This is a genomic window from Bacillus sp. CDB3, from assembly GCF_002081505.1.
GTDB lineage: Bacteria > Bacillota > Bacilli > Bacillales > Bacillaceae_G > Bacillus_A > Bacillus_A cereus_AT.
In genome coordinates, this window is record NZ_ALBR01000020.1 from 1 (window position 1) to 57671 (window position 57671).

Consider the following 57671-nt stretch of genomic DNA (forward strand, 5'->3'; position numbering starts at 1 on the left):
AGTAATAAGTAATTAAGTAGTACGTAGTAGTAGTAGTAAGTAAGTAAGTAAAGTAAGTAAAGTAAAGTAAAGTAAAGAACGAACGCGCGACAGCCTCTTTTTTTTATTTTTCATAATTAAATTGGGGGAAATCATCACCGTCGTTAAATGTAACAGATAAATTATGTCCATCGAAGAACCACTCATCATCGCCTTCAATAAAGAAGTTAATACCTTCTTCTTGAGTTTGAACAGCAGGGTGCGCAGGGTCATCTTTACGAATACCTAAAGAAAGTCCTTTTTGCACAGTACTGCAACCGCCGTATTGTACGAAAAGGCGTAGTGTTTCACCCGATTGTAAGTGTAATTCGTTTTTATACCATTGTGCTGCTTCTTTTGTTACGGAAAGATTCATGTATAGTTCCTCCAAATTATGTTGCTTTTTCTTTAGTATAAAAAATAACGCAAAAAGACGCTATTAATATGCTTCACGTTTTCTTTTTGCGTTAGGTGGGTTACGATCTTATTTTTGCTTTTTTGAAAAGTTTGCTTTCGGTTCAGTTTTATTTATAATTCGTCCGATATTTGCACGGTGTTTATAAATAACCATACCTGCTAATAAACACATCGCAATAATGAAGATTTTATCCCCGCTAACAATTGATGCAATAACAGCAACGACAGCTGTTACCATAGAAGAAAGTGATACGTATCTTGTTGTAAATAAAAGGCTGAAAAAGACAACAGCTAATATTGCAAAAACAACAGGTGAATAGCATAATAGCACCCCAGCAGAAGTTGCAACTGCTTTCCCCCCGCGGAATTTCGCGAAGATTGGATATACATGTCCAAGAACAGCTGCTAATCCAAACCATAGTGGGTGAACATCTAACCCGAAAATAATCGGTAGACTTGTTGCTAATGTACCTTTTAAAATGTCAGCAATTGTAACGATAAAACCTGCTTTTTTCCCTAGTGTACGGAATGTATTTGTTCCGCCTAAATTACCGCTTCCATGCTCACGAATGTCAATTCCATAGCCAATTTTTCCAACGACTAATGCAAACGGAATCGAGCCAAGTAAGTAGGCAACGATAAATAAAAGATATGTAATAATCATGAGTTCAGTCTCCTTTATACAAATGTGTTGATAAAGGGTAAAAAGAGTTTTTCCCGTATATTGTACCATACATTTGTAAAGAGCACATTTCTTTTTTACAAATGAAAAAGTCATTAATTTTTAAAAAAACTTTCACAGGAATGTTACATTTTTCATAAATACACTAGAACTATATGTTGTATGATTTTAATCAAAAGACAACAACATGTTGGTGGAGGGTTATGAATGTTGAAACAAAATGTACGTGGAGAAGAATTAATGAAAGTATTTGAGACAATTATCCACGGTAATGAACAAGATTTAATGCAGGAAAATGCAAATGTAGATGGCCGATCTCCAATGGGAGTGATGGGAACGTTCGCATCTGAGAGCGCAAAGTATTATGCTGTAGCAAATTTACTATCAGATCAAGTGAAAAAAGCGATAGATCAAAATATATTATATCCACATGATTTGGATTTTTATGCGACAGGAACGACGACTTGTTCGCAAATTCCGTTAGCACAAATGCTTGCTAACGGTTTTCATACCGGACATGGACATATGAGACAACCGCAAGACATTAAAAGTGCATTGGCTCTTTCGTCTATTATTTTTCAAGCGAATCAAAATATGCAGCACGGTGGTCAATCGTTTGCACTCTTTGATATTGATTTAGCTCCATATGTGAGAAAAACAGTAGCGAGACATAAGAAACGATTACAGTCATATCCGCTTACAAAAGAACAGATAGAAGAATTTGCATGGAAAGAAACAGAAAATGATACGTATCAGGCGTGTGAAGCGTTTATTCACAATTCAAATAGTATGCACAGTAGGGGCGGGGGACAAGTACCGTTTATTTCTATTAACTATGGAACAGACACATCAAAAGAGGGACGGTTATTGGTTAGACAGCTTTTAAAAGCGACACAAGCGGGTCTTGGTAAAGGGGAAACACCAATTTTTCCTATTCAAATTTTTAAAATGAAAAAAGGTGTGAACTTTGAAGAATGTGATTCGAACTATGATTTATTTGAATTAGCGTTAGAGACAACGGCTGAACGATTATTCCCTAACTTTTCATTTTTAGATGCGCCATTTAATGCAGTGCATTATGATGGACGACCGGAAAGTGAAGTATGTTACATGGGATGTCGTACTCGTGTTATGTCTAATATACATGGAGAAGAAACAGCGATTGGAAGAGGGAATTTATCATTTACGTCTATAAACTTAGTGAAATTAGCGTTAATTAGTGGTTCAAAAGAAGCGTTCTTTGAAGCGTTAAATTATTATTTAGATTTAGGAATTAAGCAATTATTAGAGAGATTTGAGTATCAATGTACGAAGCGAGCGAGAGATTTTCGATTTTTATATTCACAAGGTGTATGGCGCGGTGGAGAAAAGTTACAGCCTGAAGATTCTGTAGCATCCATTTTAAAACAAGGGACGTTAAGTCTTGGTTTTATCGGTCTTGCGGAATGTTTAGTAGCTTTAACAGGAAAGCATCATGGAGAAGATGAAGAATCATGGAAACTCGGGTATGAAATCATTTCCTTTATGAGAGATAGAATGGATAAAGCGACAGAAGAACATGAACTGAACTTCTCAGTAATTGCAACTCCTGCCGAAGGGCTATCAGGGAAGTTTGTGAAAAAAGATAGGGAGGAATTTGGTGTGATTAGCGGTATAACGAACCATAATTATTATACGAATTCATTCCATATCCCAGTTTATTATAACATTCAAGCGATAAATAAAATTCGTTTAGAGGGACCTTTCCATGCCCTATGTAACGGGGGACATATTACGTATATTGAACTAGACGGAGTAGCTATGCATAACAAAAAGGCATTAAAGCAAATTGTGCAAGCGATGGCAGAGAAAGGCGTTGGCTACGGTTCAATTAATCATCCAGTTGATCGTTGTAAGTGCTGTAGTTATCATGGAGTTATTGGGAATGAATGTCCAAGCTGTGGAAATGAAGATGAGGCTAATATAGAAAGAATTCGCCGTATAACGGGCTATCTTGTAGGAGATATGTCGAAGTGGAATAGTGCGAAACGTAGTGAAGAGATGGATCGGGTGAAGCATAAATGAAAGTTATGAACATCATTCATGATAGTGTAGTAGATGGAGAAGGATTGCGGACAGTCGTGTTTTTTGCGGGCTGTCCGCATCGTTGTTTCGGGTGCCATAATCCGGCATCTTGGAATGTTTGCAACGGGACTGAAATGACAGTAGAAGAAATTGTGAAAGAGATTGCAAGTAATCCATTAACTGATGTAACATTTTCAGGTGGAGATCCATTCTTCCAAGCTGCTGAAGTGAAAAAAGTAGCAAAAGCTGTGAAAGATTTGAAAAAAAATCTATGGGTGTATACAGGTTATACGTTAGAAGAGATACAGAGTTCTCAAAATAATGATATGATAGAGTTGTTACATTATGGGGATGTTTTAGTCGATGGAAGATTTGAAATCGAGAAAAAAGATTTAACACTTCCATTTCGCGGAAGCTCCAATCAACGTATTATTCGATTGAAAGAGTAAAAAGGCGGGATAGATTATATGAATAAAACAGTATTACTTGTTGAAGATGAAAGAAGATTACGTGAAATCGTTAGTGATTATTTTCGTAATGAAGGCTTTGAAGTAATCGAAGCAGAAGACGGAAAAAAAGCGTTAGAATTATTTGCAGAGCATGAAATTGATTTAATTATGTTAGATATTATGTTACCAGAAATAGATGGATGGTCTGTTTGTAGACGAATTAGAAAAGAATCAGCAGTACCAATCATTATGTTGACAGCACGTTCAGATGAGGATGATACATTACTAGGGTTCGAATTAGGTGCAGATGAGTATGTAACAAAACCTTTTAGTCCGAAAGTGTTAGTAGCTCGAGCAAAGACATTATTGAAACGTGCGGATGGTGCGGTAGGAGTAACTGAAGAAAATGCTATGTCTTTAGCTGGAATAGAAGTGAATCGACTATCTAGAACAGTTTTAGTAGAGGGAGAAGAAATTATATTGACACATAAGGAGTTTGAGCTTCTTGTTTATTTAATGGAGAACAAAGGAATTGTGTTGTCGCGTCAACATTTATTAGATCAGTTATGGGGATATGACTACTACGGCGATGATCGAACGGTTGATACACATATTAAAAAACTGCGAAATAAGCTAGGAGATAGAGCGAAGCATATCGGTACTGTCATTCGAGTGGGTTATAAATTTGAAGAATAACCTTTAAGTTACTATGCACTTTAGCTTCGGGATATAGCAAATTTATACTCTCCTTTGTAGGTGGAATGTACAAAAAATACTTTTCTTGTCTACAATGATAGATAGGAGTATTTTTTAAATTGGATTTCACGATGAGTTCACAAGAAGGACACAAAAAGTGACTATACTGAAAGTACGAGTTCACCAGAGAGGGGAAATAAAACATGGGATATTACGACGGACCGAATTTAAATGAAGAGCATAGTGAAACGAGAGAAATGAAAAAATCAGGTAGTAAAAAAGGATACTTTTTTACAGGTTTAGTTGGAGCTGTAGTCGGGGCTGTTACAATTAGTTTTGCAGCACCGTACATGCCATGGGTGCAAAATAATGGTGCAGCTGTTTCGTCATTCAATTCTAATAAACAAGTAGAAGGAACTGTAGTTCCAGTTGTAAATAAAGCGAAAAATGAAACTGATTTACCGGGAATGATCGAGGGCGCGAAGGATGTTGTTGTTGGTGTGATTAATATGCAACAAAGTGTTGATCCATTTGCGATGCAACAGGCAGGCCAAGAACAAACAGCTGGTACAGGCTCAGGTGTTATTTATAAAAAGGCAGGAAATAAAGCATATATCGTAACAAATAACCACGTAGTAGATGGTGCAAATAAACTTGCCGTTAAACTAAGCGATGGAAAGCAAGTCGATGCAAAATTAGTTGGTAAGGACCCTTGGTTGGACTTAGCTGTTGTAGAGATTGATGGAGCTAATGTGAATAAAGTTGCAAGTTTAGGTGATTCCAGTAAAATCCGTGCGGGTGAGAAAGCAATTGCAATCGGTAATCCATTAGGATTTGATGGAAGTGTAACGGAAGGTATCATCAGTAGTAAAGAGCGTGAAATTCCAGTTGATATTGATGGTGATAAACGTCCTGATTGGCAAGCACAAGTTATTCAAACAGATGCAGCGATTAACCCTGGTAATAGTGGTGGTGCACTATTTAACCAAAACGGTGAGGTAATCGGTATTAACTCAAGTAAAATAGCTCAGCAATCAGTAGAGGGTATTGGTTTTGCAATTCCAATTAACATCGCAAAACCAGTTATTGAATCACTTGAAAAAGATGGAGTGGTGAAACGTCCAGCACTAGGAGTCGGTGTCGTTTCATTAGAAGATGTGCAAGCTTATGCAGTAAATCAATTAAAAGTGCCAAAAGAAGTAACAAATGGAGTTGTATTAGGTAAAATTTATCCAATATCTCCGGCAGAAAAAGCTGGTTTAGAGCAATATGATATAGTAGTAGCGTTAGATGATCAAAAAGTAGAAAATTCACTTCAATTCCGTAAATATTTATATGAAAAGAAAAAAGTAGGCGAGAAAGTAGAAGTTACATTCTATCGCAACGGTCAAAAAATGACGAAAACAGCTACATTAGCAGATAATTCAGCTACAAAGAATCAATAATCGGAATAAAAGAAAGTCTCTTTCATGTTGAAAGAGACTTTCTTTATCGGCTATACTAAAGGTATAGGAGGGATTAATTATGACAATTGAAAACCCAACTCGTACGGAAATTGGTGAAGTATTGAAGAAAAGCAAAACAATCGCAGTTGTTGGATTATCAGATAAACCAGAACGTACATCGTATATGGTTTCAAAAGCAATGCAAGACGCGGGGTACCGCATTATACCGGTAAATCCAACAGTTGATGAAGTACTTGGAGAAAAGGCAGTTCCTTCACTAAAGGATATTAAAGAACATGTTGATATCGTAAACGTATTCCGCCGTTCAGAATTTTTAATGGATGTTGCGAAAGAGTTTGTAGAGATTGATGCAGATGTTTTTTGGGCACAATTAGGAGTACAAGATGAAGATACATATAAACTTTTACAAGAAAAAGGCTATACTGTAATAATGGATCGTTGTATTAAAGTAGAGCATGCGATGACAAAGTAGTATAGACTTTAAAGATAAAAAGATTGATTCAGCCCTCACAATATACATAAGTAGGGCCGATGGACGAGGTGTTCATCATGAGATTTTTTAAAGGCTGTTTTTGGGGATTGTTACTTGTTATCCCGTTTTGGATATTGATCATTTGGATCATGATAAAGGTATGGAATGTATAATCTTGGAATACATATCCATTTCTCGTTGACAAACGATTATTTTTCTGAAATAGTAGCCTAGAGGAATCCTTGTGAAAAAACAAGGATTTTTCTATTGAAAATGGTATATAAAAGAGATAAGATAACTTGCCAAAACGATAGGTTAGGCGTTATTCTATAATAGAAACATATGTTCTGATTTGATTAGGAAAGGGGCAAGGAGTTTGGCGAAGCATCAGTTCCAATACAATGAAGATGCAATTCAAGTGTTAGAAGGACTTGAAGCTGTTCGAAAACGCCCGGGTATGTATATCGGGAGTACGGACAGCCGTGGATTGCATCATTTAGTATATGAAATAGTAGATAACTCCGTTGACGAAGCGTTAGCGGGATTTGGCGACGAAATTTCTGTCGTAATACATAAAGATAATAGTATTAGTGTTATTGATAAAGGGCGAGGAATGCCTACGGGAATGCATAAACTTGGGAAACCGACACCTGAAGTCATTTTAACTGTACTTCATGCTGGTGGTAAGTTTGGTCAAGGTGGCTATAAAACAAGTGGTGGTTTGCACGGTGTTGGGGCATCAGTTGTAAATGCCTTGTCAGAATGGTTAGTAGTAACGATTAAACGTGACGGAAATATTTATGAACAACGCTTTGAAAATGGTGGTATTCCTGCAACGACGTTAGAGAAAATCGGGAAGACAAAAGAGTCTGGTACAACAATACATTTTAAACCAGATACAACTATTTTCAGTACAACAAATTACAATTATGAAACATTATGTGAAAGATTACGTGAATCTGCATTCTTATTAAAAGGAATGAAAATCTCGATAAAAGATGAACGTAATGATTTAGAGGATGTATTTCATTATGAAACAGGAATTGAAGCTTTCGTTTCATACTTAAACGAAGAGAAAGATTCGATTCATCCAGTTGTATACTTCACTGGTGAACAAAACGGAATTGAAGCAGAGTTAGCATTCCAGTTTAACGATGGCTATTCAGAAAACATTCTTTCGTTTGTAAATAACGTACGTACAAAAGACGGAGGAACACACGAAGCTGGATTTAAAACAGCAATGACGCGTGTGTTCAATGAGTATGCTCGTAAAGTATCGTTATTAAAAGAAAAAGATAAAAACTTAGAAGGTACAGATATTCGTGAAGGTGTAGCGGCTATCGTTTCTGTACGTGTACCAGAAGAAGTACTTCAGTTTGAAGGGCAAACGAAAGGGAAACTAGGTACAAGTGAAGCTCGTTCTTCAATTGATGCAATTGTATCTGAGCATTTAGCTTACTTTTTAGAAGAAAACCCGGATGTTGCTACACTTCTTGTGAGAAAGGCAGTTAAAGCAGCGCAAGCACGTGAGGCTGCTCGTAAAGCGAGAGAAGAAGCACGTACTGGTAAGAAGAAGAAAAAATCAGAAGGTACTTTAAGCGGGAAGTTAACACCTGCACAATCACGTAATCCTCAGAAAAACGAATTGTATTTAGTAGAGGGTGACTCTGCCGGTGGTTCTGCGAAACAAGGTCGAGACCGACGTTTCCAAGCGGTGCTACCATTACGTGGTAAAGTAATTAACACGGAAAAAGCAAAGCTTGCTGACATTTTTAAGAATGAAGAGATTAATACAATTATTTATGCAATTGGCGGCGGCGTAGGGAATGAATTCGCTGTTGAAGATATTAACTATGATAAAGTTGTTATTATGACCGATGCAGATACGGATGGAGCACATATTCAAGTGTTACTACTGACGTTCTTCTACCGCTATATGAAGCCACTTATTGAAGCTGGTAAAGTATTTATCGCACTTCCACCTTTATATAAAGTAAGTAAGGGAAAAGGGAAAAGTGAAGTAATTGAATATGCATGGTCTGATGAAGAATTAGATGGTGTAACAAAAAAGGTCGGTAAAGGTTATATGTTGCAGCGCTATAAAGGACTTGGTGAAATGAATGCCGATCAATTATGGGAGACAACGATGAATCCTGAAACACGTACGTTAATTCGTGTGAAAATTGACGATGCATCAAGAGCTGAGCGTCGAGTTACGACATTGATGGGTGATAAAGTAGAACCTCGCCGTAAATGGATTGAACGAAATGTACAATTTGGTATGCAAGAAGAGGGAAATATTTTAGAAAATGAAATGATTATGGAGACGGAGGTGGAATAACATGCAAGCAGAGAAGTTTCATGACCTCCCGCTTGAAGACGTGTTAGGTGATCGCTTTGCACGTTATAGTAAATATATTATTCAAGACCGCGCGCTTCCAGATGCGCGTGACGGTTTAAAACCGGTACAAAGACGTATTTTATATTCTATGTATGTAGAAGGAAATATACATGATAAAGCGTTTCGTAAATCAGCTAAAACAGTAGGTAATGTTATTGGTAACTACCATCCACACGGTGATTCCTCTGTATATGAGGCGATGGTACGTTTAAGTCAAACTTGGAAAGTACGTAATGTTTTAGTTGAAATGCATGGTAATAATGGTAGTGTTGATGGCGATCCAGCAGCGGCAATGCGTTATACAGAAGCACGGTTATCACCAATTGCATCTGAGTTATTACGTGACCTTGATAAAGAAACAGTAGAATTTGTGTCAAACTTCGATGATACGAGTGAAGAACCAGTTGTATTACCAGCAATGTTCCCAAACTTATTAGTGAACGGATCGACAGGGATTTCAGCTGGTTATGCAACAGAAATTCCCCCGCATCACCTTGGAGAAGTAATTGATGCGACGATGATGCGTATTGATAAGCCGAATAGTACTGTTGATGATTTATTAACAGTTATTAAAGGACCAGATTTCCCAACGGGTGGTATTATTCAAGGGATTGATGGTATTAAAAAAGCGTACGAAACAGGGAGAGGTAAAATTATTATTCGCGGAAAAGCAGAAGTTGAAACGATTCGTGGTGGGAAGCAACAAATCGTTATTACAGAAATTCCGTACGAAGTAAATAAAGCAAACCTTGTTAAGAAAATGGATGAATTACGTCTAGATAAAAAGCTAGATGGAATTGCTGAAGTGCGTGATGAGACAGATCGTACAGGTCTTCGCATCGTTGTAGAATTAAAAAAAGAAGTAAATGCTGAAGGTATTTTAAATTATTTATATAAGAATACAGATTTACAAATTCCATACAACTTTAATATGGTAGCGATAAATAATCGTCGTCCGACACTTATGACATTACCTAAGATTTTGGATGCATATATTGGGCATCAGAAAGAAGTTGTTACAAGACGCTCACAATATGAATTACGAAAAGCAGAAAATCGTCAACATATTGTAGAAGGTTTAAAGAAAGCATTATCGATTTTAGATGAAGTGATTGAAACGATCCGTGCTTCTAAAGATAAGCGTAATGCGAAAGATAATTTAAGTGCGAAATTTGGATTTACAGAAGCACAGTCAGAAGCAATTGTGTCGCTGCAATTATATCGTTTAACGAATACAGATATTACGGCGCTAGAACAAGAAGCAGATGAGCTTAATAAGAAAATTATAGAGTTACAGTCGATTTTACAAAGTGAAAAAAGACTACTTCAAGTTATTAAAACAGATTTGAAGAGAGTAAAGAAAACATATAGTGATGATCGCCGTGCTATTATTGAAGAACAAATTGAGGAAATTAAAATCGATGTGGAAGTTATGATTCCGCAAGAAGATGTCATCGTTACTGTAACGAAAGAAGGATATGTGAAACGAACAGGTTGGCGTTCACATAATGCATCGAACGGGAAAGACTTCGGTATGAAAGAGGGTGACATCTTACTTGAGCGTTTCGATACAAACACGACAGAAACCGTTCTTTTATTTACGAACAAAGGAAATTATATTTATCTTCCTGTATATGAAATGCCAGAAATCCGTTGGAAAGATTTAGGTCAACACGTTGCGAATCTCGTTTCACTCGAGCGGGATGAAATGATTATCTGGGCGACCGTCGTACCGAATTTTGAAGAAGAAAAACGATTTATCGTATTTGTTACACGAAACGGTATGATTAAGAAAACCGAATTAAACCAGTATAAAGTGCAACGTTATTCAAGAGCGTTCGTCGCTGTAAACTTGAAAAAAGAAGATGAAGTTGTTGATATATTTGCGACAGATGGAACGAGTGATATTGTTCTTGCAACTCATGGTGCATATGCACTTATTTTCCATGAAGATGAAGTAAGTCCAGTTGGTGTAAGAGCCGCTGGTGTGAAAGCAATTAATTTAAAAGAAGATGACTATGTCGCTTCTGGTAAACCATTAAATGGTGACAAAGATCAACTTATTCTCGTAACGCAGCGTGGTGCTGTAAAACGTCTAAAAGCATCAGAAATTGAGAAATCAACGAGGGCGAAGCGAGGTCTTGTTATTTTCAAAGAGTTAAAACGTAATCCGTACCGAATTGTCGGTATTGAAATTGTTCGAGACGATGAACTAGTTTACATGAAGACAGAGAAACACATTGTAGAAGAGATTGATCCGAAAGCGTATCGAAATAAAGACCGGTATAGTAACGGTAGTTTAGTATTAGATGTTAATGATACTGGTGAAGTTGTAGAAACGTGGACGAAGAAAAGAACGGAGTAAAGGAAGCATCTTGCTATCATTCATAGCAAGATGCTTTTTTATAAGCAAATCATTATGTATATAAAAATAATATTGTTATAATAGTGGAATGAAATCGTTCTCATGAAGTGAAACTTTAATCAGTGGGGGTTTTCTTCATCCCCCACTGATTATTAGTTGAACCAATTGGGCTTTTACTGCCCGTTAGTGCGGGATAAATGGAGGGGCAACATGAAAAAAATAGGTGTAGGGATTGTAGGATTTGGATTTTCTAGTACAACATTTCACATCCCGTTATTACAAACGATAGAAGAATATGATATTCGTGCTATTTTATCATCAAAAGAAGAAGTAGTGAAACAAGCATTACCAAATGCTGAAGTTGTTGGCACAATTGAGGAATTAGTAAGTCGTGCTGATATTGACTTAGTAGTTATTACTTCACCGAATACAACTCATTTTCCATATGTAAAAGAAGCGATTGTACATGGTAAGCATGTTGTTGTGGAAAAACCATTCGTTGTTTCAATTGAAGAAGGAGAAGAACTTATTTCATTAGCGAAGCAACATAATGTCGTTTTAAGTGTGTATCACAATCGCCGTTTTGATAATGATTTCTTAACGATAAAGAAATTGTTAGAAGAAAAAAGAATAGGGAATGTATACGCATATGAAGCGCATTTCGATCGTTTCCGCCCACATGTACGTGATCGCTGGAGAGAAAAGAATTTACCAGGATCGGGAATTTTATATGATTTAGGCTCACATTTAATTGATCAAGCATTATCATTATTTGGGAAACCAGATGCGATAAATGCTGATGTAATAAAGCAACGACCAGGTGCTGAAATTGATGACTACTTCCATGTTATACTTCATTACGGAGTAAAGCGTGTCATTTTACATAGTAGCAGTTACGTAAAGCAAGCAGGTCCACATTTTACACTGCATGGAGATAAAGGTTCTATTGTGAAGTATGGTATGGATTCACAGGAAGAACAATTAAAAGAAGGAATGAAGCCAGGAGATAATGGTTATGGTGCAGACTCTGAAGAGAATTTTGCTACTATAGAAACAGAAGAAGAATTAGTACGTATGCCGACAGAAGTCGGCTGTTATGAAATGTATTATAAAGGTGTAAGGGATAGTATTGTAAATGGTGAGAAACCACCTGTAAGGGCAGAAGAAGGTTTAGATGTTATTAAAGTGATTCAATTAGCTATTGAAAGTAGTGAAACGGGTAGAGTTATTCCTGTAAAATAAAAAAGACACGAATTTCGTGTCTTTTTTATTTTTGTGGAACAGAAAGGCCGTAAAAAAACATAGTGACTATATCTTGTATATGTTTTTCTCGATCTCCTTCAAGAAGTTGTGCCCCGAAATCATCACCTAACTGAGTGAACATTTGAATGTAAAGTAACATCATTTCTTTTGAAAGGTGTGGATTAATTTCATTCTTTTGCTGTGCTTGTTCTAATATTTCTAAATACCAAGGCAGGATTTTTTCGTTTTGATAACTATAAATAAATTCTCTGAGCGCTTCGTCTCTTTGCATCATTTGTAGTAACATATCAGGCTGAAATAACCCGCCAGTATTCATTTTTCTTACAATCATTTTTTGCATCATATCATGAAAAGGTAAGTTTTCTTCTGCAAGATCTTTATAATATTGAAATTCAGATATTATAAATTCTTGTATAAGCTCCCTAAATAACGCATCTTTACTTCCAAAATGATTATAAATTGTAACTTGAGAAACGTTTGCTTTTTTTGCAATATGTTCTATTTTCACTTCATTAAATCCACGTTCTGAAAATAGTTTAAAGGCCGCATCTTTAATGGCACGTTTTTTCTTTTCTTTCACTTTTTCAAAGCCGTTCAAAGCAATCACCTCATTTAAAATATACAAGAAAAAATAATTGAAAACAATAATTTTGAAATATGGACATATAAATATTTCAAAAAGTTGTTGCGAATATGAAAGATGAGGAGTACAATAATTTTGAAATATCATACATTAAATATTTCAAAAAATGAGGTGGGCTTATGATTTCAGTTCAAAATGTCACAAAACAGTTTTCAAATGGGAAAGGCTTGTTTGATATTACATTTGAAGTGAAAGAAGGGGAAGTTTTTGGCTACTTAGGACCAAATGGTGCTGGAAAATCAACAACGATTCGTAATTTAATGGGATTTATAAAACCGATGGCTGGTAAAGCGACAATTTTCGGATTAGATTGTTGGGAAGATGCTGCGAAAATTCAAAGAGAAGTTGGCTATTTACCAGGAGAAATTTCTTTTATTGAAGGAATGAATGGATTAGAGTTTTTAAATTTGATGCAAGGAATGCGTGGGCTAAAGGAAACGAAGAGACGTGATGACCTGATAGAGCGTCTGCAATTCGATGTGAAAACACCAATTCGAAAAATGTCTAAAGGAATGAAACAAAAAGTAGGGATTGTTGCTGCATTTATGCATGATCCAGAAGTACTAATTTTAGATGAACCAACATCAGGACTCGATCCACTTATGCAACAAGTGTTTATAGATTTAATATTAGAGGAAAAACAAAGAGGAAAAACGATTCTTATGTCGTCGCATATTTTCACTGAAATTGAGCGTACATGTGATCGAGTAGCTATTATTAAAGATGGTCGTCTTGTAACGGTAGAAGATATTCATGATTTACAAGGAATGCGAAGACAAGTAATAGATGTAACAGTATCATCTCAAGAAGAAATTGAGTCTCTTAAACAATGTGATTTGCAATTTGAAGGAGTGAAAGGTAGAGAGGCGTCAATTATTGTGCAAGGAAATTATCAAACTGTTTTACAAATACTTTCAAACTATAATGTAACCGCACTACAAACGAGAGCGACGGATTTAGAACATTTATTTATGCATTATTACGATAAGAAAGAAGGGATAAAGCATGAATAAGCAACTATTTTTAGCTAGTTTGAAAGAAACGCAAAAAAGTATTTTGAGTTATGCAACTGGTGCAGCTCTTTATTTATGGTTATTAATTTGGATATTCCCATCAATGGTATCAGCAAAAGGATTAAATGAATTAATAAGCGCTATGCCTGATAGTGTAAAAAAAATCGTTGGAATGGAGAGTCCAATTCAAAATGTAATGGATTTTTTAGCAGGTGAATATTATAGCTTATTGTTTATTATCATTTTAACAATTTTTTGTGTCACGGTTGCAACACATTTAATTGCTCGTCATGTAGATAAAGGAGCGATGGCATATTTATTAGCAACACCTGTATCCAGGGTGAAAATTGCAATTACGCAAGCTACAGTTCTCATATTGGGGCTACTAATAATTGTATTTGTTACTTATGTAGCTGGTATATTGGGTGCAGAATGGTTTTTAAAAGATAATAATTTAAATAAAGAATTATTTTTTAAGATAAATGTAGTCGGAGGACTAATATTTTTAGTAGTTAGTGCGTATTCATTTTTCTTTTCTTGTATATGTAATGATGAAAGAAAGGCACTAAGTTATTCAGCAAGTTTAACTATCTTATTTTTCGTATTAGATATGGTAGGGAAATTAAGTGATAAGTTAGAATGGATGAGAAATATATCCTTGTTTACATTATTTCGTCCGAAAGAAATTGCTGAAGGAACATATAATATATGGCCGGTAAGCGTAGGCTTAACTGTTGGGGCACTATGTATTTTTATATTAGCAATTGTAGTGTTTAGGAAGAGAGATTTGCCGTTGTAAAGTAGAAAGTCCACTTAATTAGTGGGCTTTTTTGATTAACAGTATAACTTTTATATTTAATTGTTATATACTATTTAAAAATTTCACATAACAGTGTAACATAATAACAGGGGTTCAAGTTAAATAACAAGGGGGCTATCACATAAAATAAATGATTGTCATCGATAGAAATAGTATGGGAGAAATGAAAGAAACAGGGGAGTATTGAAAATGAAAATTGTAAAGAATTTAACATTCCAAGTTATTGTGGCAATTATTTGTGGTATTGCAGTAGGAGCGATTTGGCCTAGTGTTGGACAACAAATGAAGCCAATTGGTGAGACGTTCATTAATATGATAAAAATGGTCATTGCACCAATTATCTTTTTAACAATTGTGCTTGGTATTGCAAGTATGGGAAGTATGAAAAAGGTAGGACGCGTTTGTGGGAAAGCGTTATTATATTTTGAGATTGTTACAACTTTTGCTCTTGTCATTGGTATTATCGTAGCGAATGTCGTACGTCCTGGAGATGGATTAGATCCTTCAAAGTTAAAGGGCGGAGATGTTTCACAATATGTACAAAGCGGGCAAGAAATGCAATGGATGGACTTCTTTTTACATATCGTGCCTTCTAATATGTTTGAGGCATTTGCAAAAGGTGATATATTACAAGTATTATTCTTCTCCATTTTATTTGGCGCAGGTTTAACGATGCTTGGGAAAAATGGACAACCTCTTATCGACTTTTTTGATAGGTTGTCGAAAGTGTTCTTTAACATATTATCAATTGTTATGAAATTGGCACCAATTGGGGCGTTTGGTGGAATGGCGTTTACAATTGGGAAATACGGTTTAAGCACATTAATACCGCTTGGTAAATTAATGATTTGCGTATATGCGACAATGGCATTATTTGTTTTTATCGTTTTAAATTTTATTTGTAAACTGTATAAATTTAGTTTGTGGAAATATTTAGTGCATATTAAAGAGGAATTACTCATTGTTTTAGGGACATCATCATCGGAATCTGTACTACCGCGAATGATGACAAAGATGGAAGACTTCGGGTGTTCAAAGCCAGTAGTAGGCTTAGTTATTCCGACGGGCTACTCTTTTAATTTAGATGGAACGACAATATATTTATCAATGGCAACCATATTCTTAGCGCAAGTTTTTCACATTGATCTTTCACTAGGTCAACAATTAACTATAATAGCTATTTTATTAGTTACATCGAAAGGAGCAGCAGCAGTAACAGGTGGAGGATTTATTGTACTAGCATCTACTTTATCTGCGATGAATGTTATCCCGTTAGAAGGGTTAGCACTTTTACTGGGTGTCGATCGTTTCATGTCAGAAGCAAGAGCGATTGTAAATTTAATTGGTAACGGTGTAGCGACTGTAGTTGTTGCAAAAAGCGAAAATGAATTCAATGATGAGAAGTATACGAGAGTATTAGATGAAATGAAAAAAGAGAAAATGGCCGGATGAAAAAGTCAGCTTTGCTGACTTTTTTTATTTTTGTAGGAAAAGAGTTTCTAAAAATATACATTATTTATTAACAATAATTCACAGAGATTTAATGTGTAAATATAATAAAGACTATTAAAATGGTACATTTATATGAATGAGAAATAGAATTTGAACATTATATGGAATTTTTATGAATATTACTGTAAGAAAATAATTTTTTAAAAATTTTTAATAATAATACTTTACAAATTTTAAAAAATTAGTAGAATAAGAAGTAGTAAGAATCGTCTGATAAATATATAAAGAAAAACAGAATTATCAGAAAATTCTTTATTAGATATCGTTTAGAATTAGGGAGGGTACAAAAAATGAAAAAGAAAAAAATGAAAAAACTAACGGCAGTTGTAGTACCGGTTTTAGCAATGAGCATGGCACTAACAGCATGTTCTACATCAGGCGGAGATAAAAAGACAAGCACAAACTCAAGTGGAGATAGCAAGTCAGGGGAAAAACTAGCGGCAAAACAAGTTTTAAATCGAACAGTAACACAAGAAATTCCAACGATGGATTCTTCAAAATCAACTGATACAGTATCTTCACAAATACTAGGGAACACAATGGAAGGATTATATCGTCTTGATAAAGATAATAAGCCTATTCCAGCTGCGGCAGAATCTAGTACGAAAAGTGAAGATGGTAAAAAATATACATTTAAACTACGTAAAGATGCAAAATGGTCAAACGGTGATCCAGTAACGGCGAAAGATTTCGTATATGCTTGGCAACGTCTATTAGATCCAAAAACAGCTGCTGAGTATGCATTTATCGCTTTCCCAATTAAAAATGCAGAAGTAGTTAATAAAGGAGAAAAACCTGTAACTGAACTAGGAGTGAAGGCGATAGATGACCTTACACTTGAAGTTGAGTTAGAGCAAGCAGTACCGTACTTCTTAAACTTAGTAGCATTCCCATCGTACTACCCATTAAATGAAAAATACGTAAAAGAAAAAGGGGAGAAGTTCGGTTTAGAGTCTGATACAACAGTTTATAATGGACCGTTCGTTCTTAAAGATTGGAAGCATGAACAAGGATGGCAATTAAAGAAAAATGATCAATATTGGGATAAAAAGACTGTAAAACTTGAAGAAGTTAACTTCAGTGTTGTTAAAGAGCCAGCAACTCTTATCAATTTATATGATAGCGGACAAGTTGATTTCGCTTTATTAAACGGAGAGTTCGTTGACAAATATAGAAGTAAGAAAGATGAATTTGGCACATATTCACAAGTAAGTACGTACTTCATTCGTATGAACCAAAAACGTGCTGGACAAGACACACCATTAAAGAGCAAAAAATTGCGTGAAGCAATTGCACTATCAATTGATAAAAAGAATTTAGCAAACGTAATTTTAAATGATGGATCAAAAGAAGCTGACTTCTTAGTACCAAAAGGATTAGCAACTGGACCAGACGGTAAAGACTTCCAAGACACATTTAAAAACGGCTTGAAACCAGATGCTAAAAAAGCTGCAGCAGCTTGGGAAGAAGCGAAAAAGAGCTTGGCAAAGATCAAGTTACAATTGAATTCTTAAACTATGACACTGGTAATGCGAAAAAAGTTGGAGAATATGTAAAAGATCAAATCGAGAAAAACTTAAAAGGTGTAACAGTTAACATTAAACTTCAACCATTTAAGCAAAAACTAAAATTAGAATCTGAGCAACAATATGATATTTCATACGGTGGTTGGAATCCAGATTATGCAGATCCAATGACGTTCTTAGATATGTTTGAGACTGGACATTCTCATAACCAAATGAGCTTCTCTGACCCTAAATATGACGGCATGGTGAAAAAAGCTGGAACGGAATTAATGAACGATGCAAAGAAACGTTGGGAAGAGTTAGGAAAAGCTGAAAAAACATTACTTGAAGAAGATGTAGCGATTGTACCTTTATATCAACGTGGAGATTCTTATGTTTTACAACCAAATGTAAAAGGTGTAGTAAAACATAATATCAGTCCAGAATTTAGCTTTAAGTGGGCATACGTGACTGAAAAATAATAGAGTTAAAAAAGCATTTCAAAGTAGCCTAGCTACTTTGAAATGCTTTTTTTAGTTCAGTTAAATAGAGAAGAATAAGGCGTATAGTATGTACATATAGTAGATGGGGGATAAATCATACTAAATTACGAAGATGAAAATCAGAATATTTAAAATAAAACTATTTACAAATGCAGAAAAAAGAGTAGAATAACATTAGTTATAATTTTCTGAAAAGTAAATCATTAACAAGGGGTCTCTCAAGGGTTGGTAATGTACATATAATTAGGGAGGGTATAAAAATGAAGAGAAAAAAGATGAAAAAGTTAACAGCGGTTGTAGTACCGGTTTTAGCAATGAGTGTTGCATTAACAGCATGCTCTGGGTCAGGTGGGGAAAAGAAAACGACTACTACATCTAATAGTGGGGAAGAAAAAAAATCTGATATTAAATATGCAGCGAAGCAAGTATTAAATCGTACGGAAAACCAAGAAATTCCGACGATGGACACTTCTAAATCTACTGATACTTTAGGGGCACAAATTTTAGGGAACACGATGGAAGGGTTATATCGTCTTGATAAAGATAATAAGCCTATTCCGGCTGCTGCAGAATCTAGTACGAAAAGCGAAGATGGCAAAAAATATACGTTTAAACTGCGTAAAGATGCGAAATGGTCAAATGGAGATCCTGTAACAGCAAAAGATTTCGTGTTCGGATGGCAGCGCTTACTTGATAAAAATACAGCTGCAGAATATGCATTTATTGCTTACTATATAAAAAATGCAGAAGCGATTAATAAAGGAGAAAAACCTACAACAGAATTAGGAGCAAAGGCGGTAGATGATTACACGCTAGAAGTAGAATTAGAAAAACCGGTACCGTACTTCTTAAATTTATTAGCATTCCCGTCATATTATCCTTTAAATGAAAAATTCGTAAAAGAAAAAGGAGAGAAGTTTGGTTTAGAAGCGGATACAACGTTATATAACGGGCCGTTCGTAATGTCTTCATGGAAACATGAACAAGGCTGGCAATTGAAGAAAAATGATAAATATTGGGATAATAAGACTGTGAAATTAGAAGAAATTAATTACAGCGTTGTAAAAGAAGTGGCTACAAAAGTAAATTTATATGATACAGGATCGATTGACTTTACATTACTATCAGGAGAATTTGTAGATAAATATAAATCGAATAAAGATGAGTATGGTGAGTATGCAGAATCAAGTACATTCTTCTTACGTTTAAATCAAAAGCGTAATGGACAAGATACACCGTTAAAGAGCAAAAAGCTTCGTGAAGCAATTGCATTATCAGTTGATAAAAAAGGCTTAGCAAACGTTATTTTAAATAATGGATCAAAAGCAACAGATCAATTGGTTCCAAAAGGGCTTGCGGCAGGACCGGATGGAAAAGATTATCAAGATACATTTAAAAATGGTCTGAAATACGATCTGAAAAAAGGCGCAGCTGCTTGGGAAGAAGCGAAAAAAGAACTTGGAAAAGATCAAGTTACAATCGAATTACTAAGCTATGATGATGGAACTGCGAAAAAGATTGCTGATTATGTAAAAGATCAAATTGAGAAGAATTTAAAAGGTGTAACAATTAACACGAAAATTCAACCATTCAAACAAAAATTAAAATTAGAATCAGCGCAAGACTATGAAATTTCTTATGCAGGTTGGAGTCCAGACTATGCGGATCCAATGACGTTTATTGATATGTTTGAATCGAAGAGCCCATATAACCAAATGAGTTATTCAAACCCAAAATACGATGAAATGGTACAAAAAGCAGGTAATGAATTACTGTCTGATCCGAAGAAACGTTGGGAAGCGTTAGGAAAAGCGGAAAAATTATTCCTTGAAGAAGATGCTGGATTAGTTCCTTTATATCAAACAGGAAGATCATATGTAATGAAACCGAATGTCAAAGGAATTGTGAAACACAACATCAGTCCAGAATATAGCTTTAAGTGGGCGTATGTAACTGAGGATGGCGGAAAGAAATAATAGGAAAGCATTTCAAAAGTGTTTAATATGCTTTTGAAATGCTTTTTTTAGTATAAGGAGAATAAGGCTTACTGAATTTTTGAGAAACGTTGCGGACACATTTGAAAGTTTACTGTAGGATATTAGAATAAAATGCAACGGTTGGAAAGATAAATGATAGTAAAAGATTTCATATGAATAAGGAAAATATAGAAATTAGCAATAGAGAAGAATAAGGATGGGGATGTTTACATATAGTAGATGGGGGATAATTCATATAGTAGTAATAGTAAAATAACAAGTTACTATCACAAAAAAATAAATATTTAGAAAATTTACAAAACTACTTTACAAAACTCGAAAAAACAGTAGAATATTAATTAATAAGAATTTTCTGATAACGAAAGTTAATAGAGAATCTCTAACTGTTAATATCGTACATATAATTGGGGAGGGTACAAAAAAATGAAGAGAAAAAAGATGACAAAATTAACAGCGGTTGTAGCACCAGTTCTAGTAATGAGTATGGCATTAACAGCTTGCTCTGGATCAGGGGATAAAGATAAGGCAAGCACAACGCCGAAAAGTGGCGAAAAAGAAGGCGGGAAATTAGCTGCAAAGCAAGTACTGAATTTAACAGATAGCCAAGAGATTCCATCTATGGATTCTTCTAAAGCGACAGACCAAGTATCGTTTCTTGCTTTAAACAACGTAATGGAAGGTTTATATCGACTTGATAAAGATAATAAAGCAGCACCAGGGGTTGCTGAATCATATAAAAAGAGTGATGATGGTAAAAAATATACATTCACATTAAATAAAAATGCAAAATGGTCAAATGGAGACCCTGTAACAGCGAAGGATTTCGTGTTTGCTTGGAAACGTGCGGTGGATAAAAATACAGCAGCGGAATATGCATACATTATGTTTGATTTAAAGAACGCAAAAGCAATTAATGATGGGAAAGCACCACTTGATACGTTAGGTGTAAAAGCTGTAGATGACTACACATTAGAGGTAGAATTAGAAAATCCAGTTCCTTACTTTGTAGAATTAACTTCATTCGGAACATTCTATCCGTTAAATGAAAAATTCGTAAAAGAAAAAGGAGAAAAATACGGTTTAGAATCAGATACAACGTTATACAACGGACCGTTTACATTAACAGACTGGAAACATGAAGAAGGTTGGAAGTTAAAGAAAAATGCACAATACTGGGATAATAAAACAGTTAAGTTAGAAGAAATCAACTTTAACGTAGTAAAAGATAGTGGTACACGTGTAAACTTATATGAAAGTGGACAAATCGATCGTGCAGCACTTACATCTGAAATGGTTGACAAATATAAATCAAATCCAGACTTCTTTACACAAAAAACACCGTCAACGTTCTTCTTACGATTAAACCAAAAACGTGGTAATCAAGATACAGTGTTAAAGAGTAAAGATTTACGTTTAGCGATTGCAATGGCATATGATAAAAAAGGCTTAACGAATGTAATTTTAAATGACGGATCTACACCTGCAGATTACTTAGTACCAAAAGAATTTGCGAAGAGTCCAGATGGAAAAGACTTCCGTAAAGATAACGGAGATATTTTAAAAACAGATGTGAAAAAAGCAAAAGAGCATTGGGAAAAAGCGAAAAAGAACTTGGAAAAGAGCAAGTAACGATTGAGCTATTAAACTACGATAGCGATAACGCGAAAAAAGTAGGTGAGTTCTTAAAAGGAGAGCTTGAGAAGAACTTACCGGGCTTAACAGTGAATTTGAAAAACCAACCGTTTAAACAAAAATTAAAATTAGAATCAGATCTAGATTATGATTTATCTTACGCTGGTTGGGGACCTGACTACTTAGATCCAATGACATTCATTGATATGTTCGTTACAAATGGACCTCATAACCAAACTGGATATTCAAATCCGAAATATGATGAAATTGTAGAAAAAGGTAAAGGGGAGCTATTAACGAAAACGAAAGAGCGTTGGGATAGCTTACTGAAAGCTGAGAAAATGTTACTTGATGATGCTGTAATTGCACCGTTATATCAACGTGGTGATGCTCTTGTTCAAAGACCGAAAGTAAAAGGTATTATTCACCATCCAGTTGGTGGAGATTACAGCTACAAATGGGCATATATTTCTGAAGATAAGTAAGAGAGAGGGCGCGAGCGATGCGCCCTTTTTTCTATGCACTTTTCTGCCTGCATGGAATATATAAAATAAAAAAGGGAGAATCCCATGAAACGAAACTCGTACATTGATTTTTTAGCTTATTACGGAATAGGGAGTGCTCATCCTGGTGGTTTTACGTTAACGAAGCAATTGCTATCTCAATTGCCACTTAGACATGGAGCGAATGTCCTTGAGATAGGTTGCGGCACAGGGAAAACAGCCGCTTACATGACAAAAGAATTGGGTTATAAAGTGACCGCAGTTGAAAAGAATGAAATTATGATTCAAAAAGCGAAAGATAGATGGTTGTTTGATGGTTTAAATATACAATTGATTCAAGGCGATGTAGAAGGGTTACCGTGTTTAAATGATTCTTTTGAGCTTGTACTTGGAGAATCTATACTCGCTTTTACAAATAAAGAAAAGGTTATTTCGGAATGTTATCGTGTATTACAGAAGGATGGAAAGCTTGTTGTCATTGAAATGATTACCGAAAAACATATTGAGAAGAAAGAGGAAGAAAAGATTGGACAGTTATACGGTATGAAAGAATTATTAACTGAGAATGAGTGGATTCATTTATTTAAAGCAGCAAATTTTAAAAGAATTACAATTGCGGGTGGCGGAACTATTGCAGAAACAGTTGCAGGACATATGGAAGAGCCAGAGTGGAATGTATCACCGTTTATTCCAGAAGAATTGTATGAAGCGTGGGTGCAACACGAACAAGTACTGCTTATGTATCAACATATTTTAGGACATCGCATTTTTATATGTGAAAAATAGAGAAAAAGAGTTGGCTAAAGATAGTCAACTCTTTACTATGTTAGATGAAAAATAATGCAGCCAAAGTAATTCCAAAAATAAAGCCAAATCCGAGTTCAAGGCCCCAGCCGCCACCAAAGCCACAACCGCCGCAACCACGACGGCCACATCCGCAGCCACCGAATCCACCACTGAATCCACCATCGAATCCACCACCACATCCAAATCCACAGTTATCACATCTGCTAATACCGCCGCAAATATCACATCCGCCGTTTGAATATGCGCCATGGTATCCAAATCCTGTATCAAAAGATGAACGCTGCTGTACTGGCTCAATCCAAACAGAATCATTTGTCACGTCTATTATTTTTCCTAAATGGATATGACCATCACGATCTTCAATTCGAACAACTTTACCGAAATAACGTTGGCATGTATCATAACATCTTTTTCTATGCATGTTCTTTCCTCCTTCCGTATTACCGTAATACGATATGTAAGCAGGACAAGTGCGGCTTGTACGAATGACCTATCTATCATAATTGTTATACGAAAGGGGAAATATACGAACAGGATACATAACGAGGAGGAAGAGAAATGAAATCTACAGACCAATTTCAGACATACGAAGTTCCTTGGGAAGAATTTATTGAAGCATTGCGGGGGGAAATAAAGAAACAAGTAGGGGCGGATATTATTGATACGGTCGTATGTAATTTAAAAGATGGTTTTGAAGTGTATACATATGTGCAAGGAGATTTGGATTTCGAGTATACAGAAGCTCTTGAACGAAAATATGGGAGTGATGCGAAAATACCTAATTTGTTAACAGTTATGCTGGTAGCTAGCATTTATAATACGGGTGAAGAGAATATACGTTTACATGCAGATAATAAAGATAATCCAATTGTTGAAGTATATGTGAAGAAGTAAAGAGTGCGCTAATTATAGCGTGCTCTTTATTTTTTGTATTGAAAAGAAAATCAAACTTTAATGGTGGAATTTATAGGGGGAAAAGTATGAAAGGTATGTGTTATTTCGGATATATAATAAGGAAAAGACTCGAAATAAAAAATGGAATAGTTTAATTTTGTTTACATAAGGTTATTGTTGTGAACTGTTGTCCTAAAATACAAGTCATATATCTTGTTTCCTCTCATAAATTTAAACATAGGAATTTGTCTACAAAGGTGGCGAAGCCTCATCATGAAAATTCGAATTTGTGCCACGTTCATGTTGTTTCTATTTATATGTTTACCTTTTTCAGCTTTTGCAAAAGGAGAGGAGGCAAAGGAAAGGGTCGTTTCACTTGTATATGATGATTCGGGCAGCATGAGAAATAACGATCGCTGGAAGTATGCCAATTACGCTTTGCAAAGTTTAGTTGCGCTATTAGATGAGAAAGATAAATTTTCTTACGTTCCAATGAGTAAACCAAATGATCCGTTAAACATTTCGTTAACAAAGGATCGAAGGCAAACAGAAATTGATGGGATCGGCGCGTGGAAAACATATTTAAATACTCCATTTAGCGCAGTAGAAACGGCGATGCAATCTATAAAAAAGGAAGCAGATATAGATGGGAAACGTGAATTTTGGCTTATTGTATTAACTGACGGGGCATTTAATGATTTGGAGAAAGATAAGGTTGGCGGAAAAGAACAAATTACGCAGAAGCTAGCACAGTTTAAGAAAGAAATGGATTCTAAAAAGATTTCTTTACACCCAGTCTTAATCACGATGGAAGAGGATTTAGGGCAGCAAGAAAAAGAGCAGTTAAATACGTTTAAAGAGATTTGGAAAAAAGAAATGAATGGAGTTGTCATGCCGTCTAGCGGTGAGGACGGCATTGTAAAAAGTGTAAATCAAGTGGCAGCATTAGTTGCAAATCGTGATCCATTTTCTTCTGTTGAATCGATTGTCAAAACGAAAATAGTAGGGGAAAAAGTAGAGATTACAACACCGTTTCCATTAAAGCGTATGACGCTTGTACGACAATCACCTTCTTTGTCTAATTATAAAGTTATGCAACTTTCCAAACCGTTACAAATGCAGTCTTCTTTTTCCATACATGCACCAGGAGAAGCTAAATTATTCGGAAATATAGTACATGTAAGTACAGCGAATCAGGAAGTGATTAAGCCAGGGACATATACGATAGAAGTAGATCGAGATATTGAGAAAGAAGGATTACAAGTACTTGTTGAACCAGCGCTCAATTATACTGTTTCTACGTATGACAAAGATGATAAAGATAGAAAAAATGTTGAGAAAATGTACGAAGGAGTAACGGCTGTTATTGAAGCAAAACCTACGGAGCTACCAATTCAAATTTCTTATTTTGAAGCAGAAGTAGAAATAGACGGAAAGCAGTATCCGATGAAGTGGGATGATAAAAGACATGTGTTTTATTATGAGACAAAAGTTGGCAAAGAGTTAGTACGTGGAAAAGTTCATATGAACATAAAGGGATTTTATAGGCAGACGAAAGAATTCAAGATTGAACCAGCTGAAAAACCAAAATTAACACTTCAAGCTGTTACAAAAGGTTATGAAGAAAAGGTAACAAATTTGGAAAATAGTAAACCATTTATTTTACAGCCACAGTTAGATGGTAAACCGATGACAGAAGAGGCTGTAAAGAAACTATTAAAATCTACTGGTGTCACATCCAATCAATCAATCAACTATGAAGTAAAACAACATGATAATCAAATTTACGTTTATCCTCGACCTTATTACTCCGACACATTCAATTTTACAGATACAGGCACCGTAGAAGCTACCATCACGATTAATGATTCAAAATTACAAGAAGTAAAGGAAAAGATTGTACTTCACATAGAAAATGCGCCATTTTTTGAGAAATATGCGCTCATTTTTAAATTTGTAATTCCTATCACTTTATTACTTTTAATAGTGGGAATTATTATTTTAGGATGGATTGTTCGTCCGAGATTTCACCGAAAAGCATTATTATATTATGAATGGGATCAAGAAGTAGCGAAAGATTGGCTGTATCAATCCGAACCAGAATTACTTAAAAATAAATGGTGGAAGCACTATTTTGGCATTCCATTCCGAGCAGAAAGAAAGACGGTGCAATCTGTAACATTAATAGCGAAAAAAGGATCAAAATCTATATTTGTAGCGAAAGAGTCACAAGTAGTTGGGATGATTATTGATGGAATGTTTATCACAGAGGATGAGGTTGGAATGGAACATAAGACACTATATCCAAATGAACTTTTATTAATTGATAGAGGATATGGTAAAGAGATTTATAGGTACGAGTGTGAATAGTAGATAGGGAAAAGGAGGGGTTTTAGTTTTCTTTCCCCTATCTTTTCAAACAAGCAAGAATAGGAAGGTGGTTCACATGACATTACAAGTTCCAACGATATTAATTGGTTTAGGTGGAATCGGTAGTACTGTGACACATCAAATATATGAAAAATTACCAGAAGAGCGCCGAAAAAAGGTAGCAATGCATGTATTTGATACAGATGTGAATACATTGAGTAAATTTGATCATATTCGTAAGTTTAAGACGCAAACGAGCTCGAGTAAAACGCCGCGAGAGTATATTGCGGGAGATCCAACGATTCCGGAGTGGTTTCCGATGGACCCGACTATACTTGATAAACCATTAACAGAAGGGGCCGGACAGTTGCGCGTCATTTCGCGTTTAGCGTTACGTGCAGCGATGAAAGAAGATAAGCTGACATCGTTTTGGCAAGAAATCGAGAAGATTTTTCCGGTTACAAGTGATCAGACAGAATATGGTGTACGTGTCATTATTGTAACGTCACTAGCTGGCGGAACAGGTTCAGGGATGTTTTTACAAATCGCATTATATTTGCGTGAAATGCTCCGGAAAAAATTGCAGCATCACAACATTTTAATTCGCGGTGCGTTTTTAATGCCAGACGTTTTAGTGAAGACGAGAACGGTTAGTGCGAAAGAGTTTGAAACGGTGCAAGCGAATGGTTATGCATCGTTAAAAGAGTTGCACGCTATTACGCTCGGCTCTACCGGTGAATTATCAAAACGAGGCGGCGTCACGATTGAATTAGAATATCGTCCTGATCAAGTGGATGAAGATGGAAGAACGAATCATACGATAAAGCAGCATCATTTACCGTACAATTATTGTTTCTTATATGATTATGAAAATTTACATGGGCACCATTTGCACAATTTATCAGATTATATGGAGCAAATGGCAAATACAATTCATTTACAGTTATTTAGTCCGATGTCTGCAAATCATTTTGCACAAGAAGATAATCAAATTCAGCAATTGGCAGAATCGAGCGGGAAAGGTAGATATTGCGGAGCAGGAACGGCAAAACTTATTTATCCGTATGAGCACGTTTTGAAATATTGTGCTTTAAAATGGGCGGTTCAAGGTTTAGATGAATCTTGGCTGCATTTAGATCAACTGTTTCAAGAAAAGAAGCAAAGATACGACCAAGATGTCAAACGTGGTATGCAGCGTGAAAAGCCAGAGCGCGGGAAAAGTTATTTAGAAGATTTAGAGCATCTTGCTACTCGTCCAGAGCAGGCCCATATTTTTTATAGACAAATGTTTAATGAAACGCGTGAAGGAGCAGAGGGCGGTAAGGTCGGTGTCGCAAAGTCTAAGTTGTTTTTAGAGGCTGTTGAAAGCTATGTACACCGTACAGTGCAAAAAGATGAGGAATTAAACCGCCTGCAGCATGAGTGCAAAATATCGGCTGCGAAACTTAAAATAATGGAACAAATGAAAGGTGAAGTAGCCAGAGTTGATCATGCGGTGCGTTTATATGCGTATGCGATTCCGAGCCGTGTACATGAACATGTAACTACCCTTTTATATGACATGATCGAATCAGATCGCTTTACACCGAGTGGTTCAGAAGGACAGTCTTATCAATTAAATACATGGTTTTTAAAGAAAACAGATCCTGTCCATCCAGTCGCATCACGTTTTATGTTGTATGAAATTCGAAAGCAGTTAGTAGAGAAGATGAATCGACTACATGAAAATAATGAACAAAAGCGTAATTTAATTCAAAACTACGATAAGAAATTTAATGTGAGTAATATTGATGGAACGGTAACGGCTGTTCGCCGTGTTGAAATTGCGCAGCAACAAGGTTGGTTCGGAAAAATGCTTTATAATCAGCAACGTTTGTTCAAAAAAGAATTTGAAGATATCGTAACGCAATATGTGCACAAATTAAGTGAGTATCGTAAAGAGATGTTGTTAGAACTCGTGTATCAATCGCTATACCAAGCAGTTGATAAAATGATTCAATATTGGGAGAGGTTTTTTGATAACTTACACGAAACACGTGAAAATTTATTGTTTGAAATTCAAAAGCGAAGCAAAGAATTTGAGGGGAAAACGAACCCGACGAATGTATATGTATTAGCTGAAGAGAAATTGCAAGAAAAGATTTGGCAAGATATGCAGCAACATTTAAATTTAGGTGTATTACCGAAAGATATATCAGCAGAAATTTATATGAGCTTGTACGGGGAATATTGTCGTGATGCGAAAGCCGAAGAAATTCAGTCGAAAAAGGTTGAAGACTTCTATCGTGAACATATATTGAGTTATTGTTATGACGAACTTCAAGTGCGCTATCGTGACAAATTAGAGCTTAATATCGTTGAAGCATTGCGAAAAGAAGCAGATTTCAAGAAGCGTGACCGTGATGAATACGTTCGTGAAAAAATTGAAGATCTCTTCCATTTAGCAAGTCCGTTCGTTCCGAAAGTTTCTCATCATAGAGAATTACAATATTGGGGCGTACATCCATCTTTAAAACAAGAATTGCAAGAAGAGTTATTGCAAGAAATGTTTAAAGAAAAAGATACGGTAAACGAGGCGTTTTCACCATTTGAAGTGATTTGTTATCGTGCTCATTATGGATTATCGCTACAAGATTTTCCTAAGCTTTCATCTGGGCATATTGCAAATGGCTTTATGAATGATAAAGGTGATTACTTCCAATCGTATTATCGCCGCGTGAACAAATTAAATAGTAAAAAATCCAGTTTGACGCCGCATTTAGATAAATATTGGCACTTGCCAGCCTTTATGCCAGACTTGAATGCAACGCAAACAAAGTTAGATTACGATAAATGCAATCGTGCTCTTCTATACGCCTATATGTACCGCTGGATTAGTTTAGTTGCTGTTGATGGACAATTCGTGTATCAATATAATGGTGTCGGCCGTAGCTTTTTAATCCAGTCGATGGGGAAAAATATTTCAAGCGAAAGTTATAAGTTGCACAGAGCATTGCTTCATAATCCGTTCATTTATGAAAACATCTTGTCCCGGTTTGAAGAAGAACAAGAAAAGGCAATGATACAAGGTGGGCATTTATATACACATCCATTTGTATTAGGTGCTCAAGATATTAGATGGCTTCGTAAAGAGCATGTCCATAATATTTTAGATATGATTTTAATGTATGACCGTGAGGCGAAATATGACCCGACGTTAGAAGAAACATCTGACGATTTGTTAAGGCTATTCCTTGATGAAATTGAGCTGTATTTCCAAAACTATTACGGAACAGGTGCAGATATGGTTGCAAAGAAAGAGAAAGAGATGTTTATGAAACAATTGTGGGATCGTTCGTATGCGAAAGGGTATGTAGATCCAAATAGCGCTCCTTATAAAAAATGGCAAAATATATTACACGTTCACGATGAAGAAGAAACGCCAAAAACGAATGTATAATGAATGAAAAGGGAATCCTTAAGAATGGCAATACAACTTTAGAAAAGAGGGATTCCGATGCCGTTTTTAGGAAGTGTATATCAAATATTTGGATTGTATCCAGAAATTTATTATGGAATGATTTCAGCAGAGCTGCAAGAAGAAGCTCGAAAGGAACATATCGATAATAGTAGTACAGAAATTGAAGCGGAAGAATAAAGCGCAGATGAACATCTGCGCTTTTTTTATTGTCCTAAGTGAAAATACTGTTTGCAATTTGTAGGGAAGTTAATCGGTCTAACAAGATGAATAGTTATTTTTATATAACGAATCGACTGGTTTTATTGTGTTTACATACGGGGATTACATTGAATTCAATGTATAAAAATGAATTTTGAAATAATGAAAAGTGTATTAAAATGGGAATTGGCAGTGTTTGTTAGTGGTATCGTATATTTTGTAATGCTATTTTTTTTATAATTATTCAATGTTGGTGAATTAATTATATTGTTGACAATATAATTAATCGTGTGATAAATTCAATCAATCTTCTAAAAATATGACTGTTAACAAGCGTGTTTTTAGAAGATTGATTTTTCAGATTTTAAACCGTTTAATGTGTGGAGTTTATATAGGGAGTGACAGTAAAACATGAATATTATTAATGTGTAATAGCAACAGTAATAAAGATTGTAATGAGTAAGGGATAATTTTGAAAAAAGAGGTTTCTACGAATGAGTTTATTTATAAAGAAAGCAATGAATGAAGAAAAGAAAAAAGTGTTAAAACAAACTTTAGGAGCAATTGATTTAACGCTTCTAGGAATTGGAGCAATTATTGGTACAGGCATTTTTGTATTAACAGGTATTGTAGCAGCGAAACATGCTGGTCCAGCAATTGTATTATCTTTTATGTTAGCTGCAATTGTATGTGCTTGTGTAGCCTTTTGTTATGCTGAATTTGCATCTACAGTCCCGGTCTCAGGAAGTGTGTATTCGTATACATATATGACATTAGGTGAGATTTTTGCTTTTATAGTTGGCTGGTGTGTCATGTTAGAGTACTTATTAGCTACTTCTGCGGTGGCGGCAGGATGGTCAGCCTATTTTCAGTCATTGCTACTAGGGTTTAATATTCATATTCCGGCAATCATTGCTTCTGCACCAGGGATGGGGAATGGCGGAATTATTGACTTGCCAGCGGTTATTATTATTTTAGTTGTTACATTTTTACTAAGTCGTGGTGTGAAAGAAAGCGCACGTATAAATAATATAATGGTTATTATTAAACTGGCTGTTATTTTAGTATTTATTATTGTAGGAGCAAAATATGTAAAGCCAGAGAATTGGCAGCCTTTTCTTCCTTTTGGATACCATGGTGTTATTGGAGGAGCTGCTACTGTATTTTTTGCCTTTTTAGGTTTCGATGCAGTTGCAACAGCAGCAGAGGAAGTGAAACGCCCACAACGTAACGTTCCAATCGGATTACTGGTCTCTTTATGCATTTGTACAATTCTTTATGTTGGTGTTTCATTTGTGTTAACTGGAATGGTTCCATTTACGGATCTGAATGTAGCTGATCCAGTTGCGTATGCACTGCGTATTGTAGGAGAGGATAGAATTGCTGGTCTATTATCAGTTGGAGCGATAGCTGGTTTAACAACAGTTCTGTTAGTTGCTATGTTCGCATTTGTTCGAGTATCATACTCGATGAGCCGAGATGGCTTGTTACCAAAAAGATTTTCGAGTGTTCATAAACGTTATCAAACACCATTTTTTAATACATGGATTACGGGTATTCTTGCGGCTGTATTAGCAGGTTTATTGGACTTGAATTTGTTGGCGAATTTAGTGAATGTGGGAACGATAACAGCGTTTATATTTGTGTCTATTGCTGTAATTGTATTAAGGAAGACGCATCCTAATTTGGAAAGACCGTTCCGAGCTCCGTTAGTTCCATTCTTACCTATACTTGCGATAGTAAGTTGTTTATATTTAGCATTAAATCTTTCTAAAACTACTTTAATCAGTTTTGTAATTTGGGTTATTGTAGGTATTTTTATCTATTTTATATACGCGAAAAAGCATAGTAAGATTAGAAATAGAGTATAAGGTATTACAATGATGGTTGTAGGCTAAAAAGATTTATTTTTTACCTATAGCCATTTTTATTTGTACGCACCTTATTTTCGTGTTAACATAAAGCGAATTTTTTAAGGGAGAGAAAGAGATGAAATGGATTTATTTTATTATTATCAACGCTATAGCATTTAGTATGATGGGGCTTGATAAGCGAAAAGCAAAGAAAAAGCAGTGGAGAACGCCAGAAAGTACGTTATTATTATCAGCTGCAGCTGGAGGGGCGGTTGGAGCTTGGATTGGTATGTATATGTTTCATCATAAGACACATAAAAGTAAATTTGTCTTCGGTATTCCAGTGCTCGTTATTATAACAGTAGGAGTGTTTTTATACATATAAGGGATTTGTAAGAGGAATGTCGAAAGAAATGCAGATTGAATATTGGTAAAGTAAGTATGTGAGACCTTATAATGAAGAAAAAAAGAGAAGAGGAGAACAGGGAAGATGGGGAGTCAAGCAGCACAACAAAAGCAGGGGATTATATATGCAGCGGGTGCGTATACGATGTGGGGAGTCCTTCCGATTTATTGGAAATGGGTGGAGGAAGTACCGGCAGATGAAATATTAGCGCATCGCATCGTTTGGGCATTTGTTTTTATGTTGTTAGTTTTAGGAGTAACAAAGAGATTTCGTCAGTTTGGTGGGGAGTTAGTGGCCCTTTTTAAACGACCTAAATTATTAATGTCATTAACAATTGCTTCGGTACTTATTAGTGGAAACTGGTTTGTATACATATGGGCCGTAAATCATAACCATGTAATCGAAGCGAGTCTTGGGTATTATATTAATCCACTTATAAGTATTTTACTTGGTACGGTTGTTTTAAAAGAGAAGCTTAATTTTTGGCAATATGTTGCGGTTGGTTTAGCTGGATTAGGTGTTGTTATTTTAACAGTACGTTTCGGATCAATTCCATGGGTTTCTCTTTCACTTGCTTTTTCATTTGGATTATATGGATTAACGAAAAAATTATTAAATTACGACGCAACAATCGGGCTTACGATGGAAACGATGTTAGTGACGCCATTTGCACTTATATATTTGTTTATGACAGGAGTGCATGGTTTCGGTTCGTTCGGTTCTATTTCGGCAATATCAACGTTTCTTTTAATAGGTGCGGGTATTGTTACAGCATTACCACTCTTTTATTTTGCTAAAGGAGCACAACTTATTCCGCTCTATATGATAGGATTTTTACAATACATCGCGCCGACTATTAGTTTAATTTTAGGAGTGTTCGTTTTTGGTGAACATTTCACATCTACTCATATGATTGCGTTTTTTCTGTATATGGGTTGCTTTATTTGTCTTTTCAATGGCAAAAACAAAGTTTCTATTACAGAAACAACCGAAATTTATTAAAAATAAATCAGCAAAAGTATCATAATGCGTAGTATTTTCTACGCATTTTTCTTTATACTTATATTATATAGAAATTCCATTATAGTCAGTGAGGAGCTGAAAAACATGGAAACAATTTTACATAATGACCCGCTTATGGCCGCTGTAATTTCTTGGTTTTTAGCACAGTTAACGAAAGTTGTTTTTAAATTAATAAAAACAGGCGAGTTTGATTTTGCTAAGTTTTTCGCTTCAGGTGGAATGCCAAGTTCGCATGCTTCGACTGTTACTGCACTTGCTACAGGTGTCGGAGTGGTGGAAGGAGTGGAGAGTCCAATATTTGCGGTTGCCGCTATTTTTGCCATTATTGTTATGTACGATGCTTCAGGAGTAAGGCTTGCGGTAAGTAAGCAAGCGAAAATATTGAACGATTTCTTCCATGGTAGACAAACAGAATATAAAAAGTTAAATGAGCTCGTTGGACATACACCGTATCAAGTTGTTGTTGGTGCACTATTAGGAATTGTTGTCGGGGTTGGGTATTGTTTGTAAGCAGAATGTGTGTAATACACGTTCTGCTTTTCTTTGTTTTCATACATATTTAGCTAAGTTTTCGAATATCGTATACGGACTTAGAAAGGGTGGGTGAGCAGTGTGCTACTATACGACAAAGTGCGTGAGGAGATAGAGCGGAGAACGACTGCACTTCAAACGATGCAAAGGCGAGACGGAACGTGGCAATTTTGTTTTGAAGGAGCTCTGCTAACGGATTGTCACATGATTTTTTTACTCAAATTATTAGGGCGAAATGAAGAAATAGAACCGTTCGTGAAAAGGTTAGCATCTCTTCAAACAAATGAAGGGACTTGGAAATTATACGAAGATGAAAATGGAGGGAATTTATCCGCGACGATTCAAGCGTATGCTGCTTTACTTGCTTCGAAAAAATATTCGAAAGAAGATATGAATATGAGGCGAGCTGAAATGTTTATTAAGGAACACGGGGGAGTTTCTCGTGCACATTTTATGACGAAATTTTTATTAGCGATTCATGGAGAATATGAATTTCCTGCGCTTTTTCACTTTCCAACGCCAATCTTATTTTTACAAGATGACTCCCCTCTCAGTATATTTGGGCTAAGCAGCTCAGCGCGTATACATTTAATTCCGATGATGATTTGTATGAATAAGAGATTCCGTGTAGCGAAAAAGTTATTGCCAAATTTAAATCATATTGCAGGCGAGGGTGGACAATGGTTTCGAGAGGAGCGATCTCCGTTGTTTCAATCGTTTTTAGGTGATGTGAAAAAGGTAATATCTTATCCGCTTTCTTTACATCATAAAGGATACGAAGAAGTAGAGCGCTTTATGGAAGAACGTATAGATGAAAATGGAACATTATATAGTTACGCGAGTGCTACGTTTTATATGATTTATGCTTTGCTTGCATTAGGGCACTCTATTCAGTCTCCAATTATTGAGAAAGCTGTGGCGGGATTAAAATCTTATATATGGAAGATGGACAGAGGAAGTCATTTGCAAAATTCTCCTTCTACCGTATGGGATACCGCTTTACTTAGCTATTCATTGCAAGAAGCTAATGTAATAAAAGAAAATAAGATGATTCAAAAGGCGACGGAATATTTACTACAAAGACAACAAACTAAGAAAATGGATTGGAGTGTCCACGCACCGTCCATTATAGCTGGCGGCTGGGGATTTTCAGATGTGAATACAACGATTCCTGATATAGACGATACAACGGCTGCTCTTAGAGCGTTAGCACGAAGTAGAGGGAATAGTAAAGTAGATGGTGCATGGGATAGAGGCGTCGGATGGATAAAAGGATTGCAAAACAATGATGGAGGCTGGGGAGCTTTTGAACGAGGTGTAACGAGCCAGTTACTAGCGAATTTACCGATTGAAAATGCGAGTGATATGCTAACTGATCCGTCTACACCAGATATTACAGGTAGGGTGTTAGAGTTTTTCGGAACGTATGCGCCGAATGAATTATCTGAAGAGAAAAAAAGGAAAGCAGTCAAATGGTTAATGGATGTACAAGAGTCGAATGGATCATGGTATGGGAAATGGGGGGATATGCTATATATACGGTACATGGGCAGCGATGACAGGTCTACTTGCATTAGGAGTGCCCTCTACTCATCCATCGTTGAAAAAAGCAGCTTTATGGCTTGAACATATACAGCATACAGATGGAGGCTGGGGAGAATCATGTCAAAGTAGTGAGGAGAAAAAGTTTGTTTCTTTACCCTTTAGTACGCCATCACAAACAGCGTGGGCGCTTGATGCACTTATTTCTTACTATGATCAAGAAACACCAATTATTCGAAAAGGAATTTCATATTTGCTCGCGCAGTCTACTATGAATGAAGAATATCCTACTGGCACAGGGTTACCGGGTGGTTTTTATATTCGGTATCATAGTTACGGACATATATATCCGTTGCTTGCTTTGGCACATTATATAAAAAAAAATAAAAAATAAACCGAGAGTAGCTCTCGGTTTATTTTTCGGGTAGTAGGTCCCTGTTGAAAAGAATAAGGAACGTTGTAGTACCTTATTTTTCTGATGACTGGCGTTTTTGACGTGCATCAGCGGCATTGGCACGTGCGTTTGCTTCTAAGTCATTGTGGTCAGCGAGTTCGCGAGAGAACTCAACATCAATGCCATCAGCAGCTTTGTTTCGGTTTACATTTTTGTTTTTCATTCGACACAATCTCCTTGTGTTTTATCCCGCATAAACGGTTAGTAAAACTCCCACCTCAAAATTCAGATGGAATAAAGAAGCTAGGTGGGAGATTAACTGCCCGTAAATGCCCGATTGGTGAAGGCTAATAATCAGTGGGGGATGAACAAAAGCCCCACTGATTAAAGTTTCACTTTATGCGGCGTTGCAAAGTTAGTTTGACACAAATAGACTTTTTTATACAAAGAGGATTTGGAAAGCATAGAGCCGAAATATACAGTATAGCTAATAGAAATGGGGGATAGGGATGGACTTGTTAAATGGAAAAACAGCTGTTGTAACAGGTGCTGCGCAGGGAATTGGAAAAGAAATCGCACGAGTTTTTGCAAAACTAGGGGCTAAAGTATTAATTAGTGATGTAAATGAAGAGAAGCTACAAAAAACGACACGTGAGTTATCGGATGAAGGATATGAAGTGAGCTTATATCGATGTGATGTGAGCAATCAAAATGAAGCGAAGTCGTTAATTGAATATGCGGTTCAAAAATTTGGTACACTACATATTTTAGTGAATAACGCTGGGGTTACAAGAGATGCAATGTTACATAAGATGGAGAAGTCTGCTTGGGAGCAAGTATTACAAGTTAATTTAACAGGCGTTTTTTATTGTATGCAGCCAGCACTTCTTTATATGAGGCAACAAGGATATGGGCGTATTATTAATATATCTTCAATTAGTAGAGAAGGAAACATAGGGCAAGCAAATTATGCAGCTACAAAAGCGGGGGTTGTAGGTTTAACAAAAACAGCAGCGAAAGAGGTTGGGAGTTTTGGTATTACGTGTAATGCGATTTGTCCAGGATTTATGGATACTGATATGACAAAAACAATACCAGAAAAAGTAAAAGAGAAAATGGTTGGAGCGATTCCAGTTGGAAGAATTGGAACACCGGAAGACATTGCAAACGCAGCTGCCTTTTTAGCGTCAGATTATGCGTCTTATATTACAGGAGAGGTTCTAAATGTTAGCGGAGGGTTGCAGGTGTAAATGGATACATAACAAGAAAGAACCTGACCGAGTAGGTCAGGTTCTTTCTTGTTAATTTAAGTTAATCCACACGCTCTTCACTTCTGTATAGTTGTTCAGCGCATAAGATCCCATTTCGCGGCCAAGGCCAGATTGTTTAAATCCTCCAAATGGAGATGCTGCATCAAAGACGTTATAACAGTTCACCCATACTGTACCCGCACGTACTTTGCTTGCAATATAATGTGCAGTTTTTACGTTCTCTGTCCACACACCAGCCGCTAAGCCGAATTGTGATTTATTCGCACGATCAATTACTTCATCAATATCGTTAAACGGTAATGCAGAAATAACTGGACCGAAAATTTCTTCTTTAGCGATTGTCATCTCATCATTTACGTCAGCAAATATTGTTGGAGAAACGAAGTAACCTTGATCGAATGGTTTGTTTCCTCCGCAAAGTACTTCAGCACCTTCTGCAATGCCTTTTTCAATATAGCCCATTACACGTTTTTGCTGTTCTTCAGAAACGAGAGGTCCGATTGTAGTTTCTGGATTTAGACCAGCGCCTTGATTTAATTTTTTTGAATATAGAACAAGATCAGCCATGACATTATCGTACATTTTCTTTGGAATAAATAAGCGTGACCCAGCAGTGCATACTTGCCCTTGGTTAAACATAACGCCAGAAAGCGCACCTGGAATCGCTCGAGATAAGTCAGCGTCAGGTAAAATAATGTTTGGTGATTTACCACCAAGTTCTAATGTAACGCGTTTTAATGATTCAGATGCTTGTCTCATAATTTGTTTACCGACTGGAGTAGAACCTGTAAATGCAATTTTATCAACGAGTGGATGATTAACGAGAGCTTGTCCAGCTGATTCACCGAATCCAGGAACGATATTAATAACGCCTTTCGGGAATCCAGCTTCTTCAATTAATTCAGCTAAGTATAGGGCGGATAGTGGAGTTTGTTCTGCAGGTTTTAAAACGATTGTACATCCTGTTGCAAGGGCTGCACCCATTTTCCACATTGCCATAAGAAGTGGGAAGTTCCAAGGGATAATTTGACCGACAACACCAACAGCTTCATGGCGTGTATAGTTAAAATATTCACCAGAAACAGGGATTGTTTGACCAACGATTTTTGTAGCCCAGCCAGCGTAATAGCGCATATGCTCAATTGCAAGTGGTACGTCTGCTGCCATTGTTTCACGGATTGGCTTTCCGTTATCTAACGTTTCGAGCTGTGCAAGCTCTTCTTTATGCTCTTCCATTAAATCAGCAAGCTTGTACATAAGGCGGCTTCGTTCAGCGGTGCTCATGCGTGACCAAGGACCTTCATCGAAAGCCATTCGAGCAGCTACAACAGCTTTATGAATGTCTTCGCGACCAGCTTCAGCAACGATAGCGAGAGTTTCGCCAGTTGCTGGGTTAGGAGTTTTGAATGTTTTTCCGGAAGCGCTTTCGATAAATGCTCCGTTCACATATAGTTTCTTTGTGCCTTGAAGAAATTTCTCTACCTTTTCATGAAGATTTACAGCTAGTTGACTCATTGTATAACCCCCTTGAAAATATAATTTAAACGCAGTACGAGACGGCGTTTATTCCGAAATCAAGGATGTGGGAACTAGATGAAAAGCCTCTACTTTAAAATCATAAATAATAAATGCTGAAAATTCAAATTTCATTTATGTTACAACTGTAAAAAATATGTAACGATACATTGTATTCTATACAATTACAAAAAATCCTGCGCGTTTTTGTTTTCTAGTAGGAAAAACTAGAAGAACAGTGGTACAATTATACATCGTGAGAGGGGGGAGAAAATGAAGAATTATCATGATGATCCGCGCTTTCGAGTTGCCCATAGAGAAGCGTTAATTGGTCTTGGATTAGCTATTATTAATTTTATAATATGGTATGGATTTGCTTATGGGCTTGGAAGTAAGGATCCGAGTGAATATACATATGTATTAGGTTTTCCAGCATGGTTTTTTTATAGCTGTATCGTTGGATTTATCGTAATGGTTATTTTGCTTAGTTTAGTTGTTCGTTTTGTATTTAAAGATATTTCACTCGATGAGGAAGAAAAAAGTGAGGAATGATAGATGAATTGGTATGTAATAATTCCAATGATAATTTCTTTTATCGTTGTGTTTTTAATCGGTGTATACGCATCAAGACGTGTACAAGCAACTGCTAATAATAAATTTTTACAAGAATATTTTCTTGGTGGACGTGAGCTCGGCGGCTTATTATTAGCTATGACAATGATTGCTACGTACGGTAGTGCAAGTAGCTTTATCGGTGGGCCTGGTATTGCTTACAATATGGGACTTGGATGGGTGCTATTATCAGCGATTCAAGTTGTAACAGGATATATCGTTTTAACGGTTATCGGTAAAAAGTTTGCTATTATCGCTAGGAAGATGGAAGCAATTACGCTTATTGATTATTTAAAGGGAAGGTACAATAATAAAGCGGTAGTTGTTCTTTCTGCGTTATGTATTATAATCTTTTTGTTCTCAGCAACAGTAGCCCAGTGGGTTGGCGGCGGACGATTAATTGAGTCACTAACAGGACTTTCTTATACAACGGCACTATTTTTATTTACATTTTCTGTACTTGTGTACGTGCTAATTGGTGGATTTCGTGCAGTTGCTTTATCAGATACGTTATTAGGAATCATTATGTTAGTCGGAACAACAATCATTTTAATTGCTACTGTCATTGCTGGTGGTGGAGTTGAAAAGATTATGCAGGAACTCATTCAAATTAATCCGAATTTAATTACACCATTTGGAGCAGATGGCAGTTTAACGAAATCATATGTGACATCGTTTTGGATTTTAATTGGAATCGGAGTCGTTGGATTACCACAAATTAGCGTGCGTGCTATGTCTTATAAAAATTCAAAAGCTATGCATCAAGCGCTTATCATTGGGACGATTGTCGTTGGTACAATTATGATTGGTATGCATTTAACTGGTGTATTTGCACGAGTAGTACTTCCTGGTATAACGGTACCAGATAAAGTGATGCCGCTACTCGCGATGGAAGTGTTACCACCTTGGCTAGCTGGAGTTTTCTTAGCTGCACCAATGGCAGCGATAATGTCTACAGTAAACTCATTACTTTTACTTGTAAGTTCGTCAATTATTAAGGACATATATGTGAATTACATAAATAAAGATGCAGCAGATAGTACGATAAAGAAAGGTAGTCTTTTGATTACTGGTATCGTAGGATTACTCGTATATGCTGCAGCTATTAAGCCGCCAGATTTTTTAATATGGTTAAATTTATTTTCCTTCGGTGGTTTAGAAGCGGCGTTCATTTGGCCGATTGTACTAGGTTTATATTGGAGAAAGGGAAATGCAACTGGAGCACTCGCTTCCATTTTAGTTGGGGTAGGCTCATATATGTGTATTCATCTTTTCTATCCAAACCCGTTCGGTATACATACAGTTGTCTTCCCAATCTGCTTTGCATTTATTGCTTACATCATTGGCAGTATGGTTACTATGAAGAAAAACGTCTAGATAAGATGGAGAACGCAGTCCGTATAGGGCTGCGTTTTTTCGTATGAATTTATTCTTTTTTATTCTGTATATCCATGACTATTCATAAATTAATAACAACTGAGGGGATGGAGTTGAGGTCGATGAAAAAAGTGTTGTTTTTGGGAGACCCGGGAATTGATGACTCTTTAGCCATCATGTATGGAATTATGCATCCTGATGTTGATATTGTTGGTGTTGTAACAGGATACGGGAATGTAACGCAAGAAAAAGCAACGACTAATGCGGCATATTTATTGCAAATGGCGGGAAGGGAAGATATACCTGTTATTAATGGTGCGAAAATCCCTTTATCCGGGGATTTTGTGACGTATTACCCGGAGATTCATGGGGCAGATGGCTTAGGTCCTATTAAACCGCCAAAAGCATTTTCACCTAATATAAAACCTTTTTGTGCATTTTTTGATATTCTTGAAAAGTATAAAGGTGAATTAATCATTGTTGATGCTGGCAGATCAACGACACTAGCGACAGCATTTATTTTAGAAAAACCGATGATGAAGTATGTGAAAGAGTATTATATAATGGGCGGTGCTTTCTTAATGCCTGGTAATGTTACACCGGTCGCGGAGGCGAATTTTCATGGTGATCCCATTGCGTCGCAATTAGTTATGCAAAATGCCAAGAATGTGACATTAGTGCCACTTAACGTTACATCTGAAGCTATTATTACGCCGGAGATGGTAAAGTATATTACGAAACACTCTAAAACAAGTTTTAATAAGTTAATTGAACCGATATTTACGTATTATTATAAAGCTTATAAAAAGTTAAATCCAAAAATAACAGGTAGTCCAGTACATGACGTTGTTACAATGATGGTAGCGGCAAATCCATCTCTTTTAGATTACGTGTATCGCCGTGTTGATGTCGATACGGTTGGAGTTGCAAAAGGAGAAAGTATCGCTGATTTTCGCCCGCAACCTGATGCGAAAGCATTGAAAAATTGGGTGAGAATTGGTTGGTCATTACATTATAAAAAGTTTCTTGAAGATTTCGTGAAAATTATGACGTAGACATAATAGGAGCATACAAGTTAAAATAATGGAGATGATTATTTAAATAATCATCTCCATTATTTTGTTTTTAAGAGATAAATAGAGAAGAGTTACACAATAGGAGAGGAATTTTACTTGAAAAAAACTATAGTATGCGCAGTGATTGTGGGTATTTTCGTTTTGTTAATCTCGGGTAACTTTTTAGTGAAAAAAGTGTGGAGTTCAAATAATGATGATGCACAGTATATAGCATCTTTTATTGAAGAACATAAAGATGAAAAAAATAGCGCTCTTCTAGTAAAGAGAAATGATAAAGTTGTGTATTCTGTAAATCCAGATGTTGTATTGCCAGTTGCTAGTACGATGAAGTTAATTGTGGCGCTTGAATATACGAAACAAGTTACAGAGGGGAAAATCGACCCGTCTAGTTTCGTTTCAATTAATGATGTGAATCGTTATTATGTGCCGAATACAGATGGTGGTGCACAAGACAGATGGCAAAGTTATTTGCAAAAAAAAGAAAAAATAACTGAAGGGGCAGTCTCTTTAGAGGAAGTTGCAAAAGGTATGGTTAAGTTCAGTTCAAATGCGAATACTGAGTACTTAATGGAAGTGTTAGGATTAGATAACATTAATCGTAATTTACAAAGTTTATCGCTTCCTGCACATCAACCGTTATTTCCGATCGTTTCATCTTTATACATTCCGGGATATTTGCATAAAGAACTACATGTTCCAAAATATAAAATAGAGAAAAAGTTAAAAGAAATGTCTCAAGAGCAATATCGAGAGTATGCGATGATTATTCATGAACGCTTAAAAAAGAAGGGCCCATTATTACAGAAGGAAATTCCTCTTTATTTGGAAGAACGTTACGACAAAATTTGGTCGGATAGATTGCCGGCTGCTTCTGCAAACGATTATATGGTATTGCTTCAAAAGGCAAATCATAAAGGTGGCTTGACAGAAGCAGAAGAAAAAGTGTGGGCGGATATCGTTGAAACGGATATGAGTGCCAAGAAATATCGTAAAACATTTAGACACGCGGGGCAAAAGAATGGTTATACACCATGGACAGTTACAAAAGCGGTTTATGCAATGGATAAACGCGGGAACTGTACAGAAATTGTATTTTTAGCAAATAATTTAAATGAAGATGACAGTGCTGAAATACGTAAACATTTAGCAAATTTACACTTCCAAGTGTTGCAAAGTGATAAGTATGATGCGACTTTTATTAAATAAACTCGGTGCTATGAGCGCCGAGTTTATTTTTATTCCGTAAACGACCGATTGGTGAAGGCTAATAATCAGTGGGGGATGAACCACCCACTGATTAAAGTTTCACTTTATGTACAAGCACTTTTTAGCTATCGCTGGGTATGATGGGTAGTAATACTTAGGCGAAAGGGGAAAAGGTGATGAAACAGAGTAAAGAAGAGTTTATTAAAAATGAAGGCGCTGATTTCCCTGGGAAAACATATGTAGACTGTGTACTACAGCATGTATTTGATTTTCAGCGTAATTATTTATTGAAAGATATGTTTCAAGTGCATAGGGCACATATTATTATGTTAACTGAAGAAAAGTTAATGAAAAGAGAAGAAGCGAAAGTTATATTAACAGCACTTAAAAAGGTAGGGGCAATTCCAAAGGATCAGTTGCTATATACAGAGCAACATGAAGATCTTTTTTTCTTAGTTGAACATTTACTTTCTCAAGAAGCAAAGTGTGAATTTGTCAGTAATATGCATATCGGTAGGAGTAGAAATGATATGGGGGTAACGATGTATCGCATGAGTTTGCGGCAATATGTATTACGGTTAATGGAACATCATTTATTGCTGCAAGAAAGTATGCTGGAGCTCGCTGAGGAACATATGGGAACAATTATGCCTGCGTATACACATACACAACCAGCGCAACCAACAACATTTGGTCATTATGTTTTAGCAATTTACGATACGATGCAAAGAGACTTAGAACGAACGAGAAAAGCGTATCATTTTGTAAATCATTCTCCCATGGGGGCAGCTGCCCTTTCTACAACAAGTTTCCCGATTAAGCGAGAGCGAGTGGCACAGCTACTGGGATTTACAAATGTAATTGAGAACTCATATGATGCTGTCGCTGGAGCGGATTATTTATTAGAAGTTAGTTCGTTGCTAATGGTTATTATGACGAACACGAGTAGATGGATTCATGATTTTTTACTATTAGCGACGAAAGAATACGATGGGATTACTGTAGCGAAGCCATATATACAAATAAGTAGCATTATGCCGCAAAAACGAAATCCTGTTTCAATTGAACATGCACGCGCTATTACGAGTAGTGCTTTAGGGGAAGCCTTTACTGTATTTCAAATGATTCATAATACACCATTTGGCGATATTGTCGATACGGAGGATGACTTGCAGCCGTATTTATATAAAGGAATCGAAAAGGCCATTCGTGTTTTTTGTATTATGAACGCAGTTATTCGAACGATGAAGGTAGAAGCGGAAACGTTAAAAAATCGTTCATATAAACACGCGATTACGATTACAGATTTCGCAGATGTTTTAACAAAGAACTATGAAATACCATTCCGGCATGCACATCATGCAGCAAGTACGATTGCGAATATGTCTATGCAGCAGAAGAAAGAATTACATGAATTACATTTCAAAGAAGTAAATATGTACTTGCAAGAAAAGTTAAGAGTAAATTTATTAGAAGAAGAGTGGAAAGAAATTATATCACCAGAAGCTTTTATTCAAAAAAGAAATGTATATGGTGGTCCGAGTAAAAAAGAGATGGAGCGTATGATTCAAAAACGAAAAGAATCTTTTCGAAAAGAAGAAGAGATATTTGAGAAGGAAAAGAAGAGAGTTTTGCATGCTGAAAATGATTTGAACACATTAGTTTCAAATATTATTGAATCGTAAAAGGAGGATTTAATGAATTAATCGCCAATACTTAATTAAAATATAAATCGAGGGAAGAGATTGTCGATGATTCAATTACACGTATATGAAGAGGTTCTCCGTTTTAAAGAAGATGTTACATCATTTTTAGAAAAGAATGAGCAGGCAAATAATTTAATATTAGGCGTTTTACAAGTTGTTCAAGAACCGATATTTATGGCGGTAGCGAAACGAGGAGAAGAAGTTACGATTGTATTTCTTCAAACTGTGGAAAGACAAATGATTGTTGCAACTTCTGAAATTGCGGAAGAGGATATAGTGGAACTTGCAAAGGAGTTAACGAAAGTATATCCAGATATTCCTGGTTTCATTGGCAATAAGAAAGTCATAAAGAAGTTAGCTGAAGAGATTGCGATATTAGAACAGAAAAAAATTGTAGTTGGAATGGAGCAAGGTGTATATGAATTAAAACGAGTAAAGAAGAAGTGGAACAAGGATGGGATTTTTCGTACGATAAATAGTGATGAGCTACCATTAATAGAAAAATGGATATATCAATTTTGCGAAGACGTGAAGTTACCTACTACGAAAGAGGAAGCGAAACAAACCGCGCATACATTAATAACTACCAACCGTCTATTTGGTCTGGAGGTTGGCGGGAAATTAGTCTCTGTAGCTGCAAAAACAAGACCAACTACAAATAATATAACAGTTAATTTCGTATATACGCCGAAAGAAGAACGGAAAAAAGGGTACGCATCAAATTGTGTAGCTGCACTTAGTCAACGTATGTTAGATGAAGGTTACAAAACAACGACATTATATACTGACCTGGCAAATCCAACATCGAATAAAATTTATCAAGAAATTGGTTATGAAGAGATTATGGAGTCTGTACTTATATTTTTAGAGAAGTAGAATGAAAAGGCACACTAGTATAGCGTGCCTTTTTGTTATTCATCAATTCGAATTACCTCACCTTGCGGGAAGTCCTCTGTTTCTAGTAAGCTACGAATTGCCTTTGCAACATATTCGGGTAACAGTAGCTTTCCTTCTTCTTTTAATGCGATGAATCGGTCTAAATTTATGAAGTCTTCTTTATTTGTTTCACGAATTTGAGCTTGCATATTTGTATCAACGACACCAGGTGCAAAAGCGACGATTTTTACTGGATATTCTTTTTCTTTTTCTTCGGTCGCTACACACTGTGTAAACATATTTACGCCAGCTTTCGTTGTACAATAAGCTCCCCATCCGAAATAAGGATTTTTTCCTGCGCCAGATGAAATGTTTATAACACGTTTATCTACTTTCCAATCTTTCGTATGTTTCATGAAAGTGGAGGTAAGAATCATAGGTGCAAGTAAATTAATTTGAACGTTCGTAATGAACAGTCCGCTCTCAGCTTTTTCAATTGGTTTCATAGGTGCAACTGTGCCAGCGTTATTAATTAAATGAATAGATGATACAGCCTCTTCATTAATAGATGAAATGATTTCGTTAAAGTTAGTTTCTAAATTATGTACATCTTGAAGATCTAAGGAATGGAAAATGCAATTGCTGTTATTTTGCTCTGCAAGTTTAGTAAGCTCTTTATTTTCTCTTCTAGAAATAGAGATGACCGTTGTATTTTCTTCTAGCAATTGCGTGGCAATTGCCTCACCTAAACCTTGTGAAGTTCCTGTTACGATAACGTAGCGCATAGTTTTATAAACCCCTCTCGTATGTGCGGAATTTTGTTGGACAACGTACGTTGCATAGTTTGTCTACATTTTATAGTATAGAGCACTTTTTACTATAAATGAAATGAGATGATTATGTGCCTTTTATGAATCGCTTTACGACAACTGTAACTGGTGCCGTCACGTTTACTGGGAACACGTTGGGGTTAAGTCCTACATCACCTGCACCAAACAATAACTTCGGTACGATTGATGTGTTCACAACGATAAATACATCGCTTCAAGTACCTGGATTCCCGGCAGGAAAAACGAATGACTGGCCATTAAATTCTTCAAGTGCAATTTTGAACCTTCCAGCAGGGAGTAGTGTTTTATACGCAGAACTAGTGTGGGCTGGCACATACAGGACTGATACTGAGGATGTTACTGCATTTTTAAATGATAATATTTCGTTTACAACACCAGCAGGAACATTTTCTGTTGCACCAGATCCTGCAACGGCGCAGCAAGGTTCAGTTGGGAACCAGTTTTATTATGTTCGCTCTGCTAATGTAACGAATCTTGTTAATGTAGGTGGAGCAGGAACATATACAACGGGTGCTGTACCGGCTACAAGGACTTCTGCTGATCCAACAGTCAGTCGTTCAGCTGGTTGGACGCTTGAGGTAGTTTATCAAAATGCAAGTTTACCTCTTAGGAATTTGTCAGTGTATGCAGGGCAAGAAATCATCGATGCTTCATCACCACCAGTTGATGCTATTATTTCAGGTTTTGCAACGCCGTCTACGGGAACTGTTACAGGAAGAGTACTTGTAACTGCTCAAGAAGGTGATTCTAACATTGTTGGAGACCAACTTCGCTTTGGGCCGAACGCTAATGCTACAGTTGCATTATTCGGACCGAGAAACCCCGCAAATAATTTTTTTCAGTCACAAATTTGTAATGACAGCGGAAATTTAGATACAACAGGCACATTTGGAGATTTGAATCAGCCTTTAGGAATCGCGTTAGCCGTTCGAAGACAAGGATGGGATATTACGAATGTAGATGCCTCATCATCATTAATAAACAATCAAACGTCAGCGACGGTTCGTTTCGTTACAAATGGAGATGGATATGCTGCAGCTGGTTTTGGGGTTCAAATTGATGCGACGGGGCCAATTATTAACCCTGTTAAATCGGTTGATAAAACAGTGGCAGCAGTTGGAGATATTCTCACATATACGATTACCGTTCCAAATACAGGGACGGGAAGTGCAGATAACGTTGTATTACAAGACAGTATTCCGAATGGAACGACATTTATAGCCGGCAGTGTGACAGTAGGAGGAGTAACGCAGCCGAGTGCGAATCCAGCTAGTGGAATAAATTTAGGTACAATCCCAAATAACGCTCAAAGAATTGTTACATTTCAAGTGAGAGTTACGTCATTCCCAAATCCAAATCCAATTTCCAACCGTGCAATGGTATCTTACCAATTCCGTCCTTTCGTCGGAAGTCCTCCTATCACAAGTACAGCTTCTTCAAATACAGTACAGACGACGGTAAACCGTGCAAATCTTAGTTTGCAAAAATCTGTAGATCTACAGACCGCAACACTTAATGACGTATTAACGTACACAGTTAATGTGACGAATAATGGGAATGTTGCTGCAAACAACGTTATTTTTGTTGATAGTATCCCTGCAGGAACAACATTTGTCGCAAACAGCGTTACGGTAAACGGAGTAGCACGTCCAGGAGCGAATCCAGCAAGTAGTATTAATCTTGGAAGTATTAATGCTTTGCAAACGACTGTAGTACGCTTTCAAGTTCGAGTAACATCGAGTCCTCTTGTAAATCCAATTCCAAATCGTGCGAGTGTCACATTTAACTTTACTCCAGTGCCTGGTCAACAACCAGTTTCAGGGCAAGCGACAAGTAATACTGTATTTACTACTATTAATATAGCTGATATAAGAACGAGAAAAACAGTGGATAAAGCTTTTGCAACGGTTAATGATGTTCTTACGTATACAGTTACAATTGAAAATATCGGAAATGTACTTGCGACAAATGTTACTTTTCAAGATCCAATCCCAATTGGAACGACTTTTATCCCAAATAGTGTAACTGTTGATGGAGTTTCGCAACCTGGAGCAAATCCAGCGGCTGGGTTTACAGTAGCAAATATATCTCCCAGTGGAAGTAGGGTAGTGACTTTTCAAGTACGAGTGACATCAACGCCATCAGGAGGTACGATTGCGAATCGCGGAAATGTATCTGCTAATTTCGTCGTTATTCCGAATCAGCCGCCAGTAACGATTAATAGACAAACGAATACAGTTGTAACACAAGTTAATACAGGTGGTTTAAATGTAATAAAAGAAGTAAATACAGCTCAAGCGGCAGTAGGAGATACTTTAACGTACACGATTGCTGTTCAAAATACAGGAAACGTTCCGTTAACAAATGTGTTTTTCCAAGACACTATTTCTTCCGCTGTTTCATTTGTTGCAAATTCTGTAACGATTAATGGAGTACCGCAAAGTGGATTGAATCCGAATACAGGATTTTCTCTTCAAAATATTCCTGCGGCTCAAACCGTTGTAGTCACATTTGACGTATTAATTGTACAGGATCCAGAAAATGAAGATATTTTAAATAGTGCAACTGTATCCGCAAGTTTTCAAGTGAATCCGAGTGAACCACCAGTTACTATTACTGTTCCGAGTAACGTCGTGAATACGACAGTACAAACAGGGAGCTTTGAAGTTATAAAATCTGTGAATACGAGTGTTGCAACGGTAGGGGATGTGTTAGTATATACAATCGAAATAATTAATGCAGGTAGTGTACCAGCTACAAATGTATTTTTCCAAGATTCAATTCCGCAAGGGACATTATTTATTGAAAATAGTGTATTGGTTAATGGTGTTTTACAAGAAGGGGCTGATCCAGAACTTGGATTCCCATTAAATAATTTGCCTACTGGTGCGAGTGTAATTGTTACGTTTGAAGTATTAATTGATGAAATTCCCCAAGGAAATAATGTCGTAAATAATGCGAATGTAACTGGAGATTTCCTTGTAAATCCAACAGAGCCACCGATTACTGTAACAGTACCAAGTAATACTGTTATGACAGTGGTGAATTCTTCAGGGTTAAATGTGAGGAAAAATGTAAATGCAAGTGAAGCTGGTAAAGGAGATACGCTAACATATACAGTTACTATACAAAATAGTGGAACAGTAGCAGCGACAAATGTATCATTCCTTGATCCGATTCCATCTGGAACAACGTTTGTAGCGAATAGTGTAACGATAAATGGAACGCCCCAACCAGGTTTAAACCCAACAACTGGATTTCCACTTGCTAATATTCCAGTAGGAGGGATGGTAACGGTCACTTTTCAAGTGTCAATCACAAGTGTGCCAATGAATAGAGTACTTCCGAATAATGCAAATGTAACTGCGGATTTTCAAGTAAGTCCTTTGCAGCCACCGATTACAATTGTAACGATTAGTAATATAGTCGTGACGCGAGTGAATGTAGGTTCAGTTAATGTAATAAAGAGTGTAAATACATCACAAGCAGGTATAGGAGATACGTTAACATATACGATTCGTGTTCAAAATACAGGAACTGTTCCTGCCACAAATATTATTTTTCAAGATCCAATCCCATCTGGAGCTACATTTGTAGCGAATAGTGTCACGATAAATGGAGTCGTTCAGCAAGGTGCGGACCCTATGAAAGGTTTTCCAGTTACAAATATTCCAGTCGGGCAAACCGCTACAATTACGTTTCAAGTTAAAGTGACGATTGTTCCAAGCGGAGGGAATATAAGAAATCAATCGAATGTTACTGCAAGTTTCCTTATAAATCCGGCAGGGCCTCCTATAACGAATGTTACGAATAGTAACTTTGTAGTGACACAAGTAAATACAGCACAGTTAAATATGCAAAAATCTTCATCTGTACAACAAGCTGCACTTGGAGAAACTTACACGTATTCTGTTGTCATTCGGAATAACGGCACAGTACTAGCGACGAATGTTTCTTTCATTGATCCAATTGCTCTAGAAACAACATTTGTAGCAAATAGTGTAACGATAAATGGAACGCCACAACCTGGGTTTGATCCAAATGTTGGTTTTCTGATTCCTAATATTGCAGCTGGGACATCATTGACTGTAACGTTCCAAGTTACAGTAGTTGCGCCATCCCCGCGCGGAGCAGTATTAAATACGGCATCTGCTACAGCCACGTTCTTATTAAATCCTTTACAACCACCTGTAACAACGACAAATTCAAGTAATACGACAGTAGTTACAATACCGTTACCTCCTCCTGGTGAAGTAACAGCAACAAAAACAGTTGACGTTGCAACTGGAACAGTTGGGGATGTATTAACGTATACCGTGTTAATTTCAAATGTAGGAATTATACCTGTTACAGATGTGTTCTTCCAAGATGTCATACCAGAAGGGACGACATTTGTAGAAGATAGTGTAACGATAGATGGGGTGCAGCAACTGGATTTAAATCCAGAAATAGGATTTGCAGTTACGCCATTATTAATTAATGGCGGAAGTATTGAGGTAACGTTCCAAGTGACGATTACAGAAATTCCAGATAATGAAGTCATATTAAATGATGCAGACGTTACATTTACTTCGCAACCAAACCCGCAAGAACCACCGATTACGGAAACGATATTAACAAATTTAGTCGTTACGACGATTAATATAGCGTTTATTTTTCCGTTAAAACTAGTAGATAAAGAAGTAGCGACTGTAGGAGAAATTTTAACGTATGATGTATTGATTTTTAATCTCGGAACAGTGCCAGCGACGAATGTTCAATTTATCGATACGACTTCTTCTGGTGTAAAATTTGTACCGGGAAGTGTGAGCATAAATGGAGTACCAGAACCAGGATTAGATCCTTTTATCGGTTTTACAGTTCCAAATATACCTGTAGATGATTTTGTGCTTGTCACATACCAAGAGATGGTAACGATCATCCCTCAAGGTGGAACAGTTGTAAACTTTGTAGATGTTACAGCGACATTTGTTGTAAGTGAGACAGAGCCGCCTATTACTGAGACAACGACAAGTAATACGACATTAACAGAAATAAATGAAACTGGTTTGAATGTTTTAAAATCAGTAAGTCAGCCAATTGTTGCAATAGGCGATACAATCACATATACAACAGTAGTTCAAAATACAGGGACAGTGGTAGCAACGAATGTTCAATATAGTGATATATTACCTTCGTCTATAATGTTTGTACCGAACAGTGTAGCGATAGATGGTGTGTCACAACCTGGATTCAATCCTAATAATGGATTCTCGCTTCCAGATATAAATCCAGGGGAAAGTGTAGAAGTCACATTCCAAGTAACAGTTGTCAGTGTTCCATCAAACGGAACGATTGCCAATACGGCAAATGTGACTGGAAGCTTTATATTAGTACCAGGAGAACCACCAGTTGTAGTAAATCAGCCAAGCAATACAACACTCATAACTGTAAATAGAGGACGATTTAATGTTATAAAACAGGTGAACAGGGCTGCGACTCTCGTTGGCGATGTATTAACGTATACAGTGCAAATAACGAATACGGGAACAGTAACAGCTAACAATGTTCAGTTTATTGATATGATTTCAGTAGGGGCGTCATTTGTCCCAAATAGTGTAACGATAAATGGAGCCCTGCAACCAAACTTAAATCCGATTACTGGCTTTGGAGTTGGAGATATACTCGTTGGAGAAACGGTAATAGTGACGTTTCAAGCGACAGTTACAAACATCCCGTCATCAGGAACAATTACGAATGTTGCAAACATAACAGGAAGTTTTACTTTAGTACCAGGAGAACCACCAGTTGTAGTAACAGAGCCGAGTAATACGACAATAACAAGGGTAAATAGAGGGCGATTCAATGTTATAAAAACTGTCAACAAACAGGCGACACGATTAGGAGATACGTTAACGTATAGTGTGCAAGTTACAAATACAGGAACGGTAACAGCGACAAATGTACAATTTATTGACGTTCCATCACTTAGTTTAAAATTCGTTGCAGGGAGTGTACAGATAAATGGGATTCCGCAAGTAGGTTTAGATCCTTTTGTAGGCTTTTCATTACCGGATCTCCCAGTAGGAGTTAGTGTCCTCATAACGTTTGAAGTAACTGTAATCTTAATCCCGCCTTCTAATAGCATTATGAATTCGGCGAGTGTAACGGGTAGTTTTGAACTTATTCCAGGAGAACCACCGTTTACAATTACGAGTTCAAGTAATACGACAGTAACTCCAGTAAATAGAGGTAGTTTAGATATGCTAAAAGAAGTAGATCATCCAATTGTTGGAGTAGGAGAAACGGTAACGTATACTGTTCGTATATTAAATACTGGTACGGCTGATGCGATGAATGTTCAATTTATAGACGTGTTATCTCAGGAAGCTGATTTTGTCCCAAATAGTGTAACGATAAATGGAATACCACAGCCGGGGTTAAATCCACAGATTGGATTTACGATACCAGATATCCCAGTCGGTGAAACGGTGATTATAACATATGAAGCTACGATTACAAGTTTTCCTGATGGTGGTACGGTAGTGAACGTTGCTGGGGCATTAGCAGAATATATTTTAGTACCAGGAGAGCCACCAGTTACAGTGATGGACACAAGTAATACAGTTATTGTAACGGTAAATACTGCAATTTTGTTTGTTGCAAAAGGAGCAAACTTTGAAGTAGCGATGGTAGGAGATGTTATCACTTACGGAATTGCTGTTATAAATGATAGTACAGTTCCTGTGACGAATATTATTTTAACAGACATCATTGACCCAAATACGTTATTTATAAATGGCACGGTAACAGTAAATGATATACCTTTTCCATTTGCCAATCCGAATACCGGTATCCCTTTAGGTAATTTTCAGCCAAATGATGCAGCGATTATTAATTTCCAAGTTGTAATAACAGGAGGGCAAATAAATAATTTAGTTACAAATACAGCTACAGCGAATGGGCTTGCAACTGTAAATCCTAATGAGCCGCCAGTAGTAGTTGAAGGCGATAGTAATACAGTCGTTATCCCGTTTATTCCTCAAAATGTTTCAACAACAGTCGTAAAAACGGCAGATCTTCAATCAGCAACGATAGGCGATGTCATTACGTTTACGACAGTTATTACGAATACGGGGGATACAGCGATACAAAATATTCGTTTTCAAGATATGTTAGATAGTAGTTTTCGATTTGTTCCTGGAAGTGTAACTGTTGATAATACGCCAGTGCCAAATGTAAGCCCAGTATCAGGGTTTCTTATAGGAAGTTTAAATCCAGGTGAAGCACGGACAGTTTTGTTCCAAGTAACAGTTCAGAGTGCACCAAGTGGTTCAGGGAATTATGTTAATCAAGCGAGTATTCGCTTCGAACATCAAGTAGGCACAGTATTGCCACCTGTTACACAAATAATAGATAGTAACATAGTTGTCATTCCATTTGTTCCAACGATAGAACAAATTTGTGAAACAAACTTTAATTGTTTAGACAAAATTCCATTTCACTGTTCACCGTGTAATCAGTTGCAAATAAATAAAAAATAAACACAAAAAGAGCATCCTGAAAGAATAGGATGCTCTTTTTGTTTAGATCAAGTAGCTTCTTCTTCGGGAGAAGTGAAAAATTCGTTGACTTTGTTGGAGAGTAGAAATGGAATAGCTCCTTTTATAACGGAAATGTCCCAGTCCCACCATGCAAGGTTTTCTAGTTTTTCAATGATTTCTTGCGAGAAACGATATCGAACTAGTTTGGCAGGATTACCAGCGACGATTGCATATGGAGGTACGTCTTTTGTAACAACACTCTTGGCCCCGATAATGGCCCCGTTACCAATTGTAACACCAGATAAAATGCAGGATTGATAACCAATCCATACATCATTGCCGACTACGATATCACCTTTTGAAGAAGGATGACCAGTAATGTGTGCTCCTTCTTCGAAGAGGACATTAAATGGATAAGTTGTTATCCAATCAGCACGATGTTCACCGCCAAGTACGAAAACGACTTCTTCTCCTAATGAACAAAACTTACCTATTTTTAATTTTGTTTCATCATTCCAAGAAAAAATAATAGGGCCTACTTTACTGTAAGTATAATCACCGATATCATATTTATTATATTCAGGTTTTTGATTTAAATATAACATACCAATTTTAGCATCCTCTCTAAAGAAAGTAATGGATATGGAACATTATATGCAAGGTGAAGTAAGGCGAACTATGTTGTATGAAATAGTAATGTGCAAAAATGTTAGTAGACAAGATGAATAAAAGGGAGTGGAATGTATGAGACACGAAATGGGATTATATAATAAACCTTTTCAGTCAATTCAATCAGGAAAAAAAGTATATGAAGTACGCTTATACGATAAAAAACGTCAACTTATAAAACAAGAAGATGAAATTGTATTTACGAACCTTACGACAGCAGAAACGATGGCTGTAAAAGTAACGGAGATAAAACGATACGAAAGCTTTAAAGCAATGTACGAACAAATTGATAAAAAATTATTTGATTGTGAAGAACTTAGTATAAAAGAAATGTTAGAAAGTACATACGAAATATATACGAAAGAACAAGAAAATGAATGGGGAACAGTTGCGATTGGTGTTGAGGTAATAAAGTGAGAAGAAATCGCGGTGCAGCTATTATTGTACAGGACGGTAAAATCGCTCTTATAAAACGTGTTCGAGAAGGTGAGGTGTATTTTGTTTTTCCAGGTGGGGGAATTGAAGAAGGAGAAACACCTGAAGAAGCAACGAAGCGAGAGGTTTACGAAGAATTAGGGATACATATACAAATGGGGCACCTTATTGCAACGGTGGAGTATAACGGTACCGAGTATTATTATGATGCCCATATTATAGATGGAATTTTTGGAAGTGGTAAAGGTGAGGAATTCAAACGGAAAGATAGAGGAAGCTATATTCCTTTATGGATGCCGGTAAATGAATTGGAAAATGTAAATATAAAACCTTATGAAGTGGTTGGAAGTATCTTCGATTATTATATAAGATAAGGTCTGACAACATACAAAAAAAACCATTGACATAGCCTTCTGATTTAAGTATTGTATTCGAGTATGTTTATAATCAGGAGGTTTATATGAGCAATCAAACTACTACACATCATGTGAAAATGACAACAGCAGATCCATCTGGAATCGGTCTATTTGGATTAGCGATGGTAACACTTGTAGCATCATCTCAAAAGTTAGGCTTAACAGATGGCGTTTCACTTGTATTACCATGGGCAATCTTTTTAGGAGGATTTGCACAAATCTTTGCATGCATTCACGATGCAAAGCATAACAATACGTTCGGTACAACAGCATTTGGTGCGTACGGCCTATTTTGGTTAGGTGTTGGAATGACTTGGTTAATTCAACTTGGAGTATTTGGCGAAAAATTAGCCCAAACTGCAGATTCAAAACAGCTTGGTGTAGCCTTTATCGGATACTTGATTTTCACGATCTTTATGACAATTGGTGCAATGGAAACACATAAAGTATTATTTATGATTTTCGTCCTTATTGATTTCTTATTTATCGGTCTTTCATTAAGTACTTTAGGTGTTATGCCGCACGCAATGCATAATTTAGCAGCGTATTCTGAACTATGTATTTCATTATTATCTTTCTATGGTTCAGCAGCAGCCGTGTTAAATACACACTTCGGAAAAGTTGTATTACCAGTTGGAAAACCATTTGGTATTTTTAAAAAGTAATAAAGAAGAACGGATGATTGTATAGTCATCTGTTCTTTTTTATTTATTTATTTATTTATAGCTACAGTAGTAGATCCTGTCATTTCGGAAATCTTTTGAGAGCTTGCGGGGTTGCCGTCTATTGTTACATGAACTTGTTGCTTAGGGTTCGCGGTAACAACCCAGGCGTTTGGTAAATAGCGTGATTTATGAGATAAGGTTGAAGGGATGTTTAAAATGTCTCCCATTGCGTACAATGTCGCTGACGAGCCCCCGTCCATTACCATTGCATTTATGGCCCCTTTTTCATAAAGAATATCTTGGCAGTCTCTTAAAGAAGCTCCGATACTATGAGGCTGTCTTCCATCAATGATGAAAAACATAATTGATCCATCTTTTTTCTGGGCCATAATACTTCGGGGACCATAGCCCCATCCGCCATCATTTGTAATCATTTTTTCGCCATTTACAATTAGTTGAGGCATAAAGCCAGCAGCGGAAACGACATTCTTATTTAACAGTTGATTAGCAGAAAACTCTCCTGAAACCATTTGTCCGTATTTTGTAAGTCCACTGACGAGAGTAGGGGTATTAATGTCTTGCGGTGTGTTTATGACCTTCCCGTTTTCCATAACAATACCGATGCCTGTTTTACCACCACCATGCCCCGTTTCATCCCAGAACCCACTAGCATTTACAGCAGCAAGTGCATGGGTTCGTTTTGCCATGACATATATTTTTTCCCCAACGTCTTTTCCTTGTGAACCTTGTTGTGTAACGAGCTTTACATTTAATGGATTACTAATAGTCATTAATTTACCTTCGAAAAAATGGTCGTTATATTTTTTCTTAACTGTTTCAATCGAAACAGTTAGTGGTAAATTTTTCTTTCGCTCTAATTCTTGTTTTGAAAGTTTTGTATTGGCAAACTCGCTATTTTTCCATTTTGGATTTGTAATGGATTGAGAAATATCATTTAACTCGTTATCAGACAGTAATGTAATTTTTGCGTATTGCGGATGTTGAGACGTTAAAATACTTTCCGCTGCGATGACACGTAAATTATGGCCGTATGAAGTGCCAAATAGAATAATGGCACCCACTGTTAATAATAGTGCTGTCAAAAGGGATGATATTTTTAAAAGTCTAATAAAAATTTTTTTCATTATAAAGACTCCTCTTTTTGTAAAGTCGAAATTGTTTGTTACCTGAAAAAAATGAAATGTGTAAATGGCCTTTCGCATTGTATATGCAACATATTAAATGTGAAAGGATGTATATACAATAAGTTGAGAAACTAGATTTGGCAATAGACGAATATGAATGTTAATACTCAAAATGAAAAAGTAATAGTCAGATGTACGATTTCTTTTAACATAAATGAAAAGGATATAAATCGGATGAAAATAACAATTGAAATTGATTCTCATTATTAATATAATGAGAATCAATTATTGTAAGAGGGGGATGCCAAAGTGGCGAAAATTTTAATAGCGTATGCAAGTATGTCAGGGAATACAGAGAGTATTGCTGATTTAATTAAAGTAAGTTTAGATGCCTTTGATCATGAAGTAGTATTGCAAGAGATGGAAGGT

The 57671-nt window shown here is 36.4% G+C and carries 41 protein-coding genes and 4 pseudogenes (1 of these 45 running past the window's edge); 36 read left to right on the forward strand and 9 right to left on the reverse strand.

Annotation, left to right across the window (positions count from 1 at the left end; translation table 11 throughout):
- Window positions 1–103: 103 nt before the first annotated feature.
- Together CDB3_RS06465 and plsY are read right to left on the reverse strand one after the other, a co-directional pair.
- Window positions 104–394 (reverse strand): HesB/YadR/YfhF family protein, encoded by a 291-nt coding sequence (locus CDB3_RS06465; RefSeq protein WP_097829061.1) that lies wholly within the window; start codon window positions 392–394, stop codon window positions 104–106.
- A 108-nt stretch (window positions 395–502) separates the two neighbouring features.
- Window positions 503–1099, reverse strand: coding sequence for a glycerol-3-phosphate 1-O-acyltransferase PlsY (plsY, locus tag CDB3_RS06470; protein WP_097902766.1), 597 nt, complete (start codon window positions 1097–1099; stop codon window positions 503–505).
- A 225-nt stretch (window positions 1100–1324) separates the two neighbouring features.
- On the opposite strand from plsY, the gene CDB3_RS06475 reads away from it, so the two are divergent.
- The 8 genes from CDB3_RS06475 (at window position 1325) to CDB3_RS06510 (ending at window position 12272) form a co-directional block, all read left to right on the forward strand.
- Complete coding sequence (locus CDB3_RS06475; RefSeq protein WP_128853817.1) at window positions 1325–3181, forward strand: anaerobic ribonucleoside triphosphate reductase; 1857 nt, start codon at window positions 1325–1327, stop codon at window positions 3179–3181.
- A complete protein-coding gene (gene nrdG, locus CDB3_RS06480; protein ID WP_128853818.1) occupies window positions 3178–3630 on the forward strand; it encodes an anaerobic ribonucleoside-triphosphate reductase activating protein in 453 nt (150 codons plus the stop codon). Before CDB3_RS06475 ends, nrdG begins: the two co-directional genes overlap by 4 nt.
- 18 nt (window positions 3631–3648) lie before the next feature.
- Entirely contained in the window at window positions 3649–4326 is a 678-nt protein-coding gene (locus CDB3_RS06485; RefSeq protein WP_097829057.1) for a response regulator transcription factor, read from the forward strand.
- A gap of 203 nt (window positions 4327–4529) precedes the next feature.
- The gene (locus CDB3_RS06490; RefSeq protein WP_128853819.1) at window positions 4530–5771 is read left to right on the forward strand and encodes a S1C family serine protease; all 1242 of its coding nucleotides are present in this window, start codon (window positions 4530–4532) and stop codon (window positions 5769–5771) included.
- 79 nt (window positions 5772–5850) lie between these two features.
- Window positions 5851–6264 (forward strand): CoA-binding protein, encoded by a 414-nt coding sequence (locus tag CDB3_RS06495; RefSeq protein ID WP_098763347.1) that lies wholly within the window; start codon window positions 5851–5853, stop codon window positions 6262–6264.
- Window positions 6265–6640: 376 nt separating this feature from the next.
- Window positions 6641–8605 (forward strand): DNA topoisomerase IV subunit B, encoded by a 1965-nt coding sequence (gene parE, locus CDB3_RS06500; protein WP_001062190.1) that lies wholly within the window; start codon window positions 6641–6643, stop codon window positions 8603–8605.
- Between the two features lies 1 nt (window position 8606).
- Window positions 8607–11030 carry a DNA topoisomerase IV subunit A gene (parC, locus tag CDB3_RS06505; RefSeq protein WP_128853820.1) on the forward strand — a complete coding sequence of 808 codons (2424 nt, stop codon included), beginning with the start codon at window positions 8607–8609 and terminating at the stop codon, window positions 11028–11030.
- 210 nt (window positions 11031–11240) lie between these two features.
- A complete protein-coding gene (locus CDB3_RS06510) occupies window positions 11241–12272 on the forward strand; it encodes an oxidoreductase (protein WP_128853821.1) in 1032 nt (343 codons plus the stop codon).
- A 25-nt stretch (window positions 12273–12297) separates the two neighbouring features.
- Here CDB3_RS06510 and CDB3_RS06515 read toward each other — a convergent pair whose 3' ends face one another.
- Complete coding sequence (locus CDB3_RS06515) at window positions 12298–12891, reverse strand: TetR/AcrR family transcriptional regulator (protein WP_128853822.1); 594 nt, start codon at window positions 12889–12891, stop codon at window positions 12298–12300.
- A 164-nt stretch (window positions 12892–13055) separates the two neighbouring features.
- On the opposite strand from CDB3_RS06515, the gene CDB3_RS06520 reads away from it, so the two are divergent.
- From CDB3_RS06520 to CDB3_RS06550, 7 genes and pseudogenes are all read left to right on the forward strand, one after another.
- Window positions 13056–13949 (forward strand): ABC transporter ATP-binding protein, encoded by an 894-nt coding sequence (locus tag CDB3_RS06520; RefSeq protein WP_128853823.1) that lies wholly within the window; start codon window positions 13056–13058, stop codon window positions 13947–13949.
- A complete protein-coding gene (locus CDB3_RS06525; protein ID WP_128853824.1) occupies window positions 13942–14748 on the forward strand; it encodes an ABC transporter permease subunit in 807 nt (268 codons plus the stop codon). The genes CDB3_RS06520 and CDB3_RS06525 overlap by 8 nt, the downstream gene beginning before the upstream one ends.
- Before the next feature lie 210 nt (window positions 14749–14958).
- On the forward strand, window positions 14959–16221 hold the full coding sequence (locus CDB3_RS06530) for a dicarboxylate/amino acid:cation symporter (protein ID WP_128853825.1): 1263 nt from the start codon (window positions 14959–14961) through the stop codon (window positions 16219–16221).
- Window positions 16222–16820: 599 nt separating this feature from the next.
- Window positions 16821–18268 (forward strand): annotated as a pseudogene (locus tag CDB3_RS06535) (peptide ABC transporter substrate-binding protein).
- Between the two features lie 281 nt (window positions 18269–18549).
- Window positions 18550–20265 (forward strand): peptide ABC transporter substrate-binding protein, encoded by a 1716-nt coding sequence (locus CDB3_RS06540; RefSeq protein ID WP_128853826.1) that lies wholly within the window; start codon window positions 18550–18552, stop codon window positions 20263–20265.
- Between the two features lie 693 nt (window positions 20266–20958).
- A pseudogene (locus tag CDB3_RS06545) lies at window positions 20959–22403 on the forward strand (peptide ABC transporter substrate-binding protein).
- A gap of 84 nt (window positions 22404–22487) precedes the next feature.
- A complete protein-coding gene (locus CDB3_RS06550) occupies window positions 22488–23207 on the forward strand; it encodes a class I SAM-dependent methyltransferase (protein WP_000828217.1) in 720 nt (239 codons plus the stop codon).
- Window positions 23208–23247: 40 nt separating this feature from the next.
- On the opposite strand, the gene CDB3_RS06555 is transcribed toward CDB3_RS06550, so the two are convergent.
- The gene (locus CDB3_RS06555) at window positions 23248–23649 is read right to left on the reverse strand and encodes a hypothetical protein (protein WP_128853827.1); all 402 of its coding nucleotides are present in this window, start codon (window positions 23647–23649) and stop codon (window positions 23248–23250) included.
- A gap of 137 nt (window positions 23650–23786) precedes the next feature.
- On the opposite strand from CDB3_RS06555, the gene CDB3_RS06560 reads away from it, so the two are divergent.
- The 9 genes and pseudogenes from CDB3_RS06560 (at window position 23787) to CDB3_RS06600 (ending at window position 35899) form a co-directional block, all read left to right on the forward strand.
- Window positions 23787–24122 (forward strand): hypothetical protein, encoded by a 336-nt coding sequence (locus tag CDB3_RS06560; protein WP_078181161.1) that lies wholly within the window; start codon window positions 23787–23789, stop codon window positions 24120–24122.
- Between the two features lie 273 nt (window positions 24123–24395).
- Entirely contained in the window at window positions 24396–26492 is a 2097-nt protein-coding gene (locus CDB3_RS06565; RefSeq protein WP_128853828.1) for a vWA domain-containing protein, read from the forward strand.
- 76 nt (window positions 26493–26568) lie between these two features.
- Window positions 26569–29931: a tubulin-like doman-containing protein gene (locus CDB3_RS06570; RefSeq protein ID WP_128853829.1), complete on the forward strand. Its 3363-nt coding sequence runs from the start codon at window positions 26569–26571 to the stop codon at window positions 29929–29931.
- A gap of 57 nt (window positions 29932–29988) precedes the next feature.
- Entirely contained in the window at window positions 29989–30129 is a 141-nt protein-coding gene (locus tag CDB3_RS06575) for a hypothetical protein (RefSeq protein WP_002066460.1), read from the forward strand.
- Between the two features lie 515 nt (window positions 30130–30644).
- Window positions 30645–32021 (forward strand): branched-chain amino acid transporter BcaP, encoded by a 1377-nt coding sequence (gene bcaP, locus CDB3_RS06580; protein ID WP_128853830.1) that lies wholly within the window; start codon window positions 30645–30647, stop codon window positions 32019–32021.
- Window positions 32022–32139: 118 nt separating this feature from the next.
- Entirely contained in the window at window positions 32140–32388 is a 249-nt protein-coding gene (locus CDB3_RS06585) for a DUF1294 domain-containing protein (protein ID WP_128853831.1), read from the forward strand.
- Between the two features lie 105 nt (window positions 32389–32493).
- Window positions 32494–33436: pseudogene (gene rarD / locus CDB3_RS06590) on the forward strand (EamA family transporter RarD).
- Between the two features lie 80 nt (window positions 33437–33516).
- Window positions 33517–33942: a divergent PAP2 family protein gene (locus CDB3_RS06595; protein WP_070144340.1), complete on the forward strand. Its 426-nt coding sequence runs from the start codon at window positions 33517–33519 to the stop codon at window positions 33940–33942.
- A gap of 102 nt (window positions 33943–34044) precedes the next feature.
- Window positions 34045–35899 (forward strand): annotated as a pseudogene (locus tag CDB3_RS06600) (terpene cyclase/mutase family protein).
- A 73-nt stretch (window positions 35900–35972) separates the two neighbouring features.
- Here the strand turns inward: CDB3_RS06600 and CDB3_RS06605 are convergent.
- Complete coding sequence (locus CDB3_RS06605) at window positions 35973–36122, reverse strand: YfhD family protein (RefSeq protein ID WP_002121294.1); 150 nt, start codon at window positions 36120–36122, stop codon at window positions 35973–35975.
- A 286-nt stretch (window positions 36123–36408) separates the two neighbouring features.
- Here CDB3_RS06605 and fabG point away from each other — a divergent pair, with 286 nt between their 5' ends.
- On the forward strand, window positions 36409–37149 hold the full coding sequence (gene fabG, locus CDB3_RS06610) for a 3-oxoacyl-ACP reductase FabG (protein ID WP_097832758.1): 741 nt from the start codon (window positions 36409–36411) through the stop codon (window positions 37147–37149).
- A 51-nt stretch (window positions 37150–37200) separates the two neighbouring features.
- On the opposite strand, the gene dhaS is transcribed toward fabG, so the two are convergent.
- Complete coding sequence (gene dhaS / locus CDB3_RS06615; protein ID WP_128853832.1) at window positions 37201–38685, reverse strand: aldehyde dehydrogenase DhaS; 1485 nt, start codon at window positions 38683–38685, stop codon at window positions 37201–37203.
- Window positions 38686–38958: 273 nt separating this feature from the next.
- Between dhaS and CDB3_RS06620 the strand changes: the two genes are divergently transcribed.
- The 6 genes from CDB3_RS06620 to CDB3_RS06645 all read left to right on the forward strand — a co-directional run bounded on the left by CDB3_RS06620 (window position 38959) and on the right by CDB3_RS06645 (window position 45538).
- Window positions 38959–39237, forward strand: a complete 279-nt coding sequence (locus CDB3_RS06620) for a YhdT family protein (RefSeq protein ID WP_128853833.1) — start codon at window positions 38959–38961, stop codon at window positions 39235–39237.
- A gap of 3 nt (window positions 39238–39240) precedes the next feature.
- Window positions 39241–40674, forward strand: a complete 1434-nt coding sequence (gene panF, locus CDB3_RS06625) for a sodium/pantothenate symporter (protein ID WP_071772002.1) — start codon at window positions 39241–39243, stop codon at window positions 40672–40674.
- Between the two features lie 122 nt (window positions 40675–40796).
- Entirely contained in the window at window positions 40797–41729 is a 933-nt protein-coding gene (locus tag CDB3_RS06630; RefSeq protein WP_071747631.1) for a nucleoside hydrolase, read from the forward strand.
- Window positions 41730–41846: 117 nt separating this feature from the next.
- Entirely contained in the window at window positions 41847–42956 is a 1110-nt protein-coding gene (locus CDB3_RS06635; RefSeq protein ID WP_128853834.1) for a serine hydrolase, read from the forward strand.
- Window positions 42957–43132: 176 nt separating this feature from the next.
- Window positions 43133–44641, forward strand: coding sequence for an argininosuccinate lyase (gene argH, locus CDB3_RS06640; protein ID WP_128853835.1), 1509 nt, complete (start codon window positions 43133–43135; stop codon window positions 44639–44641).
- A gap of 66 nt (window positions 44642–44707) precedes the next feature.
- Complete coding sequence (locus CDB3_RS06645; protein ID WP_128853836.1) at window positions 44708–45538, forward strand: GNAT family N-acetyltransferase; 831 nt, start codon at window positions 44708–44710, stop codon at window positions 45536–45538.
- Window positions 45539–45573: 35 nt separating this feature from the next.
- Here CDB3_RS06645 and CDB3_RS06650 read toward each other — a convergent pair whose 3' ends face one another.
- On the reverse strand, window positions 45574–46323 hold the full coding sequence (locus CDB3_RS06650; protein WP_128853837.1) for a (S)-benzoin forming benzil reductase: 750 nt from the start codon (window positions 46321–46323) through the stop codon (window positions 45574–45576).
- A gap of 116 nt (window positions 46324–46439) precedes the next feature.
- On the opposite strand from CDB3_RS06650, the gene CDB3_RS06655 reads away from it, so the two are divergent.
- Window positions 46440–53912 (forward strand): DUF7507 domain-containing protein, encoded by a 7473-nt coding sequence (locus CDB3_RS06655; RefSeq protein WP_128853838.1) that lies wholly within the window; start codon window positions 46440–46442, stop codon window positions 53910–53912.
- Window positions 53913–53959: 47 nt separating this feature from the next.
- On the opposite strand, the gene CDB3_RS06660 is transcribed toward CDB3_RS06655, so the two are convergent.
- Window positions 53960–54517 carry a CatB-related O-acetyltransferase gene (locus CDB3_RS06660; RefSeq protein ID WP_063219680.1) on the reverse strand — a complete coding sequence of 186 codons (558 nt, stop codon included), beginning with the start codon at window positions 54515–54517 and terminating at the stop codon, window positions 53960–53962.
- A 139-nt stretch (window positions 54518–54656) separates the two neighbouring features.
- On the opposite strand from CDB3_RS06660, the gene CDB3_RS06665 reads away from it, so the two are divergent.
- From CDB3_RS06665 to CDB3_RS06675, 3 genes are all read left to right on the forward strand, one after another.
- Window positions 54657–54998 (forward strand): ASCH domain-containing protein, encoded by a 342-nt coding sequence (locus tag CDB3_RS06665; protein WP_128853839.1) that lies wholly within the window; start codon window positions 54657–54659, stop codon window positions 54996–54998.
- A complete protein-coding gene (locus CDB3_RS06670) occupies window positions 54995–55390 on the forward strand; it encodes an NUDIX hydrolase (protein ID WP_128853840.1) in 396 nt (131 codons plus the stop codon). The genes CDB3_RS06665 and CDB3_RS06670 overlap by 4 nt, the downstream gene beginning before the upstream one ends.
- A gap of 86 nt (window positions 55391–55476) precedes the next feature.
- Complete coding sequence (locus CDB3_RS06675; protein ID WP_000070943.1) at window positions 55477–56097, forward strand: acetate uptake transporter; 621 nt, start codon at window positions 55477–55479, stop codon at window positions 56095–56097.
- Between the two features lie 47 nt (window positions 56098–56144).
- On the opposite strand, the gene CDB3_RS06680 is transcribed toward CDB3_RS06675, so the two are convergent.
- Window positions 56145–57242 carry a phosphodiester glycosidase family protein gene (locus tag CDB3_RS06680; protein ID WP_128853841.1) on the reverse strand — a complete coding sequence of 366 codons (1098 nt, stop codon included), beginning with the start codon at window positions 57240–57242 and terminating at the stop codon, window positions 56145–56147.
- 309 nt (window positions 57243–57551) lie between these two features.
- On the opposite strand from CDB3_RS06680, the gene CDB3_RS06685 reads away from it, so the two are divergent.
- On the forward strand, window positions 57552–57671 hold the 5' portion of the coding sequence (locus CDB3_RS06685) for a flavodoxin (protein WP_001062757.1). 324 nt of this gene lie beyond the right edge of the window; only the first 120 of its 444 coding nucleotides appear in the window; the start codon lies at window positions 57552–57554; the stop codon falls past the right edge of the window.

Bases quoted from the DNA above. Each gene is read 5' to 3' on its own strand.
- CDB3_RS06465 (WP_097829061.1), bottom strand. From the start codon at position 394: ATGAATCTTTCCGTAACAAAAGAAGCAGCACAATGGTATAAAAACGAA.
- plsY (WP_097902766.1), bottom strand. From the start codon at position 1,099: ATGATTATTACATATCTTTTATTTATCGTTGCCTACTTACTTGGCTCG.
- CDB3_RS06475 (WP_128853817.1), top strand. From the start codon at position 1,325: ATGTTGAAACAAAATGTACGTGGAGAAGAATTAATGAAAGTATTTGAG.
- nrdG (WP_128853818.1), top strand. From the start codon at position 3,178: ATGAAAGTTATGAACATCATTCATGATAGTGTAGTAGATGGAGAAGGA.
- CDB3_RS06485 (WP_097829057.1), top strand. From the start codon at position 3,649: ATGAATAAAACAGTATTACTTGTTGAAGATGAAAGAAGATTACGTGAA.
- CDB3_RS06490 (WP_128853819.1), top strand. From the start codon at position 4,530: ATGGGATATTACGACGGACCGAATTTAAATGAAGAGCATAGTGAAACG.
- CDB3_RS06495 (WP_098763347.1), top strand. From the start codon at position 5,851: ATGACAATTGAAAACCCAACTCGTACGGAAATTGGTGAAGTATTGAAG.
- parC (WP_128853820.1), top strand. From the start codon at position 8,607: ATGCAAGCAGAGAAGTTTCATGACCTCCCGCTTGAAGACGTGTTAGGT.
- CDB3_RS06510 (WP_128853821.1), top strand. From the start codon at position 11,241: ATGAAAAAAATAGGTGTAGGGATTGTAGGATTTGGATTTTCTAGTACA.
- CDB3_RS06520 (WP_128853823.1), top strand. From the start codon at position 13,056: ATGATTTCAGTTCAAAATGTCACAAAACAGTTTTCAAATGGGAAAGGC.
- CDB3_RS06525 (WP_128853824.1), top strand. From the start codon at position 13,942: ATGAATAAGCAACTATTTTTAGCTAGTTTGAAAGAAACGCAAAAAAGT.
- CDB3_RS06530 (WP_128853825.1), top strand. From the start codon at position 14,959: ATGAAAATTGTAAAGAATTTAACATTCCAAGTTATTGTGGCAATTATT.
- CDB3_RS06540 (WP_128853826.1), top strand. From the start codon at position 18,550: ATGAAGAGAAAAAAGATGAAAAAGTTAACAGCGGTTGTAGTACCGGTT.
- CDB3_RS06550 (WP_000828217.1), top strand. From the start codon at position 22,488: ATGAAACGAAACTCGTACATTGATTTTTTAGCTTATTACGGAATAGGG.
- CDB3_RS06555 (WP_128853827.1), bottom strand. From the start codon at position 23,649: ATGCATAGAAAAAGATGTTATGATACATGCCAACGTTATTTCGGTAAA.
- CDB3_RS06560 (WP_078181161.1), top strand. From the start codon at position 23,787: ATGAAATCTACAGACCAATTTCAGACATACGAAGTTCCTTGGGAAGAA.
- CDB3_RS06565 (WP_128853828.1), top strand. From the start codon at position 24,396: ATGAAAATTCGAATTTGTGCCACGTTCATGTTGTTTCTATTTATATGT.
- CDB3_RS06570 (WP_128853829.1), top strand. From the start codon at position 26,569: ATGACATTACAAGTTCCAACGATATTAATTGGTTTAGGTGGAATCGGT.
- CDB3_RS06575 (WP_002066460.1), top strand. From the start codon at position 29,989: ATGCCGTTTTTAGGAAGTGTATATCAAATATTTGGATTGTATCCAGAA.
- bcaP (WP_128853830.1), top strand. From the start codon at position 30,645: ATGAGTTTATTTATAAAGAAAGCAATGAATGAAGAAAAGAAAAAAGTG.
- CDB3_RS06585 (WP_128853831.1), top strand. From the start codon at position 32,140: ATGAAATGGATTTATTTTATTATTATCAACGCTATAGCATTTAGTATG.
- CDB3_RS06595 (WP_070144340.1), top strand. From the start codon at position 33,517: ATGGAAACAATTTTACATAATGACCCGCTTATGGCCGCTGTAATTTCT.
- CDB3_RS06605 (WP_002121294.1), bottom strand. From the start codon at position 36,122: ATGAAAAACAAAAATGTAAACCGAAACAAAGCTGCTGATGGCATTGAT.
- fabG (WP_097832758.1), top strand. From the start codon at position 36,409: ATGGACTTGTTAAATGGAAAAACAGCTGTTGTAACAGGTGCTGCGCAG.
- dhaS (WP_128853832.1), bottom strand. From the start codon at position 38,685: ATGAGTCAACTAGCTGTAAATCTTCATGAAAAGGTAGAGAAATTTCTT.
- CDB3_RS06620 (WP_128853833.1), top strand. From the start codon at position 38,959: ATGAAGAATTATCATGATGATCCGCGCTTTCGAGTTGCCCATAGAGAA.
- panF (WP_071772002.1), top strand. From the start codon at position 39,241: ATGAATTGGTATGTAATAATTCCAATGATAATTTCTTTTATCGTTGTG.
- CDB3_RS06630 (WP_071747631.1), top strand. From the start codon at position 40,797: ATGAAAAAAGTGTTGTTTTTGGGAGACCCGGGAATTGATGACTCTTTA.
- argH (WP_128853835.1), top strand. From the start codon at position 43,133: ATGAAACAGAGTAAAGAAGAGTTTATTAAAAATGAAGGCGCTGATTTC.
- CDB3_RS06645 (WP_128853836.1), top strand. From the start codon at position 44,708: ATGATTCAATTACACGTATATGAAGAGGTTCTCCGTTTTAAAGAAGAT.
- CDB3_RS06650 (WP_128853837.1), bottom strand. From the start codon at position 46,323: ATGCGCTACGTTATCGTAACAGGAACTTCACAAGGTTTAGGTGAGGCA.
- CDB3_RS06660 (WP_063219680.1), bottom strand. From the start codon at position 54,517: ATGTTATATTTAAATCAAAAACCTGAATATAATAAATATGATATCGGT.
- CDB3_RS06665 (WP_128853839.1), top strand. From the start codon at position 54,657: ATGAGACACGAAATGGGATTATATAATAAACCTTTTCAGTCAATTCAA.
- CDB3_RS06675 (WP_000070943.1), top strand. From the start codon at position 55,477: ATGAGCAATCAAACTACTACACATCATGTGAAAATGACAACAGCAGAT.
- CDB3_RS06680 (WP_128853841.1), bottom strand. From the start codon at position 57,242: ATGAAAAAAATTTTTATTAGACTTTTAAAAATATCATCCCTTTTGACA.